Genomic DNA, 57,671 nt, shown 5'->3' with positions numbered 1-57,671 from the left:
AAACCGATTATTCTACTTGATGACCTTTTTAGTGAATTGGATGAAAATAGAAGATATGAAATTTTAGAATATTTAACGGATAATCAAGTCTTTATAACGACTACAGATAAGTCTTTTATAAATGATTTTAAGAATATAAATGTCATAGAAATGGAAAAAGTGAGAAAGGAAAGATATGAGTAAAGAAAAAATTAGAGATTATGGTGCTAAAGACATTAAGGTTTTAACAGGTCTTGAACCAGTTAGACTTAGACCTGGTATGTATATAGGTTCAACAGGAGTAAAGGGACTTCACCATTTAGTGTATGAAGTTGTTGATAACAGTATAGATGAGGCTTTAGCTGGTGTTTGTGATACAATTACAGTTAAAATTTATAAAGATAATTCTGTAAGTGTTGAAGATAATGGTAGTGGTATCCCAGTTGAGATACATCCACAAACTGGAAAATCAACTCTTGAAACAGTTTTAACTATCCTACATGCTGGTGGTAAATTTAATAACAATGCTTATCAAGTTTCAGGGGGACTTCATGGAGTTGGTGTTTCTGTAGTAAATGCACTTTCAGAGTGGCTTGTTGCAAATGTAAAGAGAGACGGAAAACTTTATGAACAAAAATTCTCAAGAGGTATTGCTACTTCAAAACTTGAAGTTGTTGGAACTTCAAAAGAAAATGGAACAATAATTACTTTTAAACCTGATCATGAAATTTTTGATACAACTATCTTTGAAAAAGAAATTTTAAGAAACAGATTTAGAGAAATGGCATTCTTAAACAAGGGTGTTAAGATTATTTTTACTGATGAGAGAGAAGACTATACAGAAACTTTCCACTATGAAGGTGGAATAAAATCTTTCGTTGAGTATATGAATAGAAATAAAAATTGTCTTCATAGTGAAGTTATTTATTTTCAAGGACAAAGAGGCGATTCACAAGTTGAAATTTCTATGCAATATACAGACGGATATTCTGAAAATGTATTAACTTTTGCAAATAATATCCATACTCCAGAAGGAGGAAGTCATTTAGTAGGTTTTAGAACTGCTCTTACTCGTACTTTAAATGACTATGGAAGAAAATATAATTTAATTAAAGATAAGGAAGCTAATCTTCAAGGGGATGATACAAGAGAAGGTCTTACTGGAATTGTTTCAATTAAACTTCCAAATCCTCAATTTGAAGGACAAACTAAGGCAAAACTTGGAAATAGTGAAAGCCGTGGTATTGTTGAAACTTTCTTGTATGATAATTTGATGACTTTCTTGGAAGAAAATCCAAAAGTTGGTAAAATTATAATTGAAAAGGCTCAAAGTAGTGCAAGAGCTAGAGAAGCTGCAAGAAAAGCAAGAGATTTAACTCGTAAAAAATCTATTCTTGATAATACAACTTTACCTGGAAAATTATCAGATTGCCAAGAAAGTGATATTGCTGTAAATGAAATTTACCTTGTCGAAGGGGACTCTGCCGGTGGTTCTGCAAAACAAGGTAGAGATAGCAAATTCCAAGCAGTTTTACCACTTAAAGGTAAAATTATGAACGTTGAAAAGGCAAGAATTGATAAGATTTTAGGTTATGAAGAAATCAAATCAATGATTACTGCTTTTGGAACAGGAATTGGAAAAGATTTCAATTTAGATAATTTAAGATATGGAAAAATAGTTATTATGACTGATGCCGATGTTGACGGTGCACATATTAGAACTTTAATTTTAACATTTTTCTATCGTTATATGAAAGAATTAATCGAACAAGGTCATGTATATATTGCACAACCACCACTTTATGGAATTATTAAAGGTGTTAAGGTTGTAAAATATTGTTGGACTGATGAAGAATTACAAGCTAGTTTAGATGAACTTGGTCGTGATTCACATAGAATTCAAAGATATAAAGGTCTTGGGGAAATGAATCCTGCACAACTTTGGGAAACAACAATGAATCCTGAAAACAGACTTTTCCTACAAGTAAATATTGATGATGAAGAACTTGTGTCAATAGATGAAACTTTCTCAACTCTTATGGGAGATAAGGTTGAACCGAGACGTGAATTTATAGAACAAAATGCGAAATATGTTGAAAATATTGACGCATAGGAGGAATAAATGGCTGATATAGAAAATAAAATAAATGTTGTCGATGTAGATATCGAAAAGGAAATGAAAAAGTCATACCTTGAATATGCCATGAGTGTTATCGTTGCAAGAGCTTTACCAGATGTTAAAGACGGTTTAAAGCCTGTTCATAGAAGAATTATTTATGCAATGCAAGGTCTAGGACTTTTACCAGACAAGCCTTATAAAAAATCTTCAAGACTTGTTGGGGAAGTAATGGGTAAGTATCACCCTCATGGTGATTCTGCAATATACGATGCAACTGTAAGACTTGCTCAAGATTTCAACTTACGTTACCCTCTTGTTGACGGTCAAGGAAACTTTGGTACAATTGACGGAGACGGTGCTGCTGCTCCTCGTTATACAGAAGTTAGAATGCAAAAACTTGCTCTTGAAATGTTAAGAGATATAAATAAAGATACAGTAGATTTCGTTCCAAACTACGACGAAAACGAAAAAGAACCAGTTGTTCTTCCAAGTAAATTTCCAAATCTTTTGGTAAATGGTGCTGCTGGTATCGCTGTTGGTATGGCTACAAATATGCCACCACATAATTTAAATGAAGTAATTGATGCAACTTGCGAATATATCGATAATTTTGATATTTCAGTTGATGAACTTATGAAATTTGTTAAAGGACCTGATTTCCCAACTGGTGCAAATATTATGGGACTTGAAGGAATTAAACAAGCTTATCATACAGGACGTGGAAAAATTACTGTAAGAGCAGTTGCAAATATTGAAGAATACAATAATAAAACTAGAATTATAGTTACAGAAATTCCATATCAAGTTAATAAAACTAATTTGATTATGAAGATTGTTGAACTTATCAAAGATAAGAGAATTGAAGGTATTTCTGACCTTAGAGATGAAAGTAATATGAAGGGAATTAGAATTGTAATCGAATTAAAAAGAGATGCAAACCCTAATATTATCTTAAATAATCTTTATAAACATACACAAATGCAAACTACTTTCGGTGTAATTAACCTTGCACTTGTAAATGGTGAGCCAAAAGTTTTAACTTTAAAGGAATTAATCGGACATTATGTTGAACATCAAAGAGATGTAATTACAAGACGTTGTAAATTTGAGCTTAAAAAAGCTGAGGATAGAGCTCATATAGTTGAAGGTCTTTTAAAAGCAATTGATCATATTGACGAAATCATCAAGATAATTAGAGCTTCTTATTCTGATGCTCAAGAAAAACTTATGGAACGTTTCGGCTTTACTAAAATTCAAGCTGAAAGCATCCTTGAAATGCGTTTAAGAAGACTTCAAGGTCTTGAAAGAGAAAAATTACAAGAAGAATATAACTCTTTGATTAAAGAAATTGCTAGACTTAAAGAAATTTTAGGAAATGAAAGATTAATCTTAAATATTATAAAAGAAGAACTTTCTGAAATTAAAGAAAAATTTGGAGATGATAGAAGAACTGAAATCAAACCTAATTTTGATGAAATCGAAATTGAAGAGTTAATCAAAGAAGAAGATGTTGTAATAACTCTTACAAAACAAGGTTACATTAAGAGAATTCCTTCTGATACTTACAAGGTACAAAATAGAGGTGGAAAAGGTGTTGTAGCTCTTACTACAAAAGAAGATGACTATGTTGACAGTCTTTTCATCACTTCAACTCATAGTGTAATTTTATTCTTCACTAATAAGGGAAGAGTATATAAATTAAAAGCTTACGAAATCCCAGAAGGAAAGAGACAAGCTAAAGGACAAAATATTATAAATCTTTTAGAATTAATGCATGGGGAAAAAGTAAATGCAGTAATTCCAGTTAAAGAAACAGAAGCTGATGAATACTTAATTATGACTACAAAGAAAGGTACAATTAAGAGAACATCTGTTGAGCTTTTCAAATCTATTAGAAAAGTTGGTATGAAGGCTATTAACTTAGTTGATGATGACGAATTAATTCAAGTTAGAGTTTCAACAGTTGAAGATTCAGCTATAATCGTTACAAGAAAAGGACTTGCAATCAAATTCGCACTTTCTGATTTAAGAGAAATTGGAAGAACTGGACAAGGTGTAAGAGGAATTAAACTTGATAAAGATGATGAAGTTGTTTCTATGAATCTTGATTCAGAAGGAAAGCATCTACTTGTATTTTCTGAATTTGGTTATGGTAAGAGAACTCTTACTTCAAGTTACAAAGTACAAAATAGAGGCGGAAAAGGTGTTAAAACTTATAAAGTAACTGATAAAACAGGTTATGTTGTTTCATCAAAAATTGTAAATCCAAGTGATGAAGTTATAGTTCTTTCACAAAGTGGTGGAATTATAAGACTTCTTGTTAAGGATATTCCAGTTAAAGGTAGAGATACTCAAGGAGTTATAATTAAAGATGTAAATAAAGAAGATGACAAGATCGTTGCAGTTGCAAAATATGTAAATGATGTTGAATAAGGAGATATTATGGAATTAAAAGTTGATTTAAGACAAGAAGGAGAAAAACTATTTGTCGATTTACAAGGTGATTTAGATATAAATTCTAATCAGGCTTTTAAAGATAAAGTAAATTCCGTTAAAGGAATTAAAAATATAGTAGTAAATTGTGATAACCTATCATATATTGATTCAACAGGACTTGGAGCTTTTGTAAGTATTTACAAGAACTTAAAAGAAAATGGAGAAAAACTTGTTATTAAAGGATTAAAACCACATATTAAGAAGATTTTTCTAATAACTGATTTAGACAAAGTATTTGATATTGAGGAGTAATTATGGATAAGATATTTGTAAAAATTCCTTCAGAAAAAAAATATATTTCAACAGTGAGACTTTCAATCTCATCCATAGCTAATACAATAGCCATGGATATTGAATGTATCGAAGATTTAAAAGTTTCAATTTCTGAAGTTATGAACTTATTTGTTGATGAAGGTAATTTTTTTGAAATTAGCATTGCTGTTATTGAAGATAAAATTGAAATTGAAGTATTACCAGATGTATCTATTTCTGAAATTCAACAAAAAGAAGAAAATAAATTTGCTTTATTAATTTTAGAAAATTTAGTTGATAAAATAGAATTTAAGGAAAAAAGTGTACTTTTAGTTAAAAATAAAGGATAGGGCTATGAAAAAGGGATATAACAAACCGGACTCAGAACAAATAAAAGCTCTTTTTAAAGAGTATTTTGAAAATCCCACACCAGAACTTAGAGATAAATTAATTGAAAAAAATCTATATATGGCTGAAATTTTAGCTAAAAAATATGTAAATCGTGGAATTGATTATGATGATTTATTCCAAGTTGCAAGTCTAGGCTTAATCTATGCCATAGATAGATATGATATTTCAAAAGGATTTGAATTTTCAAGTTTCGCAATGCCGACTATAGTCGGAGAAATAAAGAGATATTTCAGAGATAAAGGTTGGGTAATTCGTGTTCCAAGAAGAATACAGGAGAACTCTAAAAAAGTTAATAATGCAAAATATCATTTAACACAAGAGCTTGGAAGAACTCCAACAATTAAAGATATTGCAGACTATGTAGAACTTTCTGAAGAAGAAGTGTTGGAAATTATGGAAGCTAGTAAGGTTTATACACCTCAATCCTTAGACCAAAGTTTTGAAAATTCAGATAGCGAAGATAAGGATACAAACTTAATTGATGTCGTTGGAGAAGATGATAAAGAATATGATTTTATTGATAATCAAGACTTTATCAGAAAAACTTTAGACAAATTATCCGAAGTTGAAAAGCAAATAATTCTTGGAAGATATTTTGAACAAAAAACACAAGTTGCTCTTGCAAAAGAGCTAAACATTTCACAGATGACAGTAAGCCGTCTAGAAAAAAAGGCACTTGCAAAGTTTAGAGAAGAAATGAATGTATAATACAAAAAATCAACGGACATCCGTTGATTTTTTTGTGGGGGTAAGTATGTAATTTGAATAATTTATGTATCTTCGATACATTTACTTTTGCTAAAGCAAAAGTATGAGATCTTTCGACTTCACTTCGCAATGCTACGTTTCGCTCAAGATGACGTATTAGGGAATAATTCTTATTTTACAGCTAGACGTTAAAAGTAAATAAGCTTACTAAAAATAATAAATAATTTTATAAGGTAAAATAATTCACGTCACAGCACTTTGAAAAGAAAATCCCCCAGCACGTCATCTCGACCGGAGTGAAACGGAGCGGAGAGATCTCATAAATCTCCATAATTATGAATATAGTCTATTTTAATGAAATTAAAATTATAATATTTTTAGTGTAAAAAATATTGAATCTACATAATTCTTGTGTTATACTGACAGTGATTGTATTAATGCAAAAGGAGAAAAATAATGAGTTTTTTAAAAAAGGTTGTTAATGGATTATTTAATGGGTCAAAAGAAAAGAAAGAAGAAAATAGTCTTAAAGAAGCACCGCTTGCTTATTGGGAAGAATTTTCACATATGTTAGCATTAGTTCCTGAAAATTACACAATAACAGAAGATATTTTTGAAAATATTAAAGCAATAGATGGTATTGAAATTAAGGAAAAAAGTCTTCCAAGTGAAGATTATCCTGGAAAGATTGTTCTATCATATAAAGGAACTAATTTTGATGTAAGATTTTATCTTGGAGATTTTTATGCAGAAGAAATGTATCAATGGCAATTACAATATTTTACAGAAGAAGAAAAAGAACATATTTTAAATGCAAAGAATGCCTTAATTGTTTATATGAAATTTGAAGGAGATGCTAAAATATGTTACCATTTACAGCTTAAGCTTGTATATGCTATGGTTCCTGAAATGGTTGCTCTTTGTGATGAAAGTGCTGAAAGAATGTTAAATAAAAAATGGGTTGAGTTAGCAGTAAAATCAAATGTGCTTCCTGCTCCATCAAGCATATATACTGTTCAAGCAGTTTATGATGAGAATGAAGTTTGGTTACATACTCATGGTTTATGTAGATGTAATCTTCACGAAATTGAGATTTTAGATTCAAATAAGAAAGATTACGAAGCACATTATAGCTTACTTTCTAATTATGCTTCTAGAATGATAGATGGAAATTATTCTAATGAAGATGAAGAAGATATACAATTGGGAATTTTTTATGATAGATCTCCAATAGTTGCTACATCTAAAAAATGGATTGATGCTTTGAAATATTATCCTAATGTTACTCTTGGAGGACTTGAAGATAGAAAAGAATCTCATAATTCTAAAACAAATATAATTTTCCTATATGAAAGTGAAGAAGATTATAATAATAACATTGTAAGTTTACCTTCAAAATTTACAGAAAAGTTTGTTAATAACCCAATGTTTTTCTTAAGTAAAGAAGAAACTGCTAGAATGAGTGATTTAGCCAGAGAAAGATTTTCTTATGTTGAAAGAATGCTTAAGAAAAAACAAGAAAGCAATGAAGATATTACTATTATTATTAAATTAGGACTTGAAACAATAGATGAAGAAGGTAATTTGGATAGTACAAATCTTGAACATATTTGGTTTGAGGCTATTTCTATGGAAGGAGATAGTTTCAAGGCAGTATTGACTCAAGAACCATATCACATTCCAGATTTACATGAAGGTGATGAGGGGTTATATTCTATAAATTATGTAAGTGATTGGAAGATTTATACTGAAAAGGGTGCAATAACACCAGAGACTGTATATTTGTTAGATTTATAAGGAAATAAAATCAACGGAAATCCGTTGGTTTTTTGTTTGTAGAAATATTTAATTTAAATAATTTTATGTATCTACGATACATTTACTTTTGCTAACACAAAAGTATGAGATCTCTCCATTACACTCAGCTTCGCTTCGTTACAGTCGAGATGACGTATAGACGTATAAAGGAAAGTGCCTTCGTTTAATAGCTAGACGTTAAAAGTTAATAAGCTTCAAAAATTGTATATTAATTTTTATAAAAACAATTTTGCCCTTAAATATTGATTTATCCCTTAAAATGTGCTATATTTTAAGGGATAAAATTATTTTAAGGAGAAATTCAATGAGAAATTTTAATTATTCCAAAATAAAAGATAAAAAATGGGACTCTGAAATTTTATCTTTAGTCGCTTCAATTTATAAGTATCAAGGAAAACAGGAATTATATTTAAAGCAAAGACCTGAAGAATTAAATAAACTTATTGAAATTGCAAAGATTCAAAGTACAGAGGCTTCAAATGAGATTGAAGGAATTGTTACGACAAGTTCAAGACTTAAAAAGTTAGTTGAAGAAAAGACAACTCCAAGAAATAGAAATGAACAGGAGATTGCTGGGTATAGAGATGTTATTAATATTATTCACGAAAATTTTGATGTCATTTCTATTTCAAAGAATTATATTTTACAAATGCATAAAATGATGTTCAGATATATGGATAATCCACTTGCTGGAAAGACTAAGAATATTCAAAATTATATTACTATAAATTATTCAAATGGAGAGTCAGAAACTTTATTTACACCTCTTTCACCTTTTGAAACACCTGAAGCTTTAGAAAATATCTGTAGTGAATACAATAAAGTTATTGGAAATTTTAATATAGATCCGCTTATTGCTATTCCAATTTTTATTCACGATTTTTTATGTATTCATCCATTTAATGATGGAAATGGCAGATTGAGCAGATTACTTACAACACTTTTACTTTATAGAAGCGGTTTTTATGTAGGTAAATATATATCTTTAGAAGCTTTGATTGCAAAGGATAAATTGGCTTATTATGAGGCACTTCAAAAATCAGGATTCAATTGGCACGAAGAAGATGAGGATATTTTTCCATTTATGAAATATTTATTAGGTATAATTCTTGCAGGATATAAGGAATTTGAAGATAGATTTTCCATTGTAGAAGAAAATATTCCTGCTATAGAGCTTGTAAGAAAGGCTATTTCACAGAAAATCGGAAGATTTACAAAGCAAGATATTAGAGAGCTTTGTCCAATTCTAAGTCTAAGTTCTATCGAGGGTTCATTAAGGAAATTAGTAGATGATGGAGAAATAAAAAGAGAGGGCATAGGCAGAGCTACAAAATATATAAGATTAAAATAGTGAAAAATCAACGGAAATCCGTTGGTTTTTTGTTTGTAGAAATATTTAATTTAAATAATTTTATGTATCTACGATACATTTACTTTTGCTAACACAAAAGTATGAGATCTCTCCATTCCGCTCCGCTACAGTCGAGATGACGTATAAGTGGAAATACCTTTGTTTGACAGCTAGACGTGAAAAATAAATAAGCTTTTTTCGTAAATTCTCCCTTAAATATTCAAAAAGCCCTTAAAATAAATACTATTTTGTGGGCTTTTTCATATTGAAAATTTATGTCCGATATACTCATATCTTAAAACATGGTTATTATCAAGATGTGTATGTTCTTTAAAGATAAAGTAATGATCTTTTTTATCTCTTGAATTTATGGCATTTAGTCTAAAGTAATTTTTTTTAGTTTTTACCATAAGTCTTAGGATATCGTCAGTTAGAAATGTTAGAGGTATGTTAATATCTGAAAATCTGTAAAAGTCTTCTTCAAATTTTTGGTAATTACTACTAAAGTAGTCAAATTGAACATTATTTTTTTCAATATTATTCATCTTCAATCACCTCTGCAACTGTAAGTTTTAAAATTTGTGAATACAAAAAGTTAGGTGTTCTATTTTTCATATTAAGATATAGTTTTTCCTTAGTCATATCGTAGATTTTTCCAAGATATGGCTCTTTTTGTAAATTTGTATATAGTAAAATTTTTTTGTTATTAAAAAATGCCCATGATAAGAAAAATAGTTTTTCTTCTTCGTCCATAGCTTTTGTAAAGTCAATGGTATCGCCTTCTTTGGAGAGGGCAGTTGAATGTTCTGAAATGAAAAATCCCATCCACTTAGCCATTCCTCTATCTAAATATTCTCTTGCTGATTTATAAGGCAAGTAACTACGATTAATCATATAATTCCGTCAAGTCCTCCACAATGTCCACCAATTAAGGTACTTCTTTCTTTAACTCTTGAGCCTTCCATTAAGGCTGTCGCTTTTTGAATTGATAGATAGCCAAATTTATCTCTAATATCATCTATAGCTTTTTCTAATTTTGTATTTCTTTCTACTGTTTTTATATCGTCAAATAGAGTTAAAATCTTATAATCTCTATCTGTTAATTTATCAAATCTAACACCGATATTCCTTACAGAGCCACCTCTATATTTTTCTCTAAATAGGGATAAAATATGATTTGTAAGCTCTTTTGTACTCTGTGTTGGAGTAATTTTTTTACTTGAATTAATAGACTTTAAATCTTCATCATAACTAAAACCGATATGAATAGAAATTACAGTCGCTTTTTTATTTATTCTTCTAAGTCTTGTTGCAACCTGTTCAGACATTTCTCGAAGTACAATTTCAATTTCTGATTGACTATTGTAATTTCTAGGTAGAATCTGTGAATTTCCAATTCCTTTTGACTGTGGGATATATGGTTTTGTAACCTTACTCTCATCAACACCATTTGCATGAAACCAAAGCTGAACACCTATAATTCCAAACTCTTTTTTTAATCTATCAGGGTTTGCATTTGCCAATTCTTCTATGGAATGTATATGAAGTTTTTCAAGTCTTTTTGCTGTTCTCTCTCCAATTCCCCAAAAGTCCGTTAATTTTTTTATTTTCCATAACTTCGTTTCAACATCTTCATAAGACCAATTAGCTCTCATATTTTTATTTTTCTTAGCTTCATTATCCAAAGCTAATTTTGCAAGTAGTGGATTTGAATTACTCATTCCAACTGTTGAAAAAATTCCCGTTTCTTTCCAAATTTCATTTTGAATTTTTGAAGATATAATATCTAGTTTTTCTCTTCTACTCATATTTTTATCCGTAACAAAATAGTCTAATGAGGTAGTTAAATCTATAAAGCCCTCATCAATAGAATAGGGATATATCTCGTCCTTACCTGCATAGTTTTGTAGAATTTTTTGTATTTTTAAATTTTCTGCAATATAAAGAGCCATTCTAGGCGGAACAATAAAAGTTTTAGCAGCCCATTTTTCGATATAGTTTACATATTCTTTTGTTATTTTAATATTTTGTCTATAAGCATTTGCATAATTAAATTTTCTTGTATTTATATCAAAGGGAAGATCTCTACTTCTTCCAACATTTTTTTTACCGAAAACCTCTTTAAAAGTAGGAGAACTTGCAAGTATTAGACCTTTTGAATTATCAGCTCTACTCATAACACAAAGTGAGGTATTAAGAGGATGTAGTCCTCTTTTAACACATTCTACACTCGCATAAAATGACTTCATATCAATAAATGCAATGTCTGAACAGGGCTCTTTAGAATAATCTATTAAACCCATAACTCCTCCTTATAAAATTAAATATCATTCCAATCGTCATCAAGTGGTTTATAGTCTTTTAAAAAAGTAGAATCAGGCACAAAACTATTTTGTTGATTAATATCAAGTAAATTCATCTTTGCCATTTCAGAAATTTTTAAATTTAAAAGATTTAAGTCAACTCCAATTTCATAAGCAAGCTCTCTATCACTTTGAGCATATTTAATCATTGAAATAATGTCTTCATCAGAAATTAAAAGATGAGCAGCAAAGACATTAGCCTCCATTTCATAAATATTTGTAGGATTGAAAATTCTACTCTCATGAAAACTTGCACCTTTAATACATTCTTGTCTATGAAGTTGATCATGTCCCAATTCATGAGCTAATACAGTCTTTTTAAGACTTCCTACATTATTTGGTATGAAAATAAATCTATTTTTTAAAATAACTCTATACATACCAAGTAGGGTCTTTGTTGGATTCATATATATTAAATTAATATTGAGTAGTTTAATAAGTTCTTCGGGATCTCTAGTTTGATATTTCTTAACAAGACTATTAACCTTGTCGTAAATCCATTTATTACTCATTTATTTTACCTACTTTTTATTTTTTCCATATTTTTTATTCTTTAATTTGGATTGCCAATATGCTTCTGAAATAGCTTCAAAAAGTACATCTTTATCTTCTTCGGGAAGCTCTCCACCTGCGAAAAGGCCAGTCATAGATTCAACTAAACTTTGAGCATCTCTTGCACCCTTATTTCCAAAACTTTCTGCAGAATTTATAATAAAGTATTCTTCATCAGTAAGTAAATAATTTACATTTACTTCAAAAATATTTGCAAGTTTCTCATACATTTCCATTTTTCTAGGTCTTAGGTCCTTTGCTTCATAATTACTAACAGTTTTAGAAGTGGTTCCTAAAAGATTTGCAAGTTCTTTTTGAGTTAAATTTTTCTTTTCTCTTAATGTTTTAATCTTTTTTCCAAAACTCATTTTACATCCCCCCTTATAGAAATTAAATTTCTATTTATATATTTAAACTAATTAAATTTAGAAATTAAATTTTAAATAATAGAAATTAGATTACTACTATTATAAATTAAACTTCTATTAAAAGTCAATAGGTAAATCAAAAAAATTTTTTAAGTAGTCTATATTTCAATGTTTTAGTAAAAATATCACTTTTATACTCTCTATATCCTTCTCTTGTTGTCGTACTATATTTTAATATCTCATTTTCTGGGCATATGTAACAATCATAATATTCATCATATACATAATCTCTTGGATAAAATAGTTCTTTTCTCTTTCCTGTTGGACTTGTGTATGGTAATACAGGTTGTATTTTATCATCTATTAACATCTTTGCTATTGCCGGTGTTTTATATCCTGCATCCATTACTATTTTTCTTAACTCGAATTTCTTTAAGTCCTTTTCGTAAAAATCCATAAATGTTTCACTATCATGTAAATTCCCTGCATAACTTCTACAAGCTAGTACCCACCCGTTTTTATCACAACTTGTTTGTACACTATATGCAAAAACCTCTTTATGTTCTCCCTTATGGAATAATCCACTTTCTTTATCTGTTGTACTTTCTACCTTCTTTACTACTTCTGTTCTGTTGGTGGGACTTAATTCCTTTTTTCCTTTTAATTCTCTATCTTTTTTTATCTCTTCATTTAATTGACTATGATATTTCTTTGCTTTCTTTTCTATCTTTACTTCTATATTCTTATGTCTATTTGCATGGGCTTTTACATGTGTTGAATCTACAAATTGTATCTTTTCATCTACAAAGCCTTATTTCTCTGCTTGACTTAATATATTTACAAATATCTTTTCAAATATATCTGTATCTTTAAATCTTCTCTTGTAATTCTGTCCATATGTTGTAAAATGTGGTATTTTATCATAAAAATCATAACCTAAAAACCATCTATATGCTACATTTACCTCTATTTCTCTTATTGTTTGACGCATACTTTTTATTCCAAAAATGTATTTTAAAAATATTATTTTAAAAAGAACTATTGGATCTATACTTGGTCTGCCATTATCTAAACAATACTTATCTTCTATTAAATCATAGATAAAGGAAAAATCTATTGTTTCATCTATTTTCCTTAAAAGATGATTCTTTGGAACTAAAGAATCTATACTTACCATTTGTACTTGATTTACTCTGTTTTCATCATTCTTATGTAGCATTTTCAACATCTCCTTTTATATTATTATACTACTTTTTAACTCTTTTCTTCACTAAAAAAGCGCCAATGATTTCTCATTGACACCTTTGTCATCAGTCTGAAAACCTGCTTATGCAGGTTTTTTTAATATTTTATAATTTATTTATTCAAATACAAAATCACAATTAAAATAGAAACAAATAGTCTTATTATATGATGTGAAAGATGAAATTTATCTTTAAGTCCAAATAATATTGCTGATATATGTAATAAAACTAAGCCTGTTATTAAAATATATAAGCTGATTGGGTTGGTAAATAGTAAACTTATAAGCATTACAAGTGATGAGAATATAAAAAACATTGTAAGTCCTTTATGGCTACCGTTTTTTAGTTGCACTGTTCCGGCTAGCATTGATAAAGCTCCGTAAATAATAACAATTAAATAAAATAATATATTATAAAACATAAAATTCCTCCCTAATTAAATAACTTTTTCTATTTCTTTTTTGTATTCTAATAATGTTTCATATTCTTTTTGCAGTACTAATTCTTCAAATTTTTGCAAGTCTTTATTTTTTCCGTAAAAATCCAATGATTCATAATATTCTGCTCTATTTTCAGGATTAATTGAAATTGGTTTAAAATTATTGTTCATTAAGCAGTAGTTCATCAAAAGTCTTGAAGTTCTACCATTTCCATCTGCAAAAGGGTGAATTCTTACAATCTCTGCATGTACCCAAGCTGATAGTTTTATCGGATTAAACTCATTTTTATACTTATTATAATCTTCAATAAAATATTTCATTTCCTGTCTTACATTTTCAAAATTTGGAGGTATAAAAGATGCACCGCTTATTCTCACGTTTACATTTCTATAAATTCCACCTTGAAAAATATTTTGCACTACTATTTCATGTATATCTTTTATCTTTTCTTCACTGAGTTCTTCTGAATTTTTAACCATTTCTTTAATAAATTCAAAAGCATTTTTATTATTAATAACTTCATAAATTTCTCTAAGTTTCTTTCCGGCAATGGAATAACCATCTTCTAATATAGTCTTAACTTCAAATATTGATAGTGTATTTCCTTCTATTTTTGTACTTTCATGTGTAAATTTCAGCTCAAAAGCTTTATTTATTTGATTATATACGTATATTAACTTATTTTTTTCAAAACTATTTACATAATCATTTAATTCTTTTATTTTTTGAAAATTTAAATTCATTTTAATACACCACCTTTCTATATACTTTTTATATATTATATCATAAATTTAAAAATATTTTTAATTTATATAAAATTTCTTTAAAATTTAACACTTCTTTTAAAACATCACTTTAAATGGTATATACAAAACTAAATAAATATGTTATACTGATAAAGTAGTATATTATATACTCAAATTTACATTCAAGGGGGATTTTTCTATGAAGAAAAGGTTTTTGACTCTGTTATTAACATTTTCATTATTACTAAGTAGTACAAGTGCTATTTTCGCTAATGAAAAAGTTAATACAACAACAAAAATTTCAAAAACTACAAACAACTCAAAAGTTAATGAAAATGAGGAAAAAACATATATTGTAGTTTTAAAAGAAGATTCAGAAGTAGATTTTTCTAGCTTAAAAACTCCAGAAGGTAGAAAATCTAGAGAAGCAAAATCAAAAGCTTTAATTAATACCTTTAAAGATGAAATAACTAAGGCTGATATTAGTTATGAAGTATTCTATGAATATGATTTTCTATTTGCAGGAATTGCTTTAAAAACTAAGGCTAAAAATATTGAAAAAATTTCAAAAATGGCATCAGTTGAGTCAGTTGAAGTTTCAAATGAATTCTTAAAGCCACAAGTTAAACAATCTGAACAAGAATTTATTTCAAAGAGAAAGAAAAGAAGCTTAGATTCAAACAATCTAATGAAAGTTACTGACGAACTTAGAAAGAAATACAACGGAGAAGGTAGAGTAGTAGCTGTATTAGATACTGGTGTTGATATTAATCATGATATTTTAAGAGTTTCTGATGTCTCAAAAGGTAAGTTCCCAAATAAAGAAGCAATGGCTGCTAAGATGAAAGAAGCTGGAATTAACTATGGTAGCTGGAGAACTGACAAAGTTGTTTATGCTCATAATTACAGCACAAATGGGGAAAATGTAAAGGAAGAAATTAGAGAAGAATCTCACGGAATGCACGTTTCAGGTATTTCTGTAGGTAATCCTAAAACAGAAGCTGAATTTACACAAAATGACGGAACAGTTAAGAAAGAAAAAATCATAGGAACTGCTCCAGAAGCACAACTTATATTTATGGGTGTTTTCCAAGGTCTAACAACTTATACTCATATGTATGCAAAAGCTGTTGAAGACTCTGTAAAACTTGGTGCAGATAGTGTAAACCTAAGTTTAGGTTCTCCTAATGGATCAATTGCATCTGTTGGAAAAGCTATGGAAAAAGCTATTGCTTTTGCAAGAAAAATGGGCGTTATCGTAGCTATTGCTGCTGGTAATGATGGACATTTTGGTGCGTTTTCTGAAAACCCACCTGTAACTAACCCAGACTTTGGTACTGTTGGAAGTCCAGGTGTTGCAAAAGACGCTTTAACTGTTGCTGCAATGTATACTGATGTTGAAAGAGTAAGAACAATCAGTGTTGAAGGAGTTGAAGGCGCTTTAAAATCAGGTGAATACTTCACAGGTTATGATGATGAAGGAAATCCTGATACTGAAAAGAGCTTTATAAAAGAAGGACAAGATTTTGCAACATATGAAGTTATAGAAGCTGGTCTTGGAAATGAAGAAAGTGATTATGCTGGAAAAGATGTAAAAGGTAAAGTTGTTATAGTAAAAAGAGGAGCAAAGACTTTTGCAGATAAGATTATTTTAGCTCATAGTAAAGGCGCTATTGGGGTTATAATATACAATCACGAAAGTGGTGGAGAAGAACTTATAAATATGAGCTTTGGAGAACAAACAAAAGATCTTAAAATTCCATCTGTTTTCGTAGGAAATGCTGCTGGTAAACATATCCTTGCAAATCTTGATAAGAAAGTTAAATTCACAAGACAATTAAGTATTTTACCTTATGCTAAGGGTGGACAATTAACAGATTTCTCATCTTATGGTATAACATCTGACGGAACTTTCAAACCTGATATAACAGCTCCAGGTGGACTTATTTATTCATCAATAAATAATAATAAATATACGTCAATGAGTGGTACTTCAATGGCTACTCCTCATATCGCAGGTGCTGTTACTCTTGTAAGAGAAAGCTTAAATAAAAGACATCCTGAAATTACAGGAGAAAATGAATATGACGTTATAAAGGCAATCATGATGAGTACTGCTGATCCAGTTATCGAAAAGGGAACAGAAAATTACTTCTCTCCTAGAAAACAAGGTGCAGGTGCCGTTAACGTTGAAAAAGCTACATCAAGTGATCTTTATGTAGTTGATAGTGAAAATAATCCAAAAGTTTGGTTAAATGATATTGAAAGCAAATTTGAAATTAATTTAAAAGTTGTAAATATCGGAAACGAAGATAGAACTTTAAACTATAAGACTGTTTTAGGTACTGATGAAACTGCTGACGGAAAATTTGCTTTAAAGACAAAAACTTTAGAAACAATTAAAGGACAAACAGTTACTGTTCCTGCTAAAGGTTCAGTAAATGTTAAAATAACTGTTGATGCAAGTAAATATGAAGCTGAATTAAGCAAGAATATGCCTAATGGTTACTTCTTAGAAGGTTTTGTATTCTTTGATGATGCAAAAGACGGAGTAAAAGCTGTTAGTATAGCATTTAGTGGATTTAAAGGAAAATGGGCTAATGTACCTCTTTGGGAAAAACCTGTTTATGAATTCGACCTAAATAACGAACTTCCTATCTACATGGTTCAAAATGGTGGATTTACTTCAAACTTTACTTCTCTTGTAACAGTTGAAAACAACCCTTATGCAAGAGATAAGAGTTGGACTAGTGAAAAGGGACAAAAGTACAATTTCATTGGAAGTCAAGGAGAAATTCCTCTAGGAATAAATGCTAAAGATGTTACATTCTCAAAAGATAATTTAGCAATTTCACCAAATGCAGATAATAACAAAGATTTTGTTAAATTTAAAGGTGTATTCTATAGAAATACTCAATATATTTCAGTAGAAGTTTTAGATGAAAATGGAAATGTTGTTTATGAAAATGGCTCAGGCTATGGTTATAAGAACAGTAACAATTACAGTGAAGATTCTGCAAGATCAAATGTTATCGATCAAACTTCTTGGAATGGTAAAACAACTGATAACAAAGAACTTCCAGAAGGAAAATACAAATATGTAGTTAAAGGTAACTCAGAAACAAATGGGGCTGCCGTAGATAATCAACAAAAAGTTGAATTTGAAGTAAAAGTTGACGTTACTTCACCAAAAATTGCTACTCCAAAGGTAGAAGGAAAAATCTATAAACCAGAAATTACTGATAATTTAAGTGGTGTAGAAGATACATTCTTAAAATATATAGATGCAAAAGGTGAAACTCAATGGATAGAAGCAAAAGATGATGGTACTTTTGAACTTCCAGAAGGAGTAGAATTAAAAGATATCTCTATTCATACTTTTGACCATGCAGGAAATATTGCTTCTCTTAACTTAGATGGTTCTGCTTATACTGAAAAAGAAGAAAAACCACAAGATTTAGGTGCAAATATTAAACCTATATTTAGAGTAACAAATTATAAAGACTTTGAAGGAAGACATATTGAAGGTTCTGAAAACTTAAATATGTTCCCAATTGAAATTAATTGGAAAGAAAAAGTTTATGTTAATGATGGAAAAGATTGGCATCAAATAATAGACTTTAGCTTTAATAATGGTCTTTTAAATGTTGCACCAGGAAACTATTCAGTATATATTGACCAAATTCCTGATGTATATGAACCATTAGCATCACAACAAGTTGATGTAACAGCAGAAAAAGATAAAACTGTAGAAGCTGTTTTTGAAACAAAACAAAAAGAAGAAGTTATTCCTGCTGGACATGGAGAAGTTAATATCAGATTACAAATTGATGAGTATGATAATGACTACATGGGACCTGGTGGAAGCTATATAATCAAAGACAAAAACGGAAATGTACTTGAAAAAGATAACTTTAAAACTTACACTAAATTATATGAATCAGCTATAAAGAATGATGAAGGCAAACTTACAGGAGTTAGTTTCCACAGAGCTAATATGACTATATTACCAGTTGGTGAATACTCTGCTGAAATAACTACATTTGATGATAGTTTAACTTTTGAATCTAAAGTTATTCATTTCAAAGTTGAAGAAAATAAACCAAAGAAAGTTATATTTAAAACAAAAGAAACTTTAAGCGATGTTGTAAATGTAGTATTTGAAGGTTTAGAAGAACTTCCAGACGGAGTTAAAGTATTTGTTGAAAATTTTGAAACTAAAGAAAAGACTGACTTAACTCAAAGTAAATATTTCAAAAATATATTCCATGGTGAAATTCCACGTGCAAAATATAAAGTTACAGTAGAAGTTCCAGAAGGATATACTGTTGATAGAGAAACTTTTGAAATCACAGTTACAAACGATAAACTTAAAGAAGTTGTAAAAATCAATAGAATACCAAAATATGGATGGGTACAAAACGATGATGGATCATGGGTTTACCAATCAGATGATGGAAAAGATAAGTTAACTAATACTTGGAAACTTATTGATGATGAATGGTATAAATTTGATAAAGACGGTAAAATGGTAACTGATAGTTGGTTAGAAGAAGACGGTAAATGGTACTATATTGAACCAAATGGCACAATGTCTAAGAATGAATGGACAATCATTAATGGTCAATGGTACTATGCAAATGCAACAGGAAGAATTTCACAAAACGAATGGGTATTAGTAAATGGAAATTGGTACTATGCAAATGCAAGTGGACGTATTGCTGATAGTGAATGGATATTAGTTGATGGAAAATGGTATTATGCTGAAAGCGGTGGAATAATTGCTCAAGATAAAACTATAAAAATCGACAATGTAAAATATACATTTGATGCAGACGGTGTATTAGTTAAATAACAAAAATAAAGACTGAGTTTTACTCAGTCTTTTTTTAGTTAAATTAAAAGAAACTATCATCTTTTACTCCACTAAAAAAGTGCCAATGATTGCTCACCGACACCTTTTTCATCAGTCAGTATGTATCTACGATACATTTACTTTTGCTAAAGCAAAAGTATGAGATCTTTCGACTTCACTTCGCTAAGCTACGTTTCGCTCAAGATGACGTATAAAGGAAGTACCTTTGTTTAAGAGCTAGACGTTAAAAGTAAATAAACTTCAAATTATTTTTATAAATGTAGTAGAAAAAACATAATAAAAAAACATAATAACTTATTTAAAAATATAGGCTATAAAACAAAATAGTTCACGTCATAGCAACAAGCAAAGAAAAGCTCCCAACACGTCATCTTGAGCGTAGTGCAACGAAGTCGAAAGATCTCAACTATTGCTTGTTTACAAGCAATAGTATTTCTGAAAGAAATAAAAAATATAAAACAAAATAATTCACGTCAAGGGCGGGATTTTTCTTAAATTATCTATCTATAGTCAAATTATTATACCACTTTCCCATTTTTTCTCTACTAAAAAAGTGTCAATGATTGCTCACCGACACCTTTGTCATCAGTCTGAGACTGAGTTTTACTCAGTCTTTTTTTAGTTAAATTAAAAGAAACTATCATCTTTTACGCCACTAATGTAAATATCTAATGCTTTTGATAGCTTAAATAGAACTATTAAACCCATAATCCCTAATGAGCCTTTTAAAAAAAGTGCTACCCAAGCAATGAAATTAATAAGACCAGATCCAGATTTCATAATAACCTCCTAAATTACAAATTTTAAACTATATTTCTACGCTCATATAATATCATAATTATTTATGGAAATCAAAATTTTATTTTGATAAATTAACATTGTCTAACATTATAATCTTTTTATTGCTTATTTCTTGATTTTATATTAAAATATAGTAATGAGCAAATTAGTTTTTAAGGAGTTTTTATGATTTATTTAGATAATGCCGCGACTACTAAAGTTCGTGATGAAGTTATAGATATAATGGTTAAATATTTAAAAGAGAATTATGGAAATCCGTCTTCACTTTACGATTTCGGTTATTCTGTTACAAAAGATATAAATTCTTGTAGAGAAGTTATTGCAAAATATATTAATTGTAAAGCAGAAGAGGTGTTTTTTAATTCTTGCGCAACTGAGGGAAATAATACTGCAATTTTTGGAGCGATTTCAACTGCAAAGGGAAAAAATATAGTTTCAACTGATATTGAACACTCTTCCGTTTTTAATGTCTATAAATTTTTAAAAGAGAAAAAAGAGATTAGGACTTTAGGTTTAGATGAATTTGGCTATATTGACATTGAAAGTGTAAAAAAACTTGTAGATGAAAATACTGAAATAGTTTCAATAGCTTATGTTCATAATGAGCTTGGTATTATTCAAGATGTTGAGAGTATTGGAAAAGCTATTAAGGAAAAGAATAAGAAATGTATTTTTCATGTTGACTCAGCTCAAGCATTCGGAAAAGTAAATATTGATGTAAAAAAATCTAAGATTGATGTTTTAACTTTGAGTGGACATAAAATTCATGCGCAAAAAGGTATAGGAGCAATCTATGTTAATAAAAATATAAATTTAAGACCTTTTGTCTTAGGTGGTGGTCAGGAAAAAGACTTTAGATCTGGAACTGAAAATGTTGCAGGTATAATGGGCTTAAAGGTTGCTACTGAATTTATGTATGAAAATTTAGAAAAAAGAAAAAAACATTTAGAACATTTAAGAGATCTTCTGATTGCTGGAATTTCAAAGATAGAAGACCATAAATTTTTAACAAATAAAGATGGAGTTCCAAATATTGTAACAGTAGCTTTTGAAAATATTAGAAGTGAGGTACTTTTACATTTCTTAGAAAGTGAAAAGATATATATATCAACAGGCTCTGCTTGTAGTAAGGGAAAAAAGAGTAGAACTTTTGACGGAATCGGTCTTGATAATAAATACAATGACGGAGTTGTAAGAATTTCACTATCTGAATTCAATACAGAAGATGAAATTGCAATATTTATTGAAAATTTAGAAAAATATGTAAATGAAATTAGAACGATTATGAAAAGAGGAAGATAATGGATTATTTAATCAGTGTAAGTTTCGGAGAGTTGACTTTAAAGGGCGATAATAGAAAAGATTTTGAAAATAGAATAATTAGAAAGATAAAAAAAGCGATTGAAAACTTTGAAGTTGAAGAATTTTACAAAGAACAAGGAAAAGTTTATATAAAAGCTGATAGAGAACTTTTTGATGAAATGATTGAACAAATCAAAAAAGTTTTCGGTATTTTCTATATCTGCGAAGTTCTAAGAACAGAGAAAAAGCTTGAAAATATTAGAGAAGCTACAAAAATTTTAGTAAATGATTTAGGGATAAATGAAGAAAAAACTTTTAAAGTTTTTGTAAATAGAGTTGATAAGAAATTCACTCCAAAATCACCAGAGCTTTCAAGAGATCTTGGTGGAGTCGTACTTAAAAATTTTGGAAATATTTTAAAGGTAGATGTTCACAATCCACAAATGCCAATTTATGTAGATGTTAAAGAATATGTATATGTCTATGTAAAAAGATATAAAGGTTTTGGTGGACTTCCAATTGGTTCAAGTGGAAGAGGTCTTTTGCTTCTTTCAGGTGGAATAGACAGTCCCGTAGCAGGGTTTGTTATGGGAAAAAGAGGTATGGAAATTGGTGCAATTCATTTTCACTCATATCCTTTTACAAGTGAAAGAGGAGAGGAAAAAGTTAAGGACCTAGCAAAGATTCTTTCAAATTATGTTGGAAAATTTACAATGACAAGTATAAATCTTTTGCCTATTCAAAAGGAAATTGCAAGTAAATGTCCTGAAAAAGAAATTACTATTTTAGGTAGAATTTTTATGATGAAAATTGCTGAAAAACTTGCTATTAAACAAAATTATCATGCATTAATTACTGGAGAAAGTTTAGGACAGGTTGCAAGTCAAACAATTCAAGGAATTACAGTTGTTGATAAATCTACTGAAATTTCAATTTTAAGACCATTAATTGCAATGGATAAGACTGAAATTATTGATATTGCAAGAACTATTGATACTTATGAAACAAGTATTTTACCTTTTGAAGATTGTTGCACTGTATTTTTACCAAAACATCCAGTTACAAAACCAAAGATTGAAGATATAAATAATAGTTTAGCATTATTGGATGTTGATAGACTTATTGACGAAGCATTAGCAAACAAGAAGGTGTATGAAATAAATGAACAATAATACAAAAGGATTTTTATATGCAATTTCCGGCGCGATTTGTTGGGGATTTTCGGGATTTTGTAGTGATTATTTATTTTCTGTTAAGAAAATATCTCCACTTTGGGTTTCTCCCATAAGACTTTTGACAGCATCTATAATTCTATTTTTTCTATCTCTTTTTGTGGTTGGTAAAAAAACTTTTGACCCACTAAAAGATAAAAAAGATATTTTAAGACTTATAAATTTTGGAATATTTGGACTTGTAGGAGCTCAGTTTACATATCTTATGGCGATTTCCTATTCAAATGCAGCAACAGCAACAGTTTTACAATGTTTAGGAGTATCTTATTTAGTTGTATATGTTTGTTTGAGAAATTTAAGATTTCCTAGTAAAATAGAAATAGTATCTTTAATATTTGCAATAACTGGAACATTTTTAATTACAACACATGGGAATTTAGACTCTCTTTCAATTAACAAAATGGCGTTATTTTGGGGATTGCTTGGAGGAGTTGGACTTGCTGCATATAGTTTAACACCAGTTGTATTACTTAAAAAATTTAATTGCTTTTCAGTTTTAAGTTATTCAATGTTTATTGGGGGAGTTTTTTTGACTTTACTTTTAAGACCTTGGACAATATCAGTTGAATTAGATTTTTTAACTATTCTTGCATTTTTAGGACTTGTAGTAATTGGAACTGTAATTTCATTTTTCTTATTTATGAGTGGAGTTAATTTAATCGGATCTGTAAATGCAAGTCTTTTAAATACATTTGAACCACTATCAGCAATATTTTTTAGTGTAGTTTTACTTAATTTGAAATTAAAATTAATTGACTATATTGGCTTTTTCCTTATAATTTCAACAGTTTTTATATTAAAAATTGGGGTAAAAAATAATAGATAAACAATTGGAGGTAAGTATGAAAAAATTACGAAAAATTTCATTAGCTTTAGCGATTTGTTCAATTTCTGCCTTTGTGGTTGGTTGTTCAACAAAAGAAGCTAAAGATACAAAAACAGAAAAAAAAGAAGAAAAAGTTAATATTACTTCACAAGAGCTTGTTAAGAAAGTTACTGATGCTACAAATGCAGTAAAAAGCGCAAAAGTTAATGCTAAAACTCAAGTAGTTGGAGAAATTTCAGGTAAAACAGTAACTACTGATTTAGTATTAGAGTCAACAATGACAAAAGAGCCATTTGCTGTAAAATTTGATAGCACTTCAACTACAGATGGTGAATCTTATAAAGCTAGTATTTATTTTACACAAAATAATGTGTACTTAACAGATTCAGAACTTAAAGAATGGGTTAATATTAATGAAGATGAATTAAAAAGTATATATAAAAAGCAAGAAAATTCTGTAAACTTTAAAAATATTGTAGAGTTATTGGAAGTTCTGAAAGATAAAATTAAAGTTGAACAAGAAGGATCAAACTTTGTAGTAACTTATACAGGAAATGACGATGAAATAAATAATCCTTTGAAAAATACAATAATTTCAACTGAACCTGCAGCTGGTAGAATGCTTGGATCTTCAAAAGCTGATAATTTAGAAATAAAAGTACTTATTGATAAAAATACATTTATACCAGTTGATTATGACATAAAGACAAAGATGACAGTTAGTGAAGGCACAAAAGTATTAACATTTGATATGAGTTTAAACTTTAAATATTCTGAAATAAATGAAGTTAAAGAAATAGTTATTCCAGATGATGTTAAAAATGCAAAAGATTTTGAAGCGAGATAAAAAATAAACAGACAAAGTATTATTTGTCTGTTTTTTTACTAAAAAACTTCAAAAGTCTTTACTTTTTGTTAAAAATGTATTACAATGTAGCTACCGATAAGGAGGTAATTTATGAAAAAAGTACAGAAAATATCATTAGCATTAGCGCTATGTTCACTTTCAATCTTTGCAGTAGGATGCCAAGAAAAGAAAGGAAATACAGATAAAAAAGAAGCTAATACTACAACAAATAATGCTAATACTAGCGAAAAGAAGGAAACTAAAGTAGCTCTTTCTAATGAACTTTTACAGAAAGTTACAGATGCATCAAAGGCTGTAAAAAGTGCGAATGCAAAAGCTAATTTAACTTATAAATTCGGAAGTTCAATTAAACAATTAAACACAACTTTAGATTTTGATTTTTCTATGGTAAAAGAGCCAGCTTTTATTGTAAAATTAACTCGTCATGCTGATAATGATGGACAAAAACTTGAAAATGATCAATATATTACTGATGATAAAATGTATGTTCAAGATGCTAAGACAAAAGAGTGGATGCATGGAACTCATGAAAGACTTAGAAAAGTTTACGATGGAAGAAGAAAAATTGTAAATTTCGACTCTGTTTTAGAATTTATGAGTGAAAATCAAGCAAATTTAAAAGTTGAAGAAAAAGGCGATGTTATAGAAGTTACTTACGAAGGAAATGATCAAACTGCTTCAGATTCTTTCTTAAAAATTGCAAAACTATTAACAACAGTTATAGAAGGAAATATAAAAGAAATGGGTCTAGAAAATTTGAATGCTAAGATTACAATAGACGCTAAAACTTTTATACCAAAAGAATTTGATGTAATAGCTAAATATACAAAAGCTAAAGACGGACAAACTGTTTTAACTTGGGATTTTTCATATAAAGCAACTTACACAGATATAAATGGAGTTAAGGAAATTGTAATTCCTAACGAAGTTAAAAATTCTAGAAATGCAGATCCAAAATAGAGTTTAATTTTAATACAGACAAATGCGATTTGTCTGTATTTTTTATGTAAAAATTATAAATATATTTACTTTTTGTTAAAAATATATTACAATGTAGCTACCGATAAGGAGGTAATTTATGAAAAAAGTACAGAAAATATCATTAGCATTAGCGCTATGTTCACTTTCAATCTTTGCAGTAGGATGCCAAGAAAAGAAAGGAAATACAGATAAAAAAGAAGCTAATACTACAACAAATAATGCTAATACTAGCGAAAAGAAGGAAACTAAAGTAGCTCTTTCTAATGAACTTTTACAAAAAGTTACAGATGCATCAAAAGCTGTAAAAAGTTCGAATGCAAATACTAAATTTTCTTATAAATTCAAAACTTCAGCTAAAGAAGTAAACAACTCTTTTGATTCTAATTATTCTATGGTAAAAGAACCAGCTTTTACTGTAAAAATTACTAATCAAGCTAACATTGATGGAAAGAAAATAGAAGATATGCAATATCTTACTGATAATACAACATATGCTCAAAAGGCTAGTACAAAAGCTTGGTATAAAGCAACTCATAAAGAAGTTAGAGATGTTTATGATAGAAAAAGAAAAATTGTAAATTTTGACTCTATTTTAGAATTTATGAAAGAAAATCAAGCGAATTTAAAAGTTGAAGAAAAAGGCGATGTTATAGAAGTTACTTTCCAAGGAAATGACAATCATTCTTCAGACTCTTTCTTAAAAATTGCAAAGCTAATAACACCAGTTGTAGAAGATAAAATAATGAAGGCAATGACTTTACAACAAATGAATGCAAAAATTACAATAGATTCTAAGACATTTATACCAAAAGAATTTGATATAATAGCTAATTATGCAGCGATTAAAGATGGACAAGCCTTTGTAAATTGGGACTTTGTTTATAAAGCAACTTACTCTGATATAAATGGAGTTAATGAAATTGTGCTACCTGAAGAACTAAAAAATGCAGAAAGTATAGATCCAAAATAGATTTTTAATACAGACAAACGCAATTTGTCTGTATTTTTATTGTAAAAATGATAAAAGTATTTACTTTTTGTTAAAAATATATTACAATTGAGATACAAATTAGGAGGTAAAACATGAAAAAAGTAAAAAAATTATTAATGGCATTAGCTTTATGCTCAATTTCACTTGTAGCAGTTGGTTGCTCATCAAAAGGTGATAATAACAATAACAACAATAATAATACTGAAAAGAAAGAAGAAACTACAAAAAAAGCTAATATTTCATTAGAAGAGCTAAGAGATAAATTTATTGAGGCATCAAAAACAATTAAAAACCTTAAATTAAAACTTAATAACAAATCAACTAGCGATATTTTCGGCAAAGGTATAACTATTAACATAGAAACTGAAATAACATCAAGTTCTAATCCACTTCTAATTAAATTAGAAGGTAAAACTATAATGGGGGAAAATTCATCTGACTATAAAATGTATTTTTCAGAGAATGAAATGTACTTTTACTCATCTATGACTAAAGAATGGGCAAAAGTTCCTAATGGTAAGTTCAAAGAAGTTTTTGAAAAACAAAAAGATATTGGAAATTTAGAAGTTATACCAGAATTATTTAAAATAATAGAAAAAGATACGGTAATAACTGAAGAAGGTTCAAATTATATAATAAGCTATAAAGGAAATGATGAAACAGCTAAACAAGCTCTTCTTAAACTTTCACTTTCATCACAACCAACTTTAGAAAGTACATTTAAAAATATGGATATTGAAAAATATGAGATAAAATATGTAATAGATAAAAATACTTTTTATCCAGTGGAATTTCAAACAAATATTAAAGGTAATATAAAACATGATAAACAAGGTAATATTTCATTTGATGCAGAATCAAAAACAACTTTCTCTGATATAAATCAAGTTAAAGAATTTTCAATACCTGAAGAAGCAAAAAATGCAAAAGAAATGAATCTAAATGGAAAATAAAAATAAAAAAGCAGACAATTAAGTCTGCTTTTTATTTTTGTTATATTATTTAATTTCTTGTTTTTTGAAAATTAAAATAGTTAGTCCAGAACAAACTACAGTCCAAACAATCATTGAAATAATAAATGTTGTAATTGTTTTTGAAGAAGCTCCGCTTACTGTGATTGTTGATATAAAATTAGGGAAATATATTTTTAGATTTTTAATTTTTAACAATACTTCAAGTAAGCTAATCACAATTTCACTTAGCATTATAAAGATAATTGAAATAGCCATAGAAATACCAGAACTTTTAAATGTAAAACTAATTAAGTTAAATAGTGATGAGAAAGCACATACCGCAACAAAACTAATTGCTGTAAGTTTTATAAGCTCTGCAAATTCTTTACCTTTTATTGAAGTGTTAGTTAGTAATATAATTGATACAATACCTGCAAGTACACTTAAAGTAATAAAAATAAAAGATAAAATATAGCTCCAAATTAATTTTGAAAGAACTATCTCATGTCTATGAATCCCTTTAGATGCAATGTTTTTAATAGTGCCTGTTTTAAAGTCAGTTCCTACAAATAAACATATAATTATAGCCAATAGAAAAGTTACTGGAGAAGTAATGCTTCTGTATGCATCAAAAGGTAAACTTTTTGAGCCACCCAAGTATTTCATACCGTTTTTTAATACAATTATGCCGATTGTATTCATAGCTATTGCTATTAAAGTACAAATCCACCAATATTTTGATTTTTGTAATTTAAATTTATCATAACTTAAAACTCTATTCATGTTTACCTCCTATCAATTCCAAGAAATAATCTTCTAAATCTACATTTTTTGAACCATAAGAAGTTGGAATAACTCCTTTTGCAGTAAGTTGTTTTAGAATTTCATTGGAATTTTCTTCGCTGGAGATTGTAAATACATATTTTTCATTATTTAATGTAAATTTTATATTAGCTTCTGTGAAAAATTCATTTGCAGCTAATACATCTTCTTCTCTAACTTTGATTTCAAAACCATCTTCAGTTTTTTCATCAAGTTCTTTAGCAGTAAATTCTTTTATTAATCTACCTTTATCAATAACTCCATATCTTGTAGCTAATTTATGTAGCTCTCCTAAGATATGACTTGAAACTAAAACTGTAATATTCTTTTCTTTATTTAATTTTAAGATTAAATTTCTAACATCTCTAATACCTTCTGGATCCAGACCGTTTGTTGGTTCGTCAAGAACTAAAAATTCTGGATTTCCAACAAGTGCAAGAGCAATTGAAAGTCTTTGTTTCATACCAAGTGAAAAATCTTTTGCTTTTTTTCTACCAGTTGATTCAAGACCAACAGTTCTAAGTAAATCTTCAATTTCTTCATTACTTAGTTTAACCCCAATAACTTTTGACTGTGCGATTATATTATCTTTTGCAGACATTTTTGGGAAAAATGCAGGATTTTCTATAATACAACCAGTTTTATCTCTTCCTTCAAATATATTTGATGAACCAAAAAGTTCTATTTCACCAGAATTTTGTTCACAAAGACCTAATAAAATTCTAATAAGAGTTGTTTTACCAGCACCATTTCTTCCGATAAACCCATAGATATCACCAAGTTCGATATTCATATCAACTCTATCTACAGCATTTGTTTGACCAAAAGTTTTGGTAAGGCCTCTTATTTTTAAAACATTATCCATAAAAAAAACCTCCTTATTTAAGCTAGACTTAATTGTAGCATAAGGAGGTTTAAAAATCAATATTATTCGTCGAAAGCAGCACTTCCTGCTGTTTCTCTTCCTTCAAGTAGTTTAGATGCCATTCCAACAAACCAAGCTACTGCCATTGGAATTACCCAACCAAGACTTAAGCTGAAGAAAGGAAGGCTTGAAACTACATCTGTAACAACTGGTAAATTTACTTTTACTGATAGTAATGCTTCAACAACTGATATGAAAGTTACAGTGTAACATACTAATCTATAAGTAAATTTGTTGTATCCAAAATATTTTTCTGTAAGTCCAAGTAATATTAAAACTATTGAAACTGGATATATAGCCACTAAAACCGGAACTGAAACTTTTAATATTGTGTTTAGCCCAAAGTTTGCAACTAAGAATGAAAGGAAAGTCCAAAATACTATCCATTTATGGTATGAAACTTTTTCTTTAGTCATAGTTTCAAAGAATTTACTTATACTAGTTATAAGACCTATACAAGTTGTTAAACAAGCAAGAGTGAATATACTAGCAAGTAAAACTATACCAAATTTTCCAAAAACATATTGTGAAACAGTTGTTAATATTTCAGCACCGTTTTTAACATCTCCAGTCAATCCTGAAGTAGTCATTCCTATATATGCAAGCATTGCATATATTACAAATAAGAAAGATCCAGCAACTAAACCAACTTTTACAGTATATCCTATAACTTTTTCTTCATCTTCAACTTTGAAAGATTTAACAGCAAGTGATATTACAAGACCAAAGTTTAAAGCTGCTATTGTGTCCATTGTGTTATAACCTTCTAAGAAACCTTTAACAGTTGAAGAAGTTGCATAATCGCCAACAGGGCTTGTTACAGCATTTGGATTTTTAAATAGAACACCTACAAACATTACAGTTATTAAAACTAAAAGAGCAGGAGTTAAAAATTTACCCATTCTTGTAACTAATTTGTTTGGTTTTAAACAAACTAAATAAGCAACTAAGAAAAATACAAAAGTGTAAACAAGTCTTGAAAGACTTAATGATACATTTTCTGGTAAAAATGGAGCAACTGCCATTTCAAAAGGAAGACTTCCAGCTCTTGGTATTCCAAGTCCAGGTCCTATTGCCATATATATCATTGTTGTAAACACTATTGCAAAATATTTATCTACTTTACTAGCTAAGTTAGAAAGACCTTTTGTCTTTGCTACAGCTACTACACCTAAGATTGGGAAAACTACTGCAGTTATACCAAATGCAAGTAAGCTTTGGAAAGTTGCTCCACCAGCTTGTTTTCCTAATAGTGGAGGGAATATTAAATTTCCAGCTCCGAAAAATAAACCAAATAGCATTATTGCTACGCTAAAAAATTGTTCTTTTGTTAAATTGTTTTTCATACAAACCTCCTAAAATTTTTCCTTAACTTTTTGTTTAAATATTCCCATTATGTAAATGATGGCGAGTTATTTGTAAAAAAAAGTCCTTTGTCAAATAGACAAAGGACGAAATAACTTCCGCGGTACCACCTTAATTTTTCAAAAAATGAAACACTCAAACATCTAACAATGTAGGGTTTTGTTAACGCAAACCACTGCGGGATTCCTTACTTTGTTCACGAATCCTTTAAAAAAGATGATTTTCAAAAATTTTCCGTATTAGTTCTCACCAAACACTAACTCTCTGAAACTTTCAATTTTCTACTCGTTCTTTCAAATTTATTATTTATAGGTGATATTTTATCACTAAAAAAAATAATTGTCAATACTTTTTTAAAAATTTTTTATAAAAAACTTTAAAATAATGAACTGCGAAAATATTTGTTTCATTTTTAAGTGAAAAATATGTATTTTTATTGCTTTTATTCATAATAAGTGATAGAATTAAATTTACAAAATAGCTTTAGGAGGGTTAAATGAAAACAAAAGATATTAGTTTAGAAACTTTGAAAATTTTTTCTGATTTATCCATTGAAGACATTGATGAATTCAGAAACGAATTGAATATTATGAAATATAAAAAGAATACATTTTTATTTAAACCCGGAGATAAAGCTAATGTTATGTATATAATAGCAACAGGTAAAATAAAAGTTTTTACAATTAGTAGTTCCGGAATTGAACAAATGCTTTATATATATCAAAAGGATGATTTCATTGGAGGACTTAATCTTATAAAGAGAACTGGTTATATCTACTATGGTCAAGCTATTGAAGATACTATGGTAATATCTCTTTCAAGAGAATGTTTTGATAAAATGATTAACAAATACCCTAAAGTTACAATAAAAATATTAGAAGAATCATTTTTAAGAATTCGCCATGCAGAAGACTTAGTAACAAGATTAATAGAAAATAGTGCAGACGTAAAAGTTGCATCACTTCTTTTAAGTTTGGCTAGAAACTTTGGAGTAAAAAAAATAAACGGAATTTTACTTGAATTAAATATAAGTCGTGAAAATATGGGTTCATTCGCAGGTCTTACAAGAGAAACTGTAACTCGTAAACTTGCAGAACTAAATTCAAAAGGGGTTATAGAGTTAATAGAAACGAAAAAGATATTAATAAAAGACGTAGATTATTTAAAGAATATTATAGGATAGAGGTAATGAAAATTATCTCTTTTTTTGTGAAAAATTAAAATAAATTATTTCATAAAACAAAATTTCTATGTATCTACGATACATTTACTTATTCTTGTAAACAAGAATAAGTATGAGATCTCTCCACTACGGTCGAGATGACGTATATAGGAAATAGCTTCGATTAGTAGCTTAACGTTAAAAGTAAATAAACTTCAAAAATAATTTTAAAAAAGAAATAAAAAAATATATAAAACAAAATAGTTCACGTCATAGCACTTTGCAAAGAAAATCCTCCCAACACGTCATTTCGACTGTAGCGTTAGCGGAGTGAATCTAGCCCTAACTCTGCTTACTTGTAAGCAGAAGTAGGTCTGACGGGGTAATTGTATCGTTAGATACAATTACTCTGGAGATCTCACAATATTATTTGTTTACAAATAATATTAAGTCCTCTAAAGGACTTAAATAAAGAAATAAAAAACTCAAAATTTCTTTAATAAAATTAAGACATTATTTCATATTTATCAGTTTAAAGTCGATTAAAAGTAAAATATAAAATAATTTTGTTAAAAACGTTGACAAGATAAAAAATATATGTTATTATAAATATAATTTAAAATTTTTCCAAAATATTTATTAGGAGGAATTAGTTATGAAGTATAAGAATAATCATAGGTATAAAAACGGAGACACCTGTATCCCTTTAAAAGGGATAATATAATTGGTGTTATTTTTATATAAAAAATTTTATAAAATAGTATATAGCATTTTGCTGTTGATATTAGTATTAATTATAAGGAGAATAAAAAATGAAAAAAAATATATTTAAAATTGGTGGACTGTCGTTATTGTTAGCATTTAGTTTTATGGCAGTAGGTAGTAGAACTTATGCAAAAGAAGTAGAAAAGAATGTAATAAGTGAAGTTTCAAATATTAATATAGAAAAATTAAGTGCTAAAGAAGTTGAAAATATTAGACAAAAAATGAATAAAGAATTAGATAAGCTTCCAGTTTATGAAGATAAAAAATCAAATGAATTATCTAGTAATGGAAAAAAATTAAATTCTATTTCTACAAATTCATCTTATTATCCGACAAGAGCAGGGATAATTTTAGTTACAACAGATGGGTCATTTGGAAGTCTTGTTGGACATGCTGGAATAATATGGGCTAGCAAGTCTACTATAGAATCATTTCCAAGTACTGGAGTTAAGAAATTTAAAAACGATTGGGATAGTAGATATAAAAAAGTTTGGGCTGTAACTACAAAAAAATTAAGTGCAAATCAAGAAAATGCAGTATCCAATTGGTGTGCAAACCAAGTTGGAAAACCATATAACTGGGAATTTACTAAGCCTCATTTAAGAAATAAGTTTTATTGCTCACAATTAGTTTATGCAGGATTTTTGGATAAATACAATTTAAATCTTAATTATGGCAGTTGGATAGTATTTCCTTATGATTTAGTAAGAACTAATAATACTTATATAATATATAAGAAATAGGTTAACTTATGACTAAGAAAAGAAAAATTATATCAATTTTAGTTTTTGCATTGATAGCTATTTCTGGAGTATTTTTATTTTGGAGATATAAAACATCAACTCCAAGTTTAAATACTCCAAAAATTACAGAAGAAGAGAGAAGTAAACTTGCAATCGGAATTGTAAAGACAACAAATTTTACCAAAAAGACAACAATTCTGGGTTATGATAAAGATTTGAATTTAATTACAGATATAGACTTTCCTTTCACAAATGTTGGTCATTTTGCAAATCCTACTACTTTTAATAAAAATTACTATTTTGGACAGGTAATAGGTCATGAATACAAACATGATGAAAATAAAATTTTGGAGGTTAATCTAAAAGACTTTTCATATAAGACTTATGAAGTAGAGCCTTTTGGACTATATACTATTGCTGAAAATAAGACAAATGTTTTTGGAACTACAAATTCAAATGGAATATCTTATATTACTACAACAAATAAGGATAATGGAAAGAAAAAAACGATAGAACTAAAAGCTGAATATATCTCTTTAAGTTTTGCAAATGACAAATATTTGTTCGTAATTTCTGCTAAAGATGACCTTACAAAAGAAAGTAAAATAGGAGAAACACTTTTATATGTATATAACAATGACTTGGAACTTGTAAAGAGTATTGAATTGGAACAGTATCAATTTGATAGATTGAGCAAAATAGGAAATAAATATTATTTTGCAAATGGTGAGAATGAAGATAATAAATATATGATGTATATTTTTGATGAAAATACATTTGAGTTGGAAAAAGTTGATATAAAGACAAAGAATGTTGTTGATGTTGAAATTTCAGGAGACTATTATATTCTAGGAAGTGCTAATTTCTTACCTCCTTATGATGGAGGAATTACTTTTAAAAACATAAAGACAGGAGAGGAGATATTTCACAAATTGGATACAGGAGCAACTAGAATGTTCAAAGTTGATAATTTTCTCTATGTATATCATAAATATGAAAATAATATAGATAAAATTGCAAAATATGAAATAAATGGGACGGAACTAAAGAAAATAAAAGAAGTGGAAGTAAAAATAGACGATGTCCCAAATGACAATCAATTTGTAACAGGAATGTTTCTTTTTGAAAAGTAAATAATTAGATATTAGAAAAAGTAGACTTTTTAGTCTACTTTTTTATTGCTTGTTTACATGCAATGGTGTATCTACGATACATTTACTTTTGCTAACGCAAAAGTATGAGATCTCTCCACTTCATTCGTTTCACTCATTTCGGTCGAGATGACGTATAAGGGAATAATCGTTGTTTAATAGCTAGACGTTAAGATTAAATAAACTTCGAATTATCTTTATAAATGTAGTAGAAAAAATATAATAAAAAATCATATAAACTTATTTAGAAAATATATAAAACAAAATAATTCACGTCATATACTATGCAAAGAAAAGCTACCAACACGTCATCTCGACCGTAGTGAATCTAGCCCTAACTTTGTTTACTTGTAAACAAAAGTAGGTCTGACGAGGTAATTGTATCGTTAGATACAATTGCTCTGGAGATCTCACACTATTATTTGTTTACAAATAATAGTAAGTCCTGTAAAGGACTTAAAAAAGTAAAATTAATCTTAATTGGTTATTTTTACAAATAACGTTCGACTATTAAAAATATAATTTAACATCAGTTATTGACTTATTTTTAGTTCAATGTTAAAATTTATTTGACTTACATATGTCAAATATATTTTAAGGAGAATGTTATGAAAAAATTATTAAGAGTTTTTTTAGTTTTAACTATGATTCTTGGTTTTACTGCATGTTCTTCTAAAAAAGCAGAAAACAATGAAACAAAAGTTGAAAAGACAGAAAAGAAAAAGTTAAATGTTTATTGTGCAGCTTCAATGACTGAAACTATGCAAGAAATCAAAAAAATTTATGAAGAAAAACATAAGGATATTGAATTAGTTTATACTTTTGATTCTTCAGGAACTTTAAAAAAACAAATTGAACAAGGTTCAGATGTAGATATTTTTATCTCTGCAGCATCTAAACAAATGAATGCTTTGGATAAGTCAAAGACTCCAGATGCAAAAGTTGTTATTGATGAATCAAGTAGATTCAACCTTTTAGAAAATAAAGTTGTTCTTGCTGTTACTAAGGGAAATTCTTTAGGTCTTAAAGATTTCACAGATTTAACAAAAACTGAAATTTCAAAAATAGCTCTTGGTAATTCTGATGTTCCTGTTGGTCAATATTCAGAAGAGCTTTTGAAAAACTTAAAAATTTGGGATGAAATTCAAAGTAAAGTTACTTTTGGAAGCAATGTTAAGGAAGTTACAACTTGGATTAAGGAAGGAGTTGCAAATTGTGGTATAATATATGCAACTGACGCTTATTCAGCTGGTCTCGAAGTTGTTGCTACTGCAAAAGAAGGAATGATTAAGACTCCTGTTCTATATCCGGCAGCTGTTTTGAAAAATTCTAAAAATCCAAAAGAAGCTAAAGAATTTTTAGAATTCTTAAAAGGTGATGAATGTAAGGCAATTTTTGAAAAAGTTGGCTTTACAAGAGCAAAATAATTTAAAAAATAATTAATTAAAATGTAGTATGAAAGGGAAGTGTTTATGGAGCTTTTTCCTCTTTTAAATTCGCTAAGGATAGCGTTGATTTCATCAATTATAACTTTTTTTATAGGGATATTCTTAGCATATTATATTTCAAAACTTAATAGATTTATAAGGGGAATTTTGGATGTTATTTTAACACTTCCTTTAGTATTACCACCAACAGTTATCGGTTTTTTCATTTTGAGATTATTATCTCCGAGAAGTGCAATAGGAGGTTTTTTCTTCGAAAAGTTTTCAATTAGACTTGTTATGACTTGGTATTCCGCAATTTTTGCAACTGTTATTGTAACTTTTCCTCTTATGTATAGAATTGCTAGAAGTTCATTTCAAAATTTTGATATGAATTTAAAATACGTTGCTCAAACTCTTGGAAAAAGTAATACTTGGATTTTCTGGAGAATTATTTTACCTAATTGTAAACAGGGCATTTTAGCAGGACTTGTTTTAAGTTTTGCAAGAGCACTTGGAGAATATGGTGCAACAAGTATGGTTTCTGGATACACTCCAAATGATACTGCTACAATTTCAACAACAGTGTATCAGCTTTGGAGAACGGGAAATGATGCTCTAGCATATAAATGGGTGCTTGTAAATATTGTTATTTCATTTACAGTCCTCATTATTATAAATATGTTAGAAAATAAAGCAGTTAAGGAATAATATTGGAGCAATTTATGATTTATGTTGATATTGAAAAGAAATTCGGAAAATTTACTTTAAAGACAAAATTCCAATTTGATAACGAGATTATGGGACTTTTAGGAGCATCTGGAAGCGGAAAAAGTCTTACTTTAAAATGTATTGCAGGAATTGAAAAACCCGATAAAGGAAGAATTGTATTAAATGATAGAGTTCTATTTGACTCTGAAAAAAAGATAAATATTTCTCCTAAGGATAGAAATATTGGTTATCTATTCCAAGACTATGCTCTCTTTCCTAATATGAATGTATATGAAAATATCAAAGTGGGTATAAGAGATGGAGAAAATTTTGATAAATTAATTATGGAAAAGCTTGAAGAAATGAGGATTTCTCATTTAAAAGATAAGAAGATTAACGAAATTTCTGGCGGAGAAAAGCAAAGGGTAGCTCTTGCTAGATTACTTATAAATAAGCCTGAAATTATACTTTTAGATGAACCATTTTCTGCTTTGGATGACTATTTGAAATCAAAAATAGAATTGGAAGTTGCAGAAGTTTTAAGAAATTACAAAATACCTACAATTCTAGTTTCTCATAGTAGAGCAGAAGTTTATAGACTTTGCAATGAAATCTGTGTTATGACTAATGGTAAAAGTGAAGATCTTATGAATAAAAAAGAGCTTTTTAAAAATCCAAAAACTTTTTCGTCCTGTCTTATTTCAGGTTGTAAAAATTTCTCTGAAATTGAAAAGATTTCAGAGAATAGACTAAGAGCTTTAGATTGGAATGTTGAGCTTGAAACTTCTGAAAAGATTTTAGAAAACCATAATCTATTAGGTATTCGTGCACATCTTATAGAATTTGAAAAAGCAGATAAGAATTCATTTGATGTTGAAGTTGAAAGAGTTGTAGAAGATGTTTTTACTTATATAATACTTGTAAGAAGAAAAAATGCAAGAAAATATATAAGAGTTGAAGTTGATAAGCATATTTGGAAAAATGTAGAAAATAAAGAAATTCTTTTTATCACAATGAGAAAAGAGGATTTAATTTTAATGGTAGAAAATAATTAATTACGTTAAAAATCGATAGGAGATTATATGAAAGATAGATTTGGTAGAGATATAACCTATTTAAGAATTTCAGTTACCGATTTATGTAATCTAAGATGCAAATACTGTATGCCAGAAAGTGGTGTAGAAAGTCTTTGTCATAGCGATATTTTAACTCTCGAAGAAATAGTTGAGATAGTAAAGGTCGCTGCTAAAAACGGAATAAAAAAAATTAGATTGACTGGCGGGGAACCCTTGGTTCGTCGTGGTTTTATTAATTTGTGTAAAGAGATTTCAAAAATTGATGAAATAGAAGATATTGCCATAACAACAAATGGTGTTAATTTAAAAAATATGGCAGATGATCTTTTTGAAAATAAAGTTAAAAGAATAAATTTTAGTCTTGACACATTGGTAAAAGAAAAGTACAATGATATGACCCGAAGAAATGATTTTGACAAAACTATGGAAAGTCTATTTTATGCTATTGAAAAGGGCTTTAAAGTAAAGTTAAATGTAGTTTTAATCGGTGGATTTAATGATGATGAAATAGAAAATTTCGTAAAATTAGCTAATGATTATGATTTAGAAGTTCGTTTTATAGAGCTTATGCAAATTGGAGAAACAGCAAATTGGTCTAAGGATAAATTTATTTCTAATAATATAGTTCTAGAAAAAGTTCCGAAATTAGAGTTTGACGGTATTTCTGGTGTTGCAAAAATCTATAAGATAAAGGGACAAAAGGGAAAAATTGGACTTATAAGTCCGATAAGCTGTTCATTCTGTTCAGATTGTAATCGTATTAGATTAACAAGTGACGGGAAACTTAAACCTTGCTTGCATTCAAAAGATGAAATTAATCTTAAAGGATTAAGCGGAGAAGAACTTGAAGAAGTTTTTAAAAGAGGGATTTTTGATAAACCTGAAAAACATCATCTTGAAGAAGGTAAAAGTGAAAGTGCAAGAGATATGAATAAAATTGGAGGTTAAAATGGAAGAAAAAGTTTTAACTCATATTAATGAACAAGGCCGTGCAAAAATGGTTGATGTTGGAGAAAAAGAAAAGACAAAAAGAGTTGCTAAGGCTTTTGCAAAAGTAAAACTAAATGAAGAAACTTTTAATATTATTGTAAATGGAAAAACTAAAAAAGGCGATGTGTTAGCTGTTTCTCAAGTTGCAGGAATTATGGGAGCTAAAAAGACTTCAGATATTATTCCAATGTGTCATCCTATAAATTTAGTAGGCGTTGATATTGAATTTAATATGAATTATGGAGACTTTGAAATAGAGATAATTGGAACAACTAAATGCGTTGGAGAAACTGGTGTTGAAATGGAAGCACTATCTGCTGTTTCAATCGCTGCTCTAACTATTTACGATATGTGTAAAGCAGTTCAAAGGGATATCGAAATTACAGAAATCAAATTATTAGAAAAATCTGGCGGTAAAAGTGGAGATTTTGTGAGGGGAAAATAATGAGAGTTTTATCAGTTAGTATAAGTGAGAAAAAAGGCGTTAAGAAGCATCCAGTAGAGTACATAAATTTAATAGAAGATTACGGAATAGAAGGAGATGCTCATGCCGGAAAATGGCACAGACAAGTAAGTTTACTTGGAGTTGAAAGTATGGAAGTAATGAAAGAAAAATTACCAACACTTTCAGCTGGAGATTTTGCAGAAAATATCTTAACAGAAGGTATTGTTCTATATGAATTACCAATAGGAACAATTTTAAAGGTTGGAGAATGCACACTTGAAGTTACACAAATCGGAAAAGAATGTCATCATGGTTGTGAAATAAGACATATCGTTGGAGATTGTGTAATGCCAAGAGAAGGAATTTTCACAAAAGTTTTAAAAGGCGGAAAGATACAAGCAGACGATAAAATTGAAATAGTAGAAAAATAATATATAATGAAGACATCTAAAAGATGTCTTTTTTGTTTATAATTTACAAAAATTAGAAAGGAATTTCATAAAAAATTTCTTATAGATTATAAATTTTTTTATTTAACTTTGATTATTTTTTTACAATCTGAAAAATTATTCAAGTTTATTTTTCATAAGTTAGAATACATTGATATTAATTGATTTATACTTAACATAGAATATTACAAAGGTGCAATGAGGTAAAGCTGATAGATATATTATATAAAAATGTATTAATTTCTAAAAAAATTACAAAAAATGAATAATTATACATTATCAAAAAAGCCTAACAATAGGAACATTAAACTTTAAAAATGTTTTCAATATACTTGATTATTCCTTCTAGATATTGTATAATTATAATTGAATTTATAACATAGGTACATTTATTAATGAAAATTGGTTGATTATTATATTGATTTTTATTACTGGTAAGGAATTATTTTTCAATGTTTTTATTCCTTTTATTTTAGTTTTTAAACTTAAGCAAGTGTATTTATGATTTTAAAGAGAATAAGACCAAAACAGAGAGTTAGGGGGAGAAATCAATGGATCAAAAGGAATTACTTTTGGAAATTAAAGATTTACACACAAGTTTTAGAATCCGTGATGATTATTTTGACGCAGTAGATGGCGTTAATATGAAATTATTCTCTGATGAAATACTAGCTATAGTAGGCGAGAGTGGATGTGGTAAATCGACTTTAGCTACTACAATTATGGGTTTACATAATCCAAACTACACTCGTTCAACAGGCGAAATTCTGTTTGAAGGAAAGAATTTAGTAGGTTTGTCAGAAAAAGAATTTAATGAAATCAGAGGAGAAGGTATTGGAATGATTTTCCAAGATCCACTTTCATCTTTGAATCCTTTACAAAGAATTGGAAAACAAATCGAGGAAGGTTTGATTTATCATACAAAAATGAATGCTGAAGAAAGAAAAGCAAGAGTTTTAGAATTAATCGAACAAGTAGGTATTCCTAATCCTCCTCGTGTTGCTAGACAATATCCACATGAATTATCAGGTGGTATGAGACAAAGAGTTATAATAGCTATCGCTCTTGCTTGTAAACCTAAGATTATCATAGCAGATGAACCAACAACTGCTCTTGACGTAACAATTCAAGCACAAATCTTAGACCTTTTAGTTCAAATTCAAAAAGAAATTAATGCTGGAATTATTCTAATCACTCACGATTTAGGAGTTGTTGCTCAACTTGCTGATAGAGTTTGTGTAATGTATGCTGGACAAATAGTAGAAGAAGCACCTGTTTTAGAACTATTTACAAATGCAAAACACCCATACACTAGAAGTTTATTGAACAGTATTCCTCAAATGGATGCAGATGATGAAGATTTATATGTAATTCAAGGTATGGTTCCTTCACTAAAGAACTTACCAAGACATGGATGTAGATTTAAAGCTAGAATTCCTTGGGTTAAAGATGAAGAACATGAAGATGAACCTACAATGCATGAAGTTGGACCTGGACATTTCGTAAGATGTACTTGTTATAAGAACTTCCAATTCGAAGCAAAGGGGGATAATTAATGAGCTTTTTAGAAATTAAAGACCTTAAGGTTCACTATCCTATAAGAGGTGGCTTTTTCAATAAAATAGTTGACCATGTTTTAGCTGTTGATGGCGTTGATATGGAAATCGAAAAAGGAAAAACTTACGGACTTATCGGAGAAAGTGGTAGTGGTAAGAGTACTATCGGTAAATCTATAATCGGTCTTGAAAAAATTACAAGTGGACAAATTATTTTCGACGGAAAACCTCTTACTAAGAGAATGGTTAGAAAAGATAAAGCTTTTACTAGAGATGTTCAAATGATATTCCAAGATAATATGGCAAGTTTGGACCCTAAGAAAAGAGTTATTGATATTATATCTGAACCTCTTAGAAACTTCGAAAAAATGACTGTTAAAGAAGAAAGAAAGAAAGTTTTAGAACTTTTAGATATTGTTGGTATGCCAGAAGATGCACTATATAAATATTCATTCGAATTTTCTGGTGGTCAAAGACAAAGAATTGGTGTTGCCAGAGCAATAAGTTTAAATCCTAGACTTATCATTGCTGACGAACCAGTTTCAGCTCTTGACCTTTCAGTTCAAGCGCAAGTATTGAACTTCATGAAAAAAATTCAAAAAGATATGGGATTATCATACCTTTTCATTTCTCACGACCTTGGTGTTGTAAAGCACATGTGCGATTACATTAACATCATGTACAGAGGAAGACTTGTTGAAAAAGGAACAAAGGAAGATATCTATAAAAATCCACAACATATCTACACTAAGAGATTAATTGCTGCGATTCCAGAAACAGATCCAAGATTAAAAGAACAATTAATCGCAAATAGAATTAAAGTAGAAAAAGAATATAAAGAATTAGAAAAAGAATACTACAACGAAAAAGGTAGAGTATACGATTTAATTAAACTTACAGATACTCACTATGTAGCAAAAAAGGAGGTAAAATAATATGTGGAAAACCGTATTAAGAAGATTTCTTCTAATGATACCTCAATTAATAATATTAAGTATTTTAGTATTTATTTTGGCTAAATTAATGCCGGGGGATCCATTTACAGGACAAATCAATCCTAACACAGACCCTAAACAAATAGAAGCTTTAAGACAAAAATTTGGATTTTATGATCCATGGTACAAACAATATGCTAGATGGGTAACTAACATGCTTAAAGGTGATTTTGGTATTAGTTATGGATTTAAAGTACCAGTATCTGACCTTTTAGGACAAAGAGTTGGAAACACATTCTGGTTATCATTACTTTGTGTAACTTTCCTTTATATAATAGCATTACCACTTGGTGTGTTATCAGGTAGATACAGTGGAAGTAAGTTTGATAAAGCAGTTACATTATATAACTTTATAACTTATGCGATACCAGGCTTTATCTTCTACTTATTGATGATACTATTATTCTCATATACATTACACATATTCCCATCATCAGGTTCTGTTGATGCAGGTGTAAAAGGCTTCGCTTATGTAATTAGTAGATTAAGACATATGCTTTTACCAGCAATATGTTATGCTTTAATAGCTACAACAGGAACTGTTCAATACTTAAGAAACGAAGTTATTGATGCTAAAGGTTCAGACTATGTAAGAACTGCAAGAAGTAAGGGAGTACCTATTGATAAAGTTTATTCACATCATATCTTTAGAAACTCAATTTTACCAATAGCTGCATTCTTTGGTTTTACATTAACAGGACTTATCTCAGGTTCAGTATTTATGGAAACAATCTTTGGATATCCAGGAATGGGTAAGTTATTCATGGAAGCTATTCAATCAAGAGATTATTCAGTATTAACAGTTTTAATTATGATTTTTGGATTCTTAACTCTATTAGGAAGTTTGTTATCAGACATCATTATGAGTATAGTTGATCCAAGAATCAGAATAGAGTAATAGGGGGAGTGAGAAGATGAGTAGAAAAAAAGAAATGCAAAAAGATGCTTCCCAACATAATGAACATATAACTCCAAGTGCTTTTAAAGTAATTGTTAGAGAATTTAAAAAAGATAAATTAGCAACATTTTCACTTGTAGTTTTAACATTAATAATTTTAACAGTATTTATAGGAAGTATGTTCTTCGATGTAAAAGAAGTAATGAAAGTTAATCTAATGGATTCATTCCTAAGACCTGGCGAAGGCGGATATGTTTTAGGAACTGACCAAGGTGGTAGATCACTTCTAGGACAACTTTTCATCGGAACAAGAAACTCAATCATAATTGGGGCTTCTGTAACAGTTTTAACTAATGTAGTAGGTATTATTGTTGGTTTAATTATCGGATTCTACGGTGGTATCGTAGATAATATCATCATGAGAATTATCGACTTTATCCAAGTATTACCAACACTTATGCTTATCATCGTATTCGTAACATTAGTTCCAAAATATGATATGGTTACATTCGTATTTATCATGAGTGTATTCTATTGGACAGGTATTGCAAGACTTGTAAGATCAAAAGCTCTTTCTGAAGGAAGACGTGATTATATAAGCGCATCTAAGACAATGGGAACACCATCATGGAAGATAATGTTTGGAGGAATTTTACCAAATATCAGTTCAATCCTTATCATCAGTGCTATCTTAGATTTAGCTGGTAATATGGGTATTGAAATCGGACTTACATTCCTTGGATTCGGTTTACCACCAGGAGTACCATCACTTGGAACTCTTATCAATCAGGCGTTAGACCCAACAATCTTAAGAGATAGAATGTATATTTGGTTCCCTGCATCAATGTTAGTACTTGTGCTAATGCTTTCAATCAACTATGCTGGACAAGCATTAAGAAGAGCATCAGACGCAAAACAAAGATTAGGTTAGAATTAAACATAAAAAATAAGCGTAGAAATATCTACGCTTTTTTATTGTAATAAATTCAAAAAAATAAAAAAGATGGTTGCAATTGCATCCATCTTTTTAATTTATATTTTAATATGACAGCAGAGTAATTTGTATTTATCTATACTGGGAGGATTATAAAGAACAAAAGCTATGCTGGCATATGTACGTGTGGCAGTAAAGAAAAGGAAAACTTATGGGAGGAGTTTATTATCTTGAAAACTACCACACACTATATATATACCATAAATTTGTAACTTAAAACATAAAATTTACAATTTCTAAAATAATTTTCCAATAAAATCACATATTACTTTAATTAACATGATATAAGATGTTATTTAGTCAACAATAAAATGTATTAAAGGATAGGTCGATTTAAGTCTTTTTTACAGGTATAAAATTACATTTATAAATATAGTATAAAAAATATTGAAAAAAAGTAGAAAAATTTTAACACCCATTATATTTTAATATATCGTATAAAACAACAATACTTAACGTAATAATACTATGCAAAGAAAAGCCCTCAACATGTCATCTTGACTGTGGTGTTAGTGGAGTGAATCTAGTCCTAACTTTTTTATAAGGTTTAGATACTTAAATTTCTTACGTCATAGCAACTAGCAAAGAGATATTCCCAACACGTCATCTTGAGCGTAGTCGAAAGATCTCAACTATTGCTTGTTTACAAGCAATAGTATTTCTGAAAGAAATAAAAAATGAATTTATAATCTATGTATCTACGATACATTTACTTTTGCTAAAGCAAAAGTATGAGATTTCTCCACTGCACTCAGCTTCGCTTCGTTTCGGTCGAAATGACGTATAAGGGAAAAAACGTAGTTTTGTAGCTAGACGTTAAAAGTAGATAAACTTCGAATTATCTTTATAAATATAGTGTAAAAAATATAATAGAAAATCATGTAATTTTATTTAAAAATTGCATATAAAACAAAATAATTCACGTCATAGCAATTAGCAAAGAAATACTCCCAACACGCCATTTCGACCGAAACGAGTAAAACGAATGAAGTGAATCTAGCCCTAACTTTTTTGTAAGGTATAGAAACTTAAATATCTTACGTCATAGGAATTAGCAAGGAGATACTCCTAACACGTCATTTCGACCGAAATAAGTGAAACGAATGAAGTGGAGAGATCTCATTACTATTATTTGTTTACAAATAATAGTAAGTCCTGTAAAGGACTTATAAACCAATTACCAATCTTCTGATAAATCTTTTAATTCAGGATTTAAAGATTTAATCAAATTAAATTTTTTCTCTCTATTCCAATGTTTTAATTGTTTTTCTCTAGTAATAGCATCTAAAGCATATTCAGTCGTTTCATAATAAAGTAAAACATTTAGATTATATTTTTTAGAAAAACCATCTAATAATTTGTTTTTATGTTCATATAATCTTCTTTCAATATTTCTTGTAATACCAATATACAAAACATTTCTAAAATTATTAGAAATTATATACACATAAAACATATAATCCTCCTTGTGAAAAAGTAATTAAAAATTTATCCAATGATTTATTAAAAATATTCTATCAAAAATAGAATTTCTATACAATACTTGATGTATCTACGATACATTTACTTTTACTAAAGCAAAAGTATGAGATTTCTCCACTGCACTCAGCTTCGCTTCGTTTCGGTCGAAATGACGTATAAGGAAATAAAACTTGTTAAAGAGCTAGACGTTAAAGGTAAATAAACTTTAAAAAATATTTTTATAAATATTATAGAAATGAATAAAATTACCATAACTAGAATTTAAAAATTGCATATAAAACAAAATGATTCACGTCTTAGTGCTTTTAAAAGAAATCTTCCTAACACGTCATCTCGACCGTAGTGAAACGGAGTGGAGAGATCTCATACTATTATTTGTTTACAAATAATAGTAAGTCCTGCAAAGGACTTATATAAAAACAATAAATCTATATATAATTGCAACGTAATTATCTAAAATACTTTTTTTTTATATATTTTATGTATCTACGATACATTTACTTTTGCTAAAGCAAAAGTATGAGATTTCTCCACTGCACTCAGCTTCGCTTCGTTTCGGTCGAAATGACGTATAAGGGAAAAAACGTAGTTTTGTAGCTAGACGTTAAAAGTAGATAAACTTCGAATTATCTTTATAAATATAGTGTAAAAAATATAATAGAAAATCATGTAATTTTATTTAAAAAGTTAGACTATAAAGCAAAATAATTCACGTCATAGCAACTAGCAAAGAAAAACTCCCGACACGTCATCTCGACTGGAGCGTTAGCGAAACGGAGAGATCTCAACTATTGCTTGTTTACAAGCAATAGTATTTCTGAAAGAAATAAAAAAACTCCACTTTGTGGAGTTTTAATTATTTTTTGTTATCAACTTTGTACAAATCTGCAAGGCATCTATAATTCATATTGTCTTCTTCATCAAGAATAGTATTGTCATCTACAATTACTAATTTGTATTTAAAATCTTTTGCAACAATATACTTTTTTCCGTCTTTTTCTTCAATTTTTACGTCAGTATATTCTTTTGGAATACTTTTTTCATATTTATCTCTATCTTTTTCAATTTGTTCAGGTGTTGAATTAGGAGTTATTGGACTTGGACCTTGAAACATTAGTCTTGGAGCTTTTGATTCCTCCTTAATTATTACTATCTGGCCTCCTTTTTCACCATCAAAAACTTTGTTTTCCAGTTTTTTCAGTGCAGCAGAAGATCCACATGAACACAACATAAAAGAAACTAACAATAAACTTATAAATTTTTTTAGCTTAGTCATAACACTCCTCCTAGCAAATAAATATTTATGAAATTATAGCATAATATACTATTTAACAAAGTAATACTCTACTATATTTCTAAGTTTATTGTAGCACTAATTTTTGCTTTAGTCAAGTATTTTTTTACAAAAGCACAATGTACGATTTTTAATCCTTGTTATTATGTAGATATCATAGTTACATTGACTTTTTTATCTGAATTTAGTATAATTATACGAATGGTAATGTAAATTTTTAAGGAGAGATACTATGGACGAAAAAGAAATATTTTTAACAGCCGAAGGCTTAAAAAAATTAGAATTAGAATTAGAAGAATTAAAAACTGTTAAGAGAAAAGAAATAGCAGAGAAAATAAAGATTGCAAGAGATTTTGGAGACCTTTCTGAAAACTCTGAATATGATGAAGCTAAGAATGAACAAGCTCAAATAGAAGAAAAAATCATTAAACTTGACAATATGATTGCTAATGCAAAGATTATTGATGAAGTTGAACTTGATACTAAAACTGTTAATGTTGGAGCTACTGTTACTTTGGTTCAAGTTGCAACTAAGAAAAAAATAGAATATACAATTGTTGGTTCTGCTGAAAGTAATCCTCTTGAAGGAAAGATTTCAAACGAATCACCAGTTGGTAGAGCTATTTTAGGTAAGAAAAAAGGCACTAAAGTTCAAGTACAATTACCAAATGGTAATGTTGTTGAATACAAAATAGATAGTATTAAGAGAAATTAAGGAGTGATATTGTGGAAGAACAAAATTTAAATGAAATGCTCTTAGTTAGAAGACAAAAGTTACATGACTTAGTAGATGCTGGTAAAGATCCGCATGAAATTGAAAAGTTTGAAGGTGCAATTTACTCAAAAGAAATTAAAGATAATTATGATAATTACGAGGGAAAAGTTGTAAGACTTGCTGGTCGTATTATGACTAAGAGAGGACATGGAAAAGTTTGTTTCATGGACTTACAAGACTTTTCTGGAAGAATACAACTTTTTAATAAGCTTGATGTTTTAGGCGAAAGCTATGAAGAAGTTAAAACTTTGGATTTAGGAGATATTGTTGGTGTTGAAGGTGAAGTTTTCACAACTCATGCTGGAGAAATCTCAATTAGAAGTTCAAAGGTTGTTTTACTTACAAAATCTTTACAACTTTTACCAGAAAAATTCCATGGTTTAAAAGATGTTGATTTAAGATATAGACAAAGATATGTTGATTTAATTGTAAATCCAGAAATTAAAGATGTTTTTGTAATGAGAAGTAAAATTATTTCTGCTATTAGAAAATATCTTGATAGTAGAGGATTTTTGGAAGTTGAAACTCCAATTTTAAATACAATTGCTGGTGGAGCTAATGCAAGACCTTTTATCACTCATCATAATACTTTAGATATCGATATGTATTTAAGAATTGCTAATGAATTATATTTAAAGAGATTAATCGTTGGTGGTTTTGATAAAGTTTATGAAATGGGAAGAATGTTCAGAAATGAAGGTATGGATAAACTTCATAACCCTGAATATACTGCAATTGAATTATATCAAGCATATGTTGATTATGAAGAAATGATGACTCTTTGCGAAGAAATGGTTTATACTGTTTGCATGGAAGTTATTGGAAAAGCAGAAATAGAATTACAAGGTAAAGTTATTGACTTTAAACCACCTTGGAGAAGAATTTCAATGGTTGATGCTGTTAAGGAATATGCAGGAGTTGACTTTGAAACTATTTTAACTGATGAAGAAGCAAGAAAGATTGCTATCGAAAAGAAAGTTGAAGTTAAAGAAAATACTACAAGAGGAGAAATTATTTCTCTATTCTTTGAAGAGTTCTGTGAAGAATATATGGTTCAACCTACTTTTGTTACTAAGCATCCTGTTGAAATCAGTCCACTTGCTAAGAGAGATCCTAAGGACAAGAGATATACTCAAAGATTTGAAGCTTTTGTTAATTGTGGAGAAATCGCAAATGCGTTTAGTGAGTTAAATGATGCTATTGATCAAAAACAAAGATTTTTAAAACAAGTTGAAGCTAGAGAAAATGGAGATGAAGAAGCTCAAATGATGGATTATGATTTCATCAATGCGCTTGAAATCGGTCTTCCTCCAACTGGCGGTATGGGAATCGGTGTTGATAGACTTATTATGTACTTAACTAATCAAGATACAATAAGAGATGTTTTACTTTTCCCAACTATGAAACCTGTTGTTGAAAAGGATAGTGAATAGGAGTTCATTATGAAAAAGAAAAATTTATTACCAATTTGTTTAGTTTGTCTTTCTTTTGTTGGTTGTCAAAGTTTCCATACTGGAAAAGTAGTTATTGACAATAATAAGAATCAAGAAAAAGTTGAAAGTGTTGAATATATTGTTGTTGATGAAGAAGATAAGGAATCTTTAATCAATAATATTAAATCTGGAAAAGGTGCTGTTATTGATAAAAAGAAAAGTTCTACATTAGAAAAGACTGATGAGAGTGCTGATGTAACAAATGATGCAGATAAGAAGAACGAAAATAATAATAGTAACAACAATAATAGATAGGATAGTGATTATATGAGAATAGAATTTTCTCCGCCAGATATTACTCAATTAGAGATTGATGAAGTTGTTGACACTTTAAAATCAGGTTGGATAACAACTGGCCCAAAGACAAAAAAATTAGAACAAGAGCTTTCAGTTTTTACAAACACAGACAAGACTGTTTGTTTAAATTCTGCAACTGCAGCTATGGAGCTAACTTTAAGATTACTTGGAGTTGGAACTGGAGATGAAGTTATAACTTGCGCATATACATATAGTGCATCTGCAAGTGTTATTCATCATGTAGGAGCGAAAATTGTCTTGGTTGATACTAATAAAGAAGATAAGTTTATGGACTTAAAGGCTTTGGAAGATGCTATTACAGAAAAGACAAAGGTAATTATTCCTGTTGATTTAGCCGGAAAGCCTTGTAAATATGATGAAATTTTTGAAATTGTAGAAAGAAAGAAATCTTTATTTAGACCAAATAATAAATTACAAGAAAAAATTGGTAGAGTTGTAGTTATGGCTGATGCTGCACATTCACTAGGAGCTGAATATAAGGGTAATCCAAGTGGAAGCATTGCTGATTTTACTTGTTTCTCTTTCCATGCAGTTAAAAACTTTACAGTGGCTGAGGGAGGCTCAGTTACTTGGAATAGAGCTTTAGGTTTAGATGATGATGAAATTTATAGAGAATTTCAACTTTTATCTTTACATGGACAATCAAAAGACGCTCTTTCAAAGACGAAACTAGGTTCCTGGGAGTATGATATTGTTGCTCCTAATTACAAATGCAATTTAACTGATATTGCTTCTGGAATCGGTCTAGCTCAATTAAAGAGATATCCAGATCTTTTGAAAAGACGTTTTGAAATCGTGGAAAGATACAATAGAGGATTTGAAGGAACAAGAGTAAAGCCTTTTGTTCACTTTGAAGAAGATAAAAAATCTTGCTGTCATCTTTATATTGTAAATATTGAGGGTGTAAGTGAAGAAGAGAGAAATGAAATAATTGTAAAAATGGCTGAAAAAGGAATTGCAACAAATGTTCACTACAAGCCATTACCTATGCATACAGCTTATAAGAATTTAGGATTTGATATTAAAAATTATCCAAATGCTTATAATAATTATAAGTCACAAATTACTTTGCCACTTCATACATTATTAACAGATGAACAAGTTGATTATATAATTGAAAATTTAAAGGCGTTGGTGTAATTATGAAGATAAAAAAAGTCGTTATTCCGACTGCTGGACTTGCAACAAGAATGTTTCCTGCAACTAAGGGTGTTCCAAAGGCAATGTTGCCAATTTTCGATAAACCTACTTTACAATATGTAATTGAAGAAGTTGTGGAAGCTGGGATTGATGAAGTAATTCTTATTGTAAATGAAGATTATTTTACAATTGACAAGCATTTTAATTCTGAAATTGATCTACGGGTTAAAAATTCAGGTAATGTTTTGGAAAAAGATATTAAAGCTTTGGAAAAAATATTAAAATGTAAGATTAGTTTTATAATTCAAAAAGAGCAAAAAGGATTAGGTCATGCTATTCTTTGCGCAAAGGAAGCTGTAAATGGAGAAGACTTCTGTGTTGTTTTAGGCGATGTTATTATTGATTGTAAAGATAGTTCTTGTTCAAAAGAACTTGTAGATATCTATAATAAATACGAAAAGACAGTTGTAGGAGTTGAATATGTACCTGATGAAAAAAGACGTAATTACGGAATTTTAGAAGGTAAAGAGATAGAAAAAAATGTTTTTGACTCTACAAGACTTATTGAAAAACCGAATATTGATGAAACGAATTCAAATTTAGCAATGGTTGGGAGATACATTGTGAAAAATGAAATATTTGATATTCTTGAAAATCAAAAAGCGGGTAAAAATGGAGAAATACAATTTACAGACTCATTAAATGAATTGACTTTAAAGGGAGATTTATTAGGCTATAAATTTGACGGAAAAACTTATGACGTTGGAAATAAAGTTGGAGTTCTGATTGCAAGTATTGAATACGGATTGAAAGATGAAGCAAATAAAGATTCTATAAAAGAGTACTTGAAAGATTTAGTTTCTTCAGATTTTAAAATGGGAGAATAATAATGACCAGAAAAATATTTTTAGTAATATTAGATATTATTGTTATAAATCTTTGTTACTATTTGGGATTTTTATTAAAATTTGATTGGCAAATTCCTGCACGTTATTGGGAAATGTATATGAAATGGATAATTCCTATAGTTTTAACTAAAATTGTAGTGTTTGCTCTGTTTGGTCTATATAGAGTAATGTGGAGATATGCTGATTTTAAAGAGTTGTTTAGAATATTTATGGCAATTGTTATTGCAAATGTTCTAACAGCTGGATTTTTAATCTCAATGAGCGTAGGATTTCCTAGAAGTGTTATGGCACTTGTATTTGTAATAGATGTATTTTTTGTTACAGGCACAAGATATCTTTCAAAAGCTAGAAAGAATTTAGTTTTTTCAATTCCTGTGGATAGACTAAAAAGAGTTTTAATCATAGGAGCTGGAGATGCTGGAGTTTTAGTACTTAATGAACTTAAAAAACATAAGGAATTAGGATATAAAGTTGTAGCCTTTATTGATGATGATAAAAATAAAGTGGGAACTGAAATACTTGGTATTCCTGTAGTTGGTGGAAAGGAAAAGATAATTTCTGCCATAAGTAATTACAGAATAGATGAAGTTATTTTAGCAATGCCATCAGCAAATAGAGAAACTCAAAAAGACATTTCAGATATATGTTCAAAACTTTCAATGAAGATAAAAATAATACCTGGAATGTATGAATTAATAGATGATCAAAAATTAAATATAAGAGATTTAAGAGATGTTGAAATTGGAGACTTGCTTGGACGTGATGAAGTTAAGTTAGACCAAGAAGTACTAAATGGTTTCTTAAAAGATAAAACTGTTTTAGTAACAGGTGGAGGTGGTTCAATCGGCTCCGAACTTTGTAGACAAATATCAAAATTTAGTCCTAAAAGATTGATAATTTTAGACATCTATGAAAATAATGCTTATGAAATTCAAATGGAGCTTGTAAGACATTACAAGGATTTGGATTTAGTTGTAGAAATTGAATCAATCAGAGATGCTGAAAGAATGGATATAATATTTGGAAAATATAAACCAGATGTAGTATTTCACGCAGCCGCTCACAAACATGTTCCACTTATGGAAAATAGCTCAACTTCTGCAATTAAAAACAATGTTTTTGGAACATTAAATGTTATAAGAGCTTGTGATAAAAATAATGTTTCAAAATTCGTTTTAATTTCAACAGATAAAGCTGTAAATCCGACATCTGTAATGGGAACTACAAAGAGAATTTGTGAAATGTTAGTTCAAACATATAACGAAAAATCTAAAACAGAATTTGTTGCAGTTAGATTTGGAAATGTATTGGGCTCAAACGGATCTGTAATACCACTTTTCATAAATCAAATAAAAGAGGGTGGACCTGTTACAGTTACTCACGAAGATATAATAAGATACTTTATGACAATTCCTGAAGCTTGCCAACTTGTATTACAAGCGGGAGCAATTGCCAAAGGGGGAGAAATCTTTATACTCGATATGGGAGAGCCTGTTAAAATTCTTGACTTGGCAAAGAACCTTATCAGACTTTCAGGTTATGAACCTTATAAAGACATTGACATAAAGATTACAGGACTTAGACCCGGAGAAAAACTTTATGAAGAATTACTATTAAATATGGAAAATTCAGTTGCGACTGACTATGAAAAAATATTTATAGAAAAACCGATAGTTCATAATGTAGAAGCCCTAAAAGATGGACTAGAAAGACTTGATAAAGTTAAAAATACTCTGGACAAAAAAGAAATTACAGACATCTTAAAAGACATGGTTCCGACATTTAAGCCGGACTTATTGAATAAATAGACACACAAAAAACTCCACCGAAATGGTGGAGTTTTTTGTACAATCTTATAAAAATCTATTGACTTTATAATTCTATTATTGTATAATAATCAAAGGAAATTTGACGGAGGTAATTTTTATGGCAAATTCAGTTAAAATGTCAGTTTTTAATAGCAATAAAAAGTGTTTAATTGACTCTTCTGTTTTTGTTTCTAATTTTTTCCGTTTTAATAATTTTGATATTTTAGTCGGCAAATCATTTGTTTTAAATGGTCTTTCCGACTTTTTTTTGAGCTTGGTAAAATCTCCTTTTGTTGAAGCTGTTAAAGGCTTTTTAAAGGGCTTTTACTCTCATTTTTATTCAATATTTGTTTTTAATAATTTGAATTTTAGGAAATAACTGTTTGTTATTTCCTTTTTTTGTGTATGACAAAATGACTTAATAGGAGGAATTGTATGAAAGAATTTAGAAATTTAGTTAGCAGTGAAGATTTTTCATGTGAAGAATTACTTGAACTTATGGAGATAGGCTCTGATATTTATAATAATCCAGAGAAATATTCAGAAAAATGTAGAGGAAAAATTTTAGCATCATTGTTCTTTGAACCTTCAACAAGAACAAGATTAAGTTTTGAAGCAGCTATGCTTAGACTTGGTGGAAGTTGTATAACTGTTCCAGATCCAAAAGTTTCTTCTGCAACTAAGGGAGAAAGCTTACAAGATACTATAAAAACAGTTGGCTGTTATTCAGATATTATAGCTATGCGTCATCCTCATGAAGGTTCTGCAGAGCTTGCTAAAGAAGTTACACTTGTTCCTTTTATTAATGCAGGAGATGGTGGACATCAACATCCAACTCAAACTCTTACAGATTTACTTACAATTTCACAAACAAAGAAAACTTTGGAAAACATGACTATCGGTCTTTGTGGAGACTTAAAGTTCGGAAGAACTGTTCACTCACTTGTTAAGACTCTTTCAAAATTTAAGGGTAATAAATTCATCTTTATTTCACCTGTTGAACTTGTAATTCCAGAATACATAAAGATGTATCTAAATGACCATAATATAGAATTTATTGAAGTTAGAACAATTGAAGAAGTTATGGATAAACTTGATATTTTATATATGACAAGAGTTCAAAGAGAAAGATTTTTCAATGAGGCTGATTATGTAAGACTTAAAGATACTTACATTTTAGACAATAAGAAGATGAAAACAGCAAAGGATGATATGATAATTCTTCACCCATTGCCAAGAGTAAATGAAATTGCTACAGAAGTTGATACAGACCCTAGAGCAAAATATTTCAATCAAGTTAAATTCGGTATGATAATAAGAATGGCATTAATCTTAAAACTATTGGAGGTAAAATAATGTTAAATATTAATAGTATTTCAAATGGTATAGTAATAGATCATATTAAACCTGGTCTTGGATATGAAATTTTTAAACTTCTAGAATTAGATAAGGCAGATTATAGAGTTGCTCTTATAATGAATGTTGACTCTAAGAAAAATGGGAAAAAAGATATGATAAAGATTGAAAATGTTATAAATATTGACTTAGCAATTTTAGGTTTAATAGATAAAGATTTAACTGTAAATATTATAGAAAATGAAAAAATTAAAGAAAAAGTTTCAATGGTTTTACCAGAAAAGGTAGAAGGTTTTATTAAATGTAAAAACCCACGTTGTATAACTTGCCATGAAAGTGTTCAAAATAAATTTATATTGTTAAACAGAGAAAAGGGAATATACAGATGTAATTATTGCGACAATTTATATTCTTGTGGAGGTCGTAGTGAAAAAAATAGTTAAAAATGCAGTCTTAGTGGATAAAGATACAAATAAAGTTGGAGAGATAAAAATTGAAGACGGAAAGATTGTAGAGATTGGTGAAAATTTAAATTTTGATGATAGCTATGAAGTTATAGATGCAAAGGGAAAGACTGTTATGCCAGCATTTGTAGATTTACATGTGCATTTTAGAGATCCTGGTTTTACTTATAAGGAAGATTTAAAGACTGGCTCACTTTCTGCTCTAAGAGGTGGATATACAACTGTAAATACAATGGCAAATACAAAACCAATTTGCAGTAATCTAGAAACTTATAATGACATAATGAATAGAGCGAAGGAATTAAATTTAGTTGATATAAATCAAATTGTTGCAGTAACAGAAAATTTTGATGGACAAAATTTAGTTGACTATTCAAAATTTGAAAATGCAAAATTTCTATCTGATGATGGTAAAGGTGTTCTTTCTGAAACAACAATGTATAGAGCGATTTTAGAGGCAAAAAAATATGATAAAATCATAATGATACATGCAGAAAGCGAACTTTCTCCAATTGATTACAGAATAGCTGAAGATTTAATGACTTTAAGAGATGTTTATCTTGCAAAGAGGTTAGACGGTAGAATTCATATGTGCCATGTTAGTACAATTGATTCTTTGGATGCGGTAAGACGTGGAAAGAAAGAGGGAGTAAAGGTTACTTGCGAAATAACTCCACATCATATTGCTCTTTGGGATAATTCATACAGAGTTAATCCTCCAATAAGAGAAAAGGCTGATGTTGAAGCTCTAATAGAAGGAATTTTAGATGGAACAGTAGATGCAATTGCGACAGATCATGCTCCACATACTGCAGAGGATAAGGTAAATGGAAGTCCTGGACTTGTTGGTCTTGAAACTGCATTTGCAATCTGTAATACAAAATTAGTTAAAGAAAGAAATATCGACATAAGAACATTATCAAAAGTGATGTCCTACGGTGGAGCTAATTTAATGGGAATTAAAAAAGGTCTTTTAAAAGAAGGATATTTAGCTGATTTAGTTATAGTTGATACAGACAAAAAAATTGTTGTAGATGCAAGTAAATTTGCATCAAAAGGTAGAAACACACCTTTTGATAAAGTAGAGCTTTACGGAGAAGTACTTATGACAATTAAAGAAGGAGTAATAAAATATAAAGGAGAATTTTAATGATAGTAGATAGATTATATGAAGCAGTAAAAGAAAAAGGATTTGTTTGTGTTGGACTTGATAGCCATTTAGATTATATTCCAAATTATATTAAAGAAAAACATGAAAAACTTTCAGATGTAATCTTTGAATACAATAAGACAATAATTGATGCGACAAGTGATATTGTAGCAATTTACAAACCACAAATTGCATATTATGAAGCAAATGGTCTTGAAGGTCTTATCGCTTATCAAAGAACTCTAAGATATATTAAAGAAAAGGGACTTTTAAGTATCGGAGATGTTAAGAGAGGAGATATTGCAAGTACTGCAAAGGAATATGCAAAGGCTCATTTCAAGGGAGAATTTGAAGCGGATTTTATAACTCTTAACCCATATATGGGAATGGACAGTATCACTCCTTATTTAGATTATTTAAAAACTGGAGAAAAGGGAGTTTTCGTTTTACTTAGAACTTCAAACGAAGGAGCTAAGGATATTGAATGTCTTGACTACAATGGAGAAGCTCTTTACTTCAAAGTTGGAGATGAACTTAAAAAATTTGCTGATGAATTAACTTCTGAATGTGGATATTCTCCTTTGGGATTTGTTGTTGGAGCAACTCATAGTGAAGAAGCTAAGAAAATCAGAGAAAGATATAAAAATATTTTCTTCTTATTACCAGGATATGGTGCACAAGGTGCAAAAGCAGAAGATATCAGAACTTACTTAAATGACTTTAATGGTGGAGTTGTAAACTCTTCAAGAGGTATTATTAAATACTATCAAAAATTTGAAGATGGCGAAGAAAGATTTGCGCATTATACAAGAGAAGCTGTTTTAAATATGAGGAGGGATATTTATGGAGAATAAATCATACGAAAAAGTTGAAATAATTTTAAATGAAAAAATAGCTGATGGCATCTACAAAATGGATGTTAAGGGAGAATTTAAAGCTAGAGTTGGACAATTTTATATGGTTAAATGCTTTGAGGACGGGAACATGCTTCCCCGTCCAATCAGTATTTGCGATATAGAAGATAATAAATTAACTTTTCTTTATGCAGTTGTTGGAAAAGGAACAAAGATTATGTCCGAAAAGAAAGTTGGAGATAGTATTGAAATTTTAGGACCACTTGGTAACGGATTTCCGATTGATGAATATAAGGGTAAAAAAGTTGCTCTTGTTGCAGGAGGAATCGGAATTGCACCAATGCTATATCTAGCAAAGAAATTAGAAGCGGAAGTTGATCTATATGCAGGTTTTAGAGATGAAGCATATTTTACAGAAGATTTTAAAGAATTCACAAAAAATACATATATTGCAACTAATAGTGGAAGAGTTGGACATAAA

At 29.0% G+C, this 57,671-nt stretch carries 56 protein-coding genes and 1 other annotated feature (2 of these 57 cut by a window edge); of the genes, 41 read left to right on the top strand and 15 right to left on the bottom strand.

The features are described from left to right. From recF to ACLGL0_RS03680, 8 genes are all read left to right on the top strand, one after another. Positions 1-183: the final stretch of a DNA replication/repair protein RecF gene (recF, locus tag ACLGL0_RS03715; protein ID WP_411013672.1), read on the top strand. The gene continues 918 nt to the left of window position 1, outside the view; only the last 183 of its 1,101 coding nucleotides appear in the window; the start codon falls outside the window, past its left edge; its stop codon occupies positions 181-183. Next, positions 176-2,092, top strand: coding sequence for a DNA topoisomerase (ATP-hydrolyzing) subunit B (gene gyrB, locus ACLGL0_RS03710; RefSeq protein ID WP_411013671.1), 1,917 nt, complete (start codon positions 176-178; stop codon positions 2,090-2,092). Before recF ends, gyrB begins: the two co-directional genes overlap by 8 nt. A gap of 9 nt (positions 2,093-2,101) precedes the next feature. Continuing rightward, the gene (gene gyrA / locus ACLGL0_RS03705; RefSeq protein WP_347713921.1) at positions 2,102-4,531 is read left to right on the top strand and encodes a DNA gyrase subunit A; all 2,430 of its coding nucleotides are present in this window, start codon (positions 2,102-2,104) and stop codon (positions 4,529-4,531) included. A 9-nt stretch (positions 4,532-4,540) separates the two neighbouring features. Beyond that, positions 4,541-4,846: an STAS domain-containing protein gene (locus ACLGL0_RS03700; RefSeq protein ID WP_233055892.1), complete on the top strand. Its 306-nt coding sequence runs from the start codon at positions 4,541-4,543 to the stop codon at positions 4,844-4,846. Between the two features lie 2 nt (positions 4,847-4,848). After that, positions 4,849-5,196: an ATP-binding protein gene (locus ACLGL0_RS03695; RefSeq protein ID WP_411013670.1), complete on the top strand. Its 348-nt coding sequence runs from the start codon at positions 4,849-4,851 to the stop codon at positions 5,194-5,196. A gap of 4 nt (positions 5,197-5,200) precedes the next feature. Further along, entirely contained in the window at positions 5,201-5,965 is a 765-nt protein-coding gene (locus ACLGL0_RS03690) for a SigB/SigF/SigG family RNA polymerase sigma factor (RefSeq protein WP_233055894.1), read from the top strand. A 456-nt stretch (positions 5,966-6,421) separates the two neighbouring features. After that, the gene (locus tag ACLGL0_RS03685; protein WP_411013669.1) at positions 6,422-7,762 is read left to right on the top strand and encodes a DUF4026 domain-containing protein; all 1,341 of its coding nucleotides are present in this window, start codon (positions 6,422-6,424) and stop codon (positions 7,760-7,762) included. Positions 7,763-8,087: 325 nt separating this feature from the next. After that, on the top strand, positions 8,088-9,134 hold the full coding sequence (locus ACLGL0_RS03680; RefSeq protein ID WP_411013668.1) for a Fic family protein: 1,047 nt from the start codon (positions 8,088-8,090) through the stop codon (positions 9,132-9,134). Between the two features lie 260 nt (positions 9,135-9,394). On the opposite strand, the gene ACLGL0_RS03675 is transcribed toward ACLGL0_RS03680, so the two are convergent. The 9 genes from ACLGL0_RS03675 to ACLGL0_RS03635 all read right to left on the bottom strand — a co-directional run bounded on the left by ACLGL0_RS03675 (position 9,395) and on the right by ACLGL0_RS03635 (position 14,844). Continuing rightward, complete coding sequence (locus ACLGL0_RS03675) at positions 9,395-9,679, bottom strand: DUF5960 family protein (RefSeq protein ID WP_411013667.1); 285 nt, start codon at positions 9,677-9,679, stop codon at positions 9,395-9,397. Then, the gene (locus ACLGL0_RS03670; RefSeq protein ID WP_233055898.1) at positions 9,672-10,028 is read right to left on the bottom strand and encodes a hypothetical protein; all 357 of its coding nucleotides are present in this window, start codon (positions 10,026-10,028) and stop codon (positions 9,672-9,674) included. Before ACLGL0_RS03670 ends, ACLGL0_RS03675 begins: the two co-directional genes overlap by 8 nt. Then, positions 10,025-11,437, bottom strand: coding sequence for a Y-family DNA polymerase (locus ACLGL0_RS03665; protein ID WP_411013666.1), 1,413 nt, complete (start codon positions 11,435-11,437; stop codon positions 10,025-10,027). The genes ACLGL0_RS03670 and ACLGL0_RS03665 overlap by 4 nt, the downstream gene beginning before the upstream one ends. 17 nt (positions 11,438-11,454) lie before the next feature. Beyond that, positions 11,455-12,009, bottom strand: a complete 555-nt coding sequence (locus ACLGL0_RS03660) for an ImmA/IrrE family metallo-endopeptidase (RefSeq protein ID WP_233055900.1) — start codon at positions 12,007-12,009, stop codon at positions 11,455-11,457. Positions 12,010-12,018: 9 nt separating this feature from the next. Beyond that, complete coding sequence (locus tag ACLGL0_RS03655) at positions 12,019-12,417, bottom strand: helix-turn-helix domain-containing protein (protein WP_313962035.1); 399 nt, start codon at positions 12,415-12,417, stop codon at positions 12,019-12,021. 136 nt (positions 12,418-12,553) lie between these two features. Further along, positions 12,554-13,210 (bottom strand): transposase, encoded by a 657-nt coding sequence (locus ACLGL0_RS03650; RefSeq protein ID WP_314558002.1) that lies wholly within the window; start codon positions 13,208-13,210, stop codon positions 12,554-12,556. Positions 13,211-13,228: 18 nt separating this feature from the next. After that, positions 13,229-13,636: a transposase gene (locus ACLGL0_RS03645; protein WP_313962036.1), complete on the bottom strand. Its 408-nt coding sequence runs from the start codon at positions 13,634-13,636 to the stop codon at positions 13,229-13,231. Positions 13,637-13,773: 137 nt separating this feature from the next. Then, complete coding sequence (locus ACLGL0_RS03640) at positions 13,774-14,082, bottom strand: hypothetical protein (protein ID WP_233055903.1); 309 nt, start codon at positions 14,080-14,082, stop codon at positions 13,774-13,776. A gap of 15 nt (positions 14,083-14,097) precedes the next feature. Further along, positions 14,098-14,844: a Fic family protein gene (locus ACLGL0_RS03635; RefSeq protein ID WP_233055904.1), complete on the bottom strand. Its 747-nt coding sequence runs from the start codon at positions 14,842-14,844 to the stop codon at positions 14,098-14,100. Between the two features lie 202 nt (positions 14,845-15,046). Here ACLGL0_RS03635 and ACLGL0_RS03630 point away from each other — a divergent pair, with 202 nt between their 5' ends. Then, on the top strand, positions 15,047-19,702 hold the full coding sequence (locus ACLGL0_RS03630; RefSeq protein WP_411013665.1) for a S8 family serine peptidase: 4,656 nt from the start codon (positions 15,047-15,049) through the stop codon (positions 19,700-19,702). A gap of 648 nt (positions 19,703-20,350) precedes the next feature. Here ACLGL0_RS03630 and ACLGL0_RS03625 read toward each other — a convergent pair. Then, positions 20,351-20,503, bottom strand: a complete 153-nt coding sequence (locus ACLGL0_RS03625) for a hypothetical protein (protein WP_411010369.1) — start codon at positions 20,501-20,503, stop codon at positions 20,351-20,353. A 186-nt stretch (positions 20,504-20,689) separates the two neighbouring features. Here ACLGL0_RS03625 and ACLGL0_RS03620 point away from each other — a divergent pair, with 186 nt between their 5' ends. The 7 genes from ACLGL0_RS03620 (at position 20,690) to ACLGL0_RS03590 (ending at position 27,677) form a co-directional block, all read left to right on the top strand. Next, positions 20,690-21,826 (top strand): cysteine desulfurase family protein, encoded by a 1,137-nt coding sequence (locus ACLGL0_RS03620; protein WP_411013664.1) that lies wholly within the window; start codon positions 20,690-20,692, stop codon positions 21,824-21,826. Then, positions 21,826-22,998, top strand: coding sequence for a tRNA uracil 4-sulfurtransferase ThiI (gene thiI / locus ACLGL0_RS03615; protein WP_411013663.1), 1,173 nt, complete (start codon positions 21,826-21,828; stop codon positions 22,996-22,998). Before ACLGL0_RS03620 ends, thiI begins: the two co-directional genes overlap by 1 nt. After that, entirely contained in the window at positions 22,988-23,884 is an 897-nt protein-coding gene (locus tag ACLGL0_RS03610; protein ID WP_411010366.1) for a DMT family transporter, read from the top strand. Before thiI ends, ACLGL0_RS03610 begins: the two co-directional genes overlap by 11 nt. A gap of 16 nt (positions 23,885-23,900) precedes the next feature. Then, complete coding sequence (locus tag ACLGL0_RS03605; protein WP_314557936.1) at positions 23,901-24,731, top strand: DUF6612 family protein; 831 nt, start codon at positions 23,901-23,903, stop codon at positions 24,729-24,731. A 111-nt stretch (positions 24,732-24,842) separates the two neighbouring features. Further along, positions 24,843-25,712: a DUF6612 family protein gene (locus ACLGL0_RS03600; RefSeq protein WP_411013662.1), complete on the top strand. Its 870-nt coding sequence runs from the start codon at positions 24,843-24,845 to the stop codon at positions 25,710-25,712. A gap of 118 nt (positions 25,713-25,830) precedes the next feature. Then, a complete protein-coding gene (locus ACLGL0_RS03595; protein ID WP_411013661.1) occupies positions 25,831-26,703 on the top strand; it encodes a DUF6612 family protein in 873 nt (290 codons plus the stop codon). 113 nt (positions 26,704-26,816) lie between these two features. After that, positions 26,817-27,677 carry a DUF6612 family protein gene (locus ACLGL0_RS03590; RefSeq protein WP_411013660.1) on the top strand — a complete coding sequence of 287 codons (861 nt, stop codon included), beginning with the start codon at positions 26,817-26,819 and terminating at the stop codon, positions 27,675-27,677. A gap of 45 nt (positions 27,678-27,722) precedes the next feature. Here the strand turns inward: ACLGL0_RS03590 and ACLGL0_RS03585 are convergent, their stop codons facing one another. The 3 genes from ACLGL0_RS03585 to brnQ all read right to left on the bottom strand — a co-directional run bounded on the left by ACLGL0_RS03585 (position 27,723) and on the right by brnQ (position 30,770). Next, the gene (locus tag ACLGL0_RS03585; RefSeq protein WP_411013659.1) at positions 27,723-28,460 is read right to left on the bottom strand and encodes an ABC transporter permease; all 738 of its coding nucleotides are present in this window, start codon (positions 28,458-28,460) and stop codon (positions 27,723-27,725) included. Continuing rightward, positions 28,453-29,364: an ATP-binding cassette domain-containing protein gene (locus ACLGL0_RS03580; protein ID WP_233055914.1), complete on the bottom strand. Its 912-nt coding sequence runs from the start codon at positions 29,362-29,364 to the stop codon at positions 28,453-28,455. The genes ACLGL0_RS03585 and ACLGL0_RS03580 overlap by 8 nt, the downstream gene beginning before the upstream one ends. Before the next feature lie 62 nt (positions 29,365-29,426). Then, on the bottom strand, positions 29,427-30,770 hold the full coding sequence (gene brnQ, locus ACLGL0_RS03575) for a branched-chain amino acid transport system II carrier protein (protein WP_411013658.1): 1,344 nt from the start codon (positions 30,768-30,770) through the stop codon (positions 29,427-29,429). A 98-nt stretch (positions 30,771-30,868) separates the two neighbouring features. Then, positions 30,869-31,095: a binding site (T-box leader), on the bottom strand. A 190-nt stretch (positions 31,096-31,285) separates the two neighbouring features. Between brnQ and ACLGL0_RS03570 the strand changes: the two genes are divergently transcribed. The 13 genes from ACLGL0_RS03570 to ACLGL0_RS03510 all read left to right on the top strand — a co-directional run bounded on the left by ACLGL0_RS03570 (position 31,286) and on the right by ACLGL0_RS03510 (position 44,085). Beyond that, a complete protein-coding gene (locus ACLGL0_RS03570; protein ID WP_411013657.1) occupies positions 31,286-31,972 on the top strand; it encodes a Crp/Fnr family transcriptional regulator in 687 nt (228 codons plus the stop codon). 791 nt (positions 31,973-32,763) lie between these two features. Further along, complete coding sequence (locus ACLGL0_RS03565; protein ID WP_411013656.1) at positions 32,764-33,459, top strand: YiiX/YebB-like N1pC/P60 family cysteine hydrolase; 696 nt, start codon at positions 32,764-32,766, stop codon at positions 33,457-33,459. Positions 33,460-33,467: 8 nt separating this feature from the next. Continuing rightward, the gene (locus ACLGL0_RS03560; protein ID WP_411013655.1) at positions 33,468-34,592 is read left to right on the top strand and encodes a hypothetical protein; all 1,125 of its coding nucleotides are present in this window, start codon (positions 33,468-33,470) and stop codon (positions 34,590-34,592) included. A gap of 626 nt (positions 34,593-35,218) precedes the next feature. Further along, the gene (gene modA, locus ACLGL0_RS03555) at positions 35,219-36,037 is read left to right on the top strand and encodes a molybdate ABC transporter substrate-binding protein (RefSeq protein WP_411013654.1); all 819 of its coding nucleotides are present in this window, start codon (positions 35,219-35,221) and stop codon (positions 36,035-36,037) included. A 45-nt stretch (positions 36,038-36,082) separates the two neighbouring features. After that, complete coding sequence (gene modB, locus ACLGL0_RS03550; RefSeq protein ID WP_411013653.1) at positions 36,083-36,745, top strand: molybdate ABC transporter permease subunit; 663 nt, start codon at positions 36,083-36,085, stop codon at positions 36,743-36,745. Between the two features lie 14 nt (positions 36,746-36,759). Continuing rightward, positions 36,760-37,800: a sulfate/molybdate ABC transporter ATP-binding protein gene (locus ACLGL0_RS03545; RefSeq protein ID WP_411013652.1), complete on the top strand. Its 1,041-nt coding sequence runs from the start codon at positions 36,760-36,762 to the stop codon at positions 37,798-37,800. Positions 37,801-37,827: 27 nt separating this feature from the next. Next, on the top strand, positions 37,828-38,769 hold the full coding sequence (gene moaA, locus ACLGL0_RS03540) for a GTP 3',8-cyclase MoaA (protein ID WP_411013651.1): 942 nt from the start codon (positions 37,828-37,830) through the stop codon (positions 38,767-38,769). Position 38,770: 1 nt separating this feature from the next. Next, complete coding sequence (moaC, locus tag ACLGL0_RS03535) at positions 38,771-39,256, top strand: cyclic pyranopterin monophosphate synthase MoaC (RefSeq protein ID WP_411013650.1); 486 nt, start codon at positions 38,771-38,773, stop codon at positions 39,254-39,256. Beyond that, positions 39,256-39,687, top strand: coding sequence for an MOSC domain-containing protein (locus ACLGL0_RS03530; RefSeq protein ID WP_411013649.1), 432 nt, complete (start codon positions 39,256-39,258; stop codon positions 39,685-39,687). The genes moaC and ACLGL0_RS03530 overlap by 1 nt, the downstream gene beginning before the upstream one ends. A gap of 569 nt (positions 39,688-40,256) precedes the next feature. Further along, complete coding sequence (locus ACLGL0_RS03525; protein ID WP_314557964.1) at positions 40,257-41,261, top strand: ABC transporter ATP-binding protein; 1,005 nt, start codon at positions 40,257-40,259, stop codon at positions 41,259-41,261. Beyond that, on the top strand, positions 41,261-42,196 hold the full coding sequence (locus tag ACLGL0_RS03520) for an ATP-binding cassette domain-containing protein (protein ID WP_314557966.1): 936 nt from the start codon (positions 41,261-41,263) through the stop codon (positions 42,194-42,196). The genes ACLGL0_RS03525 and ACLGL0_RS03520 overlap by 1 nt, the downstream gene beginning before the upstream one ends. A 1-nt stretch (position 42,197) precedes the next feature. Further along, positions 42,198-43,154, top strand: a complete 957-nt coding sequence (gene opp4B / locus ACLGL0_RS03515; RefSeq protein ID WP_411010352.1) for an oligopeptide ABC transporter permease — start codon at positions 42,198-42,200, stop codon at positions 43,152-43,154. 16 nt (positions 43,155-43,170) lie between these two features. Next, entirely contained in the window at positions 43,171-44,085 is a 915-nt protein-coding gene (locus ACLGL0_RS03510) for an ABC transporter permease (RefSeq protein WP_411013648.1), read from the top strand. A 1,240-nt stretch (positions 44,086-45,325) separates the two neighbouring features. Here the strand turns inward: ACLGL0_RS03510 and ACLGL0_RS03505 are convergent. After that, positions 45,326-45,604, bottom strand: a complete 279-nt coding sequence (locus ACLGL0_RS03505; protein WP_411013647.1) for a GIY-YIG nuclease family protein — start codon at positions 45,602-45,604, stop codon at positions 45,326-45,328. Between the two features lie 882 nt (positions 45,605-46,486). Further along, entirely contained in the window at positions 46,487-46,906 is a 420-nt protein-coding gene (locus ACLGL0_RS03500; RefSeq protein ID WP_411013646.1) for a hypothetical protein, read from the bottom strand. A gap of 250 nt (positions 46,907-47,156) precedes the next feature. Between ACLGL0_RS03500 and greA the strand changes: the two genes are divergently transcribed. The 12 genes from greA to ACLGL0_RS03440 all read left to right on the top strand — a co-directional run. Further along, complete coding sequence (gene greA / locus ACLGL0_RS03495; RefSeq protein ID WP_233055928.1) at positions 47,157-47,639, top strand: transcription elongation factor GreA; 483 nt, start codon at positions 47,157-47,159, stop codon at positions 47,637-47,639. A gap of 35 nt (positions 47,640-47,674) precedes the next feature. After that, a complete protein-coding gene (gene lysS / locus ACLGL0_RS03490) occupies positions 47,675-49,132 on the top strand; it encodes a lysine--tRNA ligase (protein WP_411013709.1) in 1,458 nt (485 codons plus the stop codon). Between the two features lie 9 nt (positions 49,133-49,141). After that, on the top strand, positions 49,142-49,447 hold the full coding sequence (locus ACLGL0_RS03485) for a hypothetical protein (RefSeq protein WP_314557972.1): 306 nt from the start codon (positions 49,142-49,144) through the stop codon (positions 49,445-49,447). A 12-nt stretch (positions 49,448-49,459) separates the two neighbouring features. Beyond that, a complete protein-coding gene (locus tag ACLGL0_RS03480) occupies positions 49,460-50,650 on the top strand; it encodes a DegT/DnrJ/EryC1/StrS family aminotransferase (protein ID WP_411013645.1) in 1,191 nt (396 codons plus the stop codon). A 2-nt stretch (positions 50,651-50,652) separates the two neighbouring features. Next, the gene (locus tag ACLGL0_RS03475) at positions 50,653-51,537 is read left to right on the top strand and encodes a UTP--glucose-1-phosphate uridylyltransferase (protein ID WP_411013644.1); all 885 of its coding nucleotides are present in this window, start codon (positions 50,653-50,655) and stop codon (positions 51,535-51,537) included. A 2-nt stretch (positions 51,538-51,539) separates the two neighbouring features. Then, on the top strand, positions 51,540-53,366 hold the full coding sequence (locus ACLGL0_RS03470; RefSeq protein WP_411013643.1) for a polysaccharide biosynthesis protein: 1,827 nt from the start codon (positions 51,540-51,542) through the stop codon (positions 53,364-53,366). Positions 53,367-53,484: 118 nt separating this feature from the next. Continuing rightward, on the top strand, positions 53,485-53,745 hold the full coding sequence (locus tag ACLGL0_RS03465) for a hypothetical protein (protein WP_411013642.1): 261 nt from the start codon (positions 53,485-53,487) through the stop codon (positions 53,743-53,745). 56 nt (positions 53,746-53,801) lie between these two features. Continuing rightward, on the top strand, positions 53,802-54,722 hold the full coding sequence (gene pyrB / locus ACLGL0_RS03460; protein WP_314557987.1) for an aspartate carbamoyltransferase: 921 nt from the start codon (positions 53,802-53,804) through the stop codon (positions 54,720-54,722). After that, positions 54,722-55,165: an aspartate carbamoyltransferase regulatory subunit gene (locus tag ACLGL0_RS03455; protein WP_411013641.1), complete on the top strand. Its 444-nt coding sequence runs from the start codon at positions 54,722-54,724 to the stop codon at positions 55,163-55,165. The genes pyrB and ACLGL0_RS03455 overlap by 1 nt, the downstream gene beginning before the upstream one ends. After that, positions 55,149-56,336 carry a dihydroorotase gene (locus ACLGL0_RS03450; protein WP_411013640.1) on the top strand — a complete coding sequence of 396 codons (1,188 nt, stop codon included), beginning with the start codon at positions 55,149-55,151 and terminating at the stop codon, positions 56,334-56,336. Before ACLGL0_RS03455 ends, ACLGL0_RS03450 begins: the two co-directional genes overlap by 17 nt. Continuing rightward, positions 56,336-57,190 carry an orotidine-5'-phosphate decarboxylase gene (pyrF, locus tag ACLGL0_RS03445; protein ID WP_411013639.1) on the top strand — a complete coding sequence of 285 codons (855 nt, stop codon included), beginning with the start codon at positions 56,336-56,338 and terminating at the stop codon, positions 57,188-57,190. The genes ACLGL0_RS03450 and pyrF overlap by 1 nt, the downstream gene beginning before the upstream one ends. Beyond that, positions 57,180-57,671, top strand: partial view of a dihydroorotate dehydrogenase electron transfer subunit gene (locus tag ACLGL0_RS03440; protein WP_411013638.1) — the 5' portion only. 237 nt of this gene lie beyond the right edge of the window; only the first 492 of its 729 coding nucleotides appear in the window; it begins with the start codon at positions 57,180-57,182; its stop codon lies beyond the right edge, outside the window. Before pyrF ends, ACLGL0_RS03440 begins: the two co-directional genes overlap by 11 nt.

Source organism: Parvimonas pharyngis, assembly GCF_046569675.1.
Classification (GTDB): Bacteria; Bacillota; Clostridia; order Tissierellales; family Peptoniphilaceae; genus Parvimonas.
Note: the sequence above shows the minus strand (reverse complement) of the source record. Positions and strands in the feature narration are given on the sequence as shown.

Bases quoted from the DNA above. Each gene is read 5' to 3' on its own strand.
- gyrB (WP_411013671.1), top strand. From the start codon at position 176: ATGAGTAAAGAAAAAATTAGAGATTATGGTGCTAAAGACATTAAGGTT.
- gyrA (WP_347713921.1), top strand. From the start codon at position 2,102: ATGGCTGATATAGAAAATAAAATAAATGTTGTCGATGTAGATATCGAA.
- ACLGL0_RS03700 (WP_233055892.1), top strand. From the start codon at position 4,541: ATGGAATTAAAAGTTGATTTAAGACAAGAAGGAGAAAAACTATTTGTC.
- ACLGL0_RS03695 (WP_411013670.1), top strand. From the start codon at position 4,849: ATGGATAAGATATTTGTAAAAATTCCTTCAGAAAAAAAATATATTTCA.
- ACLGL0_RS03690 (WP_233055894.1), top strand. From the start codon at position 5,201: ATGAAAAAGGGATATAACAAACCGGACTCAGAACAAATAAAAGCTCTT.
- ACLGL0_RS03685 (WP_411013669.1), top strand. From the start codon at position 6,422: ATGAGTTTTTTAAAAAAGGTTGTTAATGGATTATTTAATGGGTCAAAA.
- ACLGL0_RS03680 (WP_411013668.1), top strand. From the start codon at position 8,088: ATGAGAAATTTTAATTATTCCAAAATAAAAGATAAAAAATGGGACTCT.
- ACLGL0_RS03675 (WP_411013667.1), bottom strand. From the start codon at position 9,679: ATGAATAATATTGAAAAAAATAATGTTCAATTTGACTACTTTAGTAGT.
- ACLGL0_RS03670 (WP_233055898.1), bottom strand. From the start codon at position 10,028: ATGATTAATCGTAGTTACTTGCCTTATAAATCAGCAAGAGAATATTTA.
- ACLGL0_RS03665 (WP_411013666.1), bottom strand. From the start codon at position 11,437: ATGGGTTTAATAGATTATTCTAAAGAGCCCTGTTCAGACATTGCATTT.
- ACLGL0_RS03660 (WP_233055900.1), bottom strand. From the start codon at position 12,009: ATGAGTAATAAATGGATTTACGACAAGGTTAATAGTCTTGTTAAGAAA.
- ACLGL0_RS03655 (WP_313962035.1), bottom strand. From the start codon at position 12,417: ATGAGTTTTGGAAAAAAGATTAAAACATTAAGAGAAAAGAAAAATTTA.
- ACLGL0_RS03645 (WP_313962036.1), bottom strand. From the start codon at position 13,636: ATGCTACATAAGAATGATGAAAACAGAGTAAATCAAGTACAAATGGTA.
- ACLGL0_RS03640 (WP_233055903.1), bottom strand. From the start codon at position 14,082: ATGTTTTATAATATATTATTTTATTTAATTGTTATTATTTACGGAGCT.
- ACLGL0_RS03635 (WP_233055904.1), bottom strand. From the start codon at position 14,844: ATGAATTTAAATTTTCAAAAAATAAAAGAATTAAATGATTATGTAAAT.
- ACLGL0_RS03630 (WP_411013665.1), top strand. From the start codon at position 15,047: ATGAAGAAAAGGTTTTTGACTCTGTTATTAACATTTTCATTATTACTA.
- ACLGL0_RS03625 (WP_411010369.1), bottom strand. From the start codon at position 20,503: ATGAAATCTGGATCTGGTCTTATTAATTTCATTGCTTGGGTAGCACTT.
- ACLGL0_RS03620 (WP_411013664.1), top strand. From the start codon at position 20,690: ATGATTTATTTAGATAATGCCGCGACTACTAAAGTTCGTGATGAAGTT.
- thiI (WP_411013663.1), top strand. From the start codon at position 21,826: ATGGATTATTTAATCAGTGTAAGTTTCGGAGAGTTGACTTTAAAGGGC.
- ACLGL0_RS03610 (WP_411010366.1), top strand. From the start codon at position 22,988: ATGAACAATAATACAAAAGGATTTTTATATGCAATTTCCGGCGCGATT.
- ACLGL0_RS03605 (WP_314557936.1), top strand. From the start codon at position 23,901: ATGAAAAAATTACGAAAAATTTCATTAGCTTTAGCGATTTGTTCAATT.
- ACLGL0_RS03600 (WP_411013662.1), top strand. From the start codon at position 24,843: ATGAAAAAAGTACAGAAAATATCATTAGCATTAGCGCTATGTTCACTT.
- ACLGL0_RS03595 (WP_411013661.1), top strand. From the start codon at position 25,831: ATGAAAAAAGTACAGAAAATATCATTAGCATTAGCGCTATGTTCACTT.
- ACLGL0_RS03590 (WP_411013660.1), top strand. From the start codon at position 26,817: ATGAAAAAAGTAAAAAAATTATTAATGGCATTAGCTTTATGCTCAATT.
- ACLGL0_RS03585 (WP_411013659.1), bottom strand. From the start codon at position 28,460: ATGAATAGAGTTTTAAGTTATGATAAATTTAAATTACAAAAATCAAAA.
- ACLGL0_RS03580 (WP_233055914.1), bottom strand. From the start codon at position 29,364: ATGGATAATGTTTTAAAAATAAGAGGCCTTACCAAAACTTTTGGTCAA.
- brnQ (WP_411013658.1), bottom strand. From the start codon at position 30,770: ATGAAAAACAATTTAACAAAAGAACAATTTTTTAGCGTAGCAATAATG.
- ACLGL0_RS03570 (WP_411013657.1), top strand. From the start codon at position 31,286: ATGAAAACAAAAGATATTAGTTTAGAAACTTTGAAAATTTTTTCTGAT.
- ACLGL0_RS03565 (WP_411013656.1), top strand. From the start codon at position 32,764: ATGAAAAAAAATATATTTAAAATTGGTGGACTGTCGTTATTGTTAGCA.
- ACLGL0_RS03560 (WP_411013655.1), top strand. From the start codon at position 33,468: ATGACTAAGAAAAGAAAAATTATATCAATTTTAGTTTTTGCATTGATA.
- modA (WP_411013654.1), top strand. From the start codon at position 35,219: ATGAAAAAATTATTAAGAGTTTTTTTAGTTTTAACTATGATTCTTGGT.
- modB (WP_411013653.1), top strand. From the start codon at position 36,083: ATGGAGCTTTTTCCTCTTTTAAATTCGCTAAGGATAGCGTTGATTTCA.
- ACLGL0_RS03545 (WP_411013652.1), top strand. From the start codon at position 36,760: ATGATTTATGTTGATATTGAAAAGAAATTCGGAAAATTTACTTTAAAG.
- moaA (WP_411013651.1), top strand. From the start codon at position 37,828: ATGAAAGATAGATTTGGTAGAGATATAACCTATTTAAGAATTTCAGTT.
- moaC (WP_411013650.1), top strand. From the start codon at position 38,771: ATGGAAGAAAAAGTTTTAACTCATATTAATGAACAAGGCCGTGCAAAA.
- ACLGL0_RS03530 (WP_411013649.1), top strand. From the start codon at position 39,256: ATGAGAGTTTTATCAGTTAGTATAAGTGAGAAAAAAGGCGTTAAGAAG.
- ACLGL0_RS03525 (WP_314557964.1), top strand. From the start codon at position 40,257: ATGGATCAAAAGGAATTACTTTTGGAAATTAAAGATTTACACACAAGT.
- ACLGL0_RS03520 (WP_314557966.1), top strand. From the start codon at position 41,261: ATGAGCTTTTTAGAAATTAAAGACCTTAAGGTTCACTATCCTATAAGA.
- opp4B (WP_411010352.1), top strand. From the start codon at position 42,198: ATGTGGAAAACCGTATTAAGAAGATTTCTTCTAATGATACCTCAATTA.
- ACLGL0_RS03510 (WP_411013648.1), top strand. From the start codon at position 43,171: ATGAGTAGAAAAAAAGAAATGCAAAAAGATGCTTCCCAACATAATGAA.
- ACLGL0_RS03505 (WP_411013647.1), bottom strand. From the start codon at position 45,604: ATGTTTTATGTGTATATAATTTCTAATAATTTTAGAAATGTTTTGTAT.
- ACLGL0_RS03500 (WP_411013646.1), bottom strand. From the start codon at position 46,906: ATGACTAAGCTAAAAAAATTTATAAGTTTATTGTTAGTTTCTTTTATG.
- greA (WP_233055928.1), top strand. From the start codon at position 47,157: ATGGACGAAAAAGAAATATTTTTAACAGCCGAAGGCTTAAAAAAATTA.
- lysS (WP_411013709.1), top strand. From the start codon at position 47,675: ATGCTCTTAGTTAGAAGACAAAAGTTACATGACTTAGTAGATGCTGGT.
- ACLGL0_RS03485 (WP_314557972.1), top strand. From the start codon at position 49,142: ATGAAAAAGAAAAATTTATTACCAATTTGTTTAGTTTGTCTTTCTTTT.
- ACLGL0_RS03480 (WP_411013645.1), top strand. From the start codon at position 49,460: ATGAGAATAGAATTTTCTCCGCCAGATATTACTCAATTAGAGATTGAT.
- ACLGL0_RS03475 (WP_411013644.1), top strand. From the start codon at position 50,653: ATGAAGATAAAAAAAGTCGTTATTCCGACTGCTGGACTTGCAACAAGA.
- ACLGL0_RS03470 (WP_411013643.1), top strand. From the start codon at position 51,540: ATGACCAGAAAAATATTTTTAGTAATATTAGATATTATTGTTATAAAT.
- ACLGL0_RS03465 (WP_411013642.1), top strand. From the start codon at position 53,485: ATGGCAAATTCAGTTAAAATGTCAGTTTTTAATAGCAATAAAAAGTGT.
- pyrB (WP_314557987.1), top strand. From the start codon at position 53,802: ATGAAAGAATTTAGAAATTTAGTTAGCAGTGAAGATTTTTCATGTGAA.
- ACLGL0_RS03455 (WP_411013641.1), top strand. From the start codon at position 54,722: ATGTTAAATATTAATAGTATTTCAAATGGTATAGTAATAGATCATATT.
- pyrF (WP_411013639.1), top strand. From the start codon at position 56,336: ATGATAGTAGATAGATTATATGAAGCAGTAAAAGAAAAAGGATTTGTT.